The 54,853-nt window shown below is 43.2% G+C and carries 65 protein-coding genes, 1 tRNA gene, 6 pseudogenes and 2 riboswitches (1 of these 74 cut by a window edge); of the genes and pseudogenes, 31 read left to right on the top strand and 41 right to left on the bottom strand.

The window, feature by feature from the left end; genetic code table 11:
• Positions 1-866, bottom strand: partial view of a DUF2268 domain-containing protein gene (locus LWH95_RS10675; RefSeq protein WP_232919537.1) — the 5' portion only. The gene continues 34 nt to the left of window position 1, outside the view; only the first 866 of its 900 coding nucleotides appear in the window; its start codon is at positions 864-866; the stop codon falls past the left edge of the window.
• A gap of 127 nt (positions 867-993) precedes the next feature.
• On the opposite strand from LWH95_RS10675, the gene LWH95_RS10670 reads away from it, so the two are divergent.
• Together LWH95_RS10670 and LWH95_RS10665 are read left to right on the top strand one after the other, a co-directional pair.
• Entirely contained in the window at positions 994-1,161 is a 168-nt protein-coding gene (locus LWH95_RS10670) for a YjfB family protein (protein ID WP_003239190.1), read from the top strand.
• A 128-nt stretch (positions 1,162-1,289) separates the two neighbouring features.
• Positions 1,290-1,763: a YjfA family protein gene (locus LWH95_RS10665; protein WP_232919536.1), complete on the top strand. Its 474-nt coding sequence runs from the start codon at positions 1,290-1,292 to the stop codon at positions 1,761-1,763.
• Positions 1,764-1,812: 49 nt separating this feature from the next.
• Here the strand turns inward: LWH95_RS10665 and pdaC are convergent, their stop codons facing one another.
• Positions 1,813-3,213 carry a peptidoglycan-N-acetylmuramic acid deacetylase PdaC gene (pdaC, locus tag LWH95_RS10660; RefSeq protein WP_232919535.1) on the bottom strand — a complete coding sequence of 467 codons (1,401 nt, stop codon included), beginning with the start codon at positions 3,211-3,213 and terminating at the stop codon, positions 1,813-1,815.
• A gap of 254 nt (positions 3,214-3,467) precedes the next feature.
• On the opposite strand from pdaC, the gene cotT reads away from it, so the two are divergent.
• Entirely contained in the window at positions 3,468-3,704 is a 237-nt protein-coding gene (cotT, locus tag LWH95_RS10655) for a spore coat protein CotT (protein ID WP_019258099.1), read from the top strand.
• Positions 3,705-3,826: 122 nt separating this feature from the next.
• Positions 3,827-4,816, top strand: coding sequence for a heme o synthase (cyoE, locus tag LWH95_RS10650; protein WP_232919652.1), 990 nt, complete (start codon positions 3,827-3,829; stop codon positions 4,814-4,816).
• An 18-nt stretch (positions 4,817-4,834) separates the two neighbouring features.
• Here the strand turns inward: cyoE and LWH95_RS10645 are convergent, their stop codons facing one another.
• Positions 4,835-5,245 (bottom strand): hypothetical protein, encoded by a 411-nt coding sequence (locus LWH95_RS10645; RefSeq protein ID WP_232919534.1) that lies wholly within the window; start codon positions 5,243-5,245, stop codon positions 4,835-4,837.
• Between the two features lie 137 nt (positions 5,246-5,382).
• Here LWH95_RS10645 and LWH95_RS10640 point away from each other — a divergent pair, with 137 nt between their 5' ends.
• Together LWH95_RS10640 and LWH95_RS10635 are read left to right on the top strand one after the other, a co-directional pair.
• Positions 5,383-5,712, top strand: a complete 330-nt coding sequence (locus LWH95_RS10640; protein WP_148983240.1) for a YjdJ family protein — start codon at positions 5,383-5,385, stop codon at positions 5,710-5,712.
• Positions 5,713-6,018: 306 nt separating this feature from the next.
• Positions 6,019-6,213 carry a DUF4177 domain-containing protein gene (locus tag LWH95_RS10635; RefSeq protein WP_003239199.1) on the top strand — a complete coding sequence of 65 codons (195 nt, stop codon included), beginning with the start codon at positions 6,019-6,021 and terminating at the stop codon, positions 6,211-6,213.
• Between the two features lie 30 nt (positions 6,214-6,243).
• Here the strand turns inward: LWH95_RS10635 and ybaK are convergent, their stop codons facing one another.
• On the bottom strand, positions 6,244-6,726 hold the full coding sequence (gene ybaK / locus LWH95_RS10630; RefSeq protein WP_019258097.1) for a Cys-tRNA(Pro) deacylase: 483 nt from the start codon (positions 6,724-6,726) through the stop codon (positions 6,244-6,246).
• Positions 6,727-6,996: 270 nt separating this feature from the next.
• Between ybaK and LWH95_RS10625 the strand changes: the two genes are divergently transcribed.
• Both LWH95_RS10625 and LWH95_RS10620 read left to right on the top strand, forming a co-directional pair.
• Positions 6,997-7,392: a hypothetical protein gene (locus tag LWH95_RS10625; RefSeq protein WP_060398406.1), complete on the top strand. Its 396-nt coding sequence runs from the start codon at positions 6,997-6,999 to the stop codon at positions 7,390-7,392.
• Positions 7,393-7,686: 294 nt separating this feature from the next.
• Positions 7,687-8,193: a GNAT family N-acetyltransferase gene (locus tag LWH95_RS10620; RefSeq protein ID WP_148983241.1), complete on the top strand. Its 507-nt coding sequence runs from the start codon at positions 7,687-7,689 to the stop codon at positions 8,191-8,193.
• A 66-nt stretch (positions 8,194-8,259) separates the two neighbouring features.
• Here the strand turns inward: LWH95_RS10620 and LWH95_RS10615 are convergent, their stop codons facing one another.
• Positions 8,260-8,544, bottom strand: a complete 285-nt coding sequence (locus LWH95_RS10615) for a hypothetical protein (RefSeq protein WP_032732176.1) — start codon at positions 8,542-8,544, stop codon at positions 8,260-8,262.
• Positions 8,545-8,721: 177 nt separating this feature from the next.
• Here LWH95_RS10615 and LWH95_RS10610 point away from each other — a divergent pair, with 177 nt between their 5' ends.
• Positions 8,722-8,940, top strand: a complete 219-nt coding sequence (locus LWH95_RS10610; RefSeq protein ID WP_232919533.1) for a hypothetical protein — start codon at positions 8,722-8,724, stop codon at positions 8,938-8,940.
• 218 nt (positions 8,941-9,158) lie between these two features.
• On the opposite strand, the gene manA is transcribed toward LWH95_RS10610, so the two are convergent.
• The 5 genes and pseudogenes from manA to LWH95_RS10585 form a co-directional block, all read right to left on the bottom strand.
• Positions 9,159-10,106, bottom strand: coding sequence for a mannose-6-phosphate isomerase, class I (manA, locus tag LWH95_RS10605; protein WP_232919530.1), 948 nt, complete (start codon positions 10,104-10,106; stop codon positions 9,159-9,161).
• A gap of 15 nt (positions 10,107-10,121) precedes the next feature.
• Positions 10,122-12,062: a PTS fructose transporter subunit IIABC gene (locus LWH95_RS10600; protein ID WP_232919529.1), complete on the bottom strand. Its 1,941-nt coding sequence runs from the start codon at positions 12,060-12,062 to the stop codon at positions 10,122-10,124.
• A gap of 150 nt (positions 12,063-12,212) precedes the next feature.
• A complete protein-coding gene (locus tag LWH95_RS10595; RefSeq protein ID WP_232919527.1) occupies positions 12,213-14,165 on the bottom strand; it encodes a BglG family transcription antiterminator in 1,953 nt (650 codons plus the stop codon).
• A 295-nt stretch (positions 14,166-14,460) separates the two neighbouring features.
• Positions 14,461-14,782: pseudogene (locus LWH95_RS10590) on the bottom strand (hypothetical protein).
• A gap of 190 nt (positions 14,783-14,972) precedes the next feature.
• Positions 14,973-15,292: pseudogene (locus LWH95_RS10585) on the bottom strand (putative quinol monooxygenase).
• Positions 15,293-15,429: 137 nt separating this feature from the next.
• Here LWH95_RS10585 and LWH95_RS10580 point away from each other — a divergent pair.
• Positions 15,430-15,772 (top strand): annotated as a pseudogene (locus tag LWH95_RS10580) (tRNA-Val4).
• 37 nt (positions 15,773-15,809) lie between these two features.
• Here LWH95_RS10580 and LWH95_RS10575 read toward each other — a convergent pair.
• Positions 15,810-16,055: pseudogene (locus LWH95_RS10575) on the bottom strand (peptidoglycan-binding domain-containing protein); the annotation flags it as partial.
• Between the two features lie 345 nt (positions 16,056-16,400).
• On the bottom strand, positions 16,401-16,577 hold the full coding sequence (locus LWH95_RS10570) for a hypothetical protein (RefSeq protein ID WP_166638375.1): 177 nt from the start codon (positions 16,575-16,577) through the stop codon (positions 16,401-16,403).
• 110 nt (positions 16,578-16,687) lie between these two features.
• Here LWH95_RS10570 and LWH95_RS10565 point away from each other — a divergent pair, with 110 nt between their 5' ends.
• Both LWH95_RS10565 and LWH95_RS10560 read left to right on the top strand, forming a co-directional pair.
• On the top strand, positions 16,688-17,038 hold the full coding sequence (locus tag LWH95_RS10565) for an Ig-like domain-containing protein (protein ID WP_019258086.1): 351 nt from the start codon (positions 16,688-16,690) through the stop codon (positions 17,036-17,038).
• A gap of 271 nt (positions 17,039-17,309) precedes the next feature.
• Positions 17,310-17,585, top strand: coding sequence for a hypothetical protein (locus LWH95_RS10560; RefSeq protein ID WP_232919524.1), 276 nt, complete (start codon positions 17,310-17,312; stop codon positions 17,583-17,585).
• A gap of 49 nt (positions 17,586-17,634) precedes the next feature.
• Here the strand turns inward: LWH95_RS10560 and LWH95_RS10555 are convergent.
• A pseudogene (locus LWH95_RS10555) lies at positions 17,635-17,889 on the bottom strand (hypothetical protein).
• Positions 17,890-18,202: 313 nt separating this feature from the next.
• Positions 18,203-18,409, bottom strand: coding sequence for an XtrA/YqaO family protein (locus tag LWH95_RS10550; RefSeq protein WP_232919522.1), 207 nt, complete (start codon positions 18,407-18,409; stop codon positions 18,203-18,205).
• A 90-nt stretch (positions 18,410-18,499) separates the two neighbouring features.
• Here LWH95_RS10550 and LWH95_RS21715 point away from each other — a divergent pair.
• Positions 18,500-19,238, top strand: a pseudogene (locus LWH95_RS21715) (site-specific integrase); the annotation flags it as partial.
• Positions 19,239-19,368: 130 nt separating this feature from the next.
• On the opposite strand, the gene LWH95_RS10535 reads toward LWH95_RS21715, so the two are convergent.
• Positions 19,369-19,441 (bottom strand) — tRNA-Val (locus LWH95_RS10535).
• Between the two features lie 172 nt (positions 19,442-19,613).
• On the opposite strand from LWH95_RS10535, the gene LWH95_RS10530 reads away from it, so the two are divergent.
• Both LWH95_RS10530 and LWH95_RS10525 read left to right on the top strand, forming a co-directional pair.
• Positions 19,614-20,804, top strand: coding sequence for a DUF819 family protein (locus LWH95_RS10530; RefSeq protein WP_232919519.1), 1,191 nt, complete (start codon positions 19,614-19,616; stop codon positions 20,802-20,804).
• A 69-nt stretch (positions 20,805-20,873) separates the two neighbouring features.
• Complete coding sequence (locus LWH95_RS10525; protein ID WP_232919517.1) at positions 20,874-21,416, top strand: GNAT family N-acetyltransferase; 543 nt, start codon at positions 20,874-20,876, stop codon at positions 21,414-21,416.
• 32 nt (positions 21,417-21,448) lie between these two features.
• Here the strand turns inward: LWH95_RS10525 and metC are convergent, their stop codons facing one another.
• A complete protein-coding gene (metC, locus tag LWH95_RS10520; protein WP_232919516.1) occupies positions 21,449-22,621 on the bottom strand; it encodes a cystathionine beta-lyase in 1,173 nt (390 codons plus the stop codon).
• Positions 22,614-23,735: a cystathionine gamma-synthase/O-acetylhomoserine thiolyase gene (gene metI, locus LWH95_RS10515; RefSeq protein WP_232919651.1), complete on the bottom strand. Its 1,122-nt coding sequence runs from the start codon at positions 23,733-23,735 to the stop codon at positions 22,614-22,616. Before metI ends, metC begins: the two co-directional genes overlap by 8 nt.
• A gap of 68 nt (positions 23,736-23,803) precedes the next feature.
• Positions 23,804-23,924, bottom strand: a riboswitch (SAM riboswitch).
• A 167-nt stretch (positions 23,925-24,091) separates the two neighbouring features.
• Between metI and LWH95_RS10510 the strand changes: the two genes are divergently transcribed.
• From LWH95_RS10510 to LWH95_RS10500, 3 genes are read left to right on the top strand one after another with little or no spacing between them, the layout of a single operon-like run.
• Positions 24,092-24,814, top strand: a complete 723-nt coding sequence (locus LWH95_RS10510) for an esterase family protein (protein ID WP_003239224.1) — start codon at positions 24,092-24,094, stop codon at positions 24,812-24,814.
• Positions 24,815-24,850: 36 nt separating this feature from the next.
• Positions 24,851-25,366 carry a YjcG family protein gene (locus tag LWH95_RS10505; protein ID WP_003239227.1) on the top strand — a complete coding sequence of 172 codons (516 nt, stop codon included), beginning with the start codon at positions 24,851-24,853 and terminating at the stop codon, positions 25,364-25,366.
• 5 nt (positions 25,367-25,371) lie between these two features.
• The gene (locus LWH95_RS10500; protein WP_232919515.1) at positions 25,372-25,794 is read left to right on the top strand and encodes a GNAT family N-acetyltransferase; all 423 of its coding nucleotides are present in this window, start codon (positions 25,372-25,374) and stop codon (positions 25,792-25,794) included.
• A 73-nt stretch (positions 25,795-25,867) separates the two neighbouring features.
• Here LWH95_RS10500 and LWH95_RS10495 read toward each other — a convergent pair whose 3' ends face one another.
• Complete coding sequence (locus LWH95_RS10495) at positions 25,868-26,122, bottom strand: hypothetical protein (protein ID WP_100275155.1); 255 nt, start codon at positions 26,120-26,122, stop codon at positions 25,868-25,870.
• A gap of 118 nt (positions 26,123-26,240) precedes the next feature.
• Between LWH95_RS10495 and LWH95_RS10490 the strand changes: the two genes are divergently transcribed.
• Positions 26,241-28,517 (top strand): ATP-dependent helicase, encoded by a 2,277-nt coding sequence (locus LWH95_RS10490; protein ID WP_232919514.1) that lies wholly within the window; start codon positions 26,241-26,243, stop codon positions 28,515-28,517.
• A 78-nt stretch (positions 28,518-28,595) separates the two neighbouring features.
• On the opposite strand, the gene spoVIF is transcribed toward LWH95_RS10490, so the two are convergent.
• The 4 genes from spoVIF to yjcA form a co-directional block, all read right to left on the bottom strand.
• Positions 28,596-28,850: a sporulation-specific transcription regulator SopVIF gene (gene spoVIF / locus LWH95_RS10485; protein WP_003239233.1), complete on the bottom strand. Its 255-nt coding sequence runs from the start codon at positions 28,848-28,850 to the stop codon at positions 28,596-28,598.
• Positions 28,851-28,982: 132 nt separating this feature from the next.
• Complete coding sequence (yjcZ, locus tag LWH95_RS10480) at positions 28,983-29,138, bottom strand: sporulation protein YjcZ (protein ID WP_003239234.1); 156 nt, start codon at positions 29,136-29,138, stop codon at positions 28,983-28,985.
• A gap of 81 nt (positions 29,139-29,219) precedes the next feature.
• A complete protein-coding gene (locus tag LWH95_RS10475) occupies positions 29,220-29,426 on the bottom strand; it encodes a hypothetical protein (RefSeq protein ID WP_232919512.1) in 207 nt (68 codons plus the stop codon).
• Between the two features lie 283 nt (positions 29,427-29,709).
• Positions 29,710-30,066, bottom strand: a complete 357-nt coding sequence (gene yjcA / locus LWH95_RS10470; RefSeq protein ID WP_003239239.1) for a sporulation protein YjcA — start codon at positions 30,064-30,066, stop codon at positions 29,710-29,712.
• A gap of 159 nt (positions 30,067-30,225) precedes the next feature.
• Between yjcA and cotV the strand changes: the two genes are divergently transcribed.
• The 5 genes from cotV (at position 30,226) to cotZ (ending at position 32,802) form a co-directional block, all read left to right on the top strand.
• Positions 30,226-30,612 carry a spore coat protein CotV gene (cotV, locus tag LWH95_RS10465; RefSeq protein WP_133487893.1) on the top strand — a complete coding sequence of 129 codons (387 nt, stop codon included), beginning with the start codon at positions 30,226-30,228 and terminating at the stop codon, positions 30,610-30,612.
• Between the two features lie 40 nt (positions 30,613-30,652).
• On the top strand, positions 30,653-30,979 hold the full coding sequence (locus LWH95_RS10460; protein ID WP_133487895.1) for a spore coat protein: 327 nt from the start codon (positions 30,653-30,655) through the stop codon (positions 30,977-30,979).
• An 88-nt stretch (positions 30,980-31,067) separates the two neighbouring features.
• Positions 31,068-31,586, top strand: a complete 519-nt coding sequence (cotX, locus tag LWH95_RS10455; protein WP_232919511.1) for a spore coat protein CotX — start codon at positions 31,068-31,070, stop codon at positions 31,584-31,586.
• Between the two features lie 150 nt (positions 31,587-31,736).
• Positions 31,737-32,225 carry a spore coat protein CotY gene (gene cotY, locus LWH95_RS10450; RefSeq protein ID WP_003239243.1) on the top strand — a complete coding sequence of 163 codons (489 nt, stop codon included), beginning with the start codon at positions 31,737-31,739 and terminating at the stop codon, positions 32,223-32,225.
• Positions 32,226-32,352: 127 nt separating this feature from the next.
• Positions 32,353-32,802, top strand: coding sequence for a spore coat protein CotZ (cotZ, locus tag LWH95_RS10445; protein ID WP_003239244.1), 450 nt, complete (start codon positions 32,353-32,355; stop codon positions 32,800-32,802).
• 91 nt (positions 32,803-32,893) lie between these two features.
• On the opposite strand, the gene cotO is transcribed toward cotZ, so the two are convergent.
• From cotO to LWH95_RS10395, 10 genes are all read right to left on the bottom strand, one after another.
• Complete coding sequence (gene cotO, locus LWH95_RS10440) at positions 32,894-33,577, bottom strand: spore coat protein CotO (RefSeq protein WP_232919507.1); 684 nt, start codon at positions 33,575-33,577, stop codon at positions 32,894-32,896.
• Positions 33,578-33,678: 101 nt separating this feature from the next.
• Positions 33,679-34,455, bottom strand: coding sequence for an enoyl-ACP reductase FabI (fabI, locus tag LWH95_RS10435; RefSeq protein ID WP_133487901.1), 777 nt, complete (start codon positions 34,453-34,455; stop codon positions 33,679-33,681).
• A gap of 135 nt (positions 34,456-34,590) precedes the next feature.
• Entirely contained in the window at positions 34,591-35,406 is an 816-nt protein-coding gene (thiD, locus tag LWH95_RS10430) for a bifunctional hydroxymethylpyrimidine kinase/phosphomethylpyrimidine kinase (protein ID WP_232919506.1), read from the bottom strand.
• 18 nt (positions 35,407-35,424) lie between these two features.
• Positions 35,425-36,435, bottom strand: coding sequence for a thiazole biosynthesis adenylyltransferase ThiF (gene thiF / locus LWH95_RS10425; protein WP_232919502.1), 1,011 nt, complete (start codon positions 36,433-36,435; stop codon positions 35,425-35,427).
• Entirely contained in the window at positions 36,432-37,202 is a 771-nt protein-coding gene (thiG, locus tag LWH95_RS10420) for a thiazole synthase (RefSeq protein WP_232919495.1), read from the bottom strand. Before thiG ends, thiF begins: the two co-directional genes overlap by 4 nt.
• Positions 37,199-37,399, bottom strand: coding sequence for a sulfur carrier protein ThiS (thiS, locus tag LWH95_RS10415; protein ID WP_072182824.1), 201 nt, complete (start codon positions 37,397-37,399; stop codon positions 37,199-37,201). Before thiS ends, thiG begins: the two co-directional genes overlap by 4 nt.
• Complete coding sequence (thiO, locus tag LWH95_RS10410) at positions 37,399-38,508, bottom strand: glycine oxidase ThiO (protein WP_232919492.1); 1,110 nt, start codon at positions 38,506-38,508, stop codon at positions 37,399-37,401. Before thiO ends, thiS begins: the two co-directional genes overlap by 1 nt.
• Positions 38,492-39,109 carry a thiazole tautomerase TenI gene (gene tenI / locus LWH95_RS10405; protein WP_232919490.1) on the bottom strand — a complete coding sequence of 206 codons (618 nt, stop codon included), beginning with the start codon at positions 39,107-39,109 and terminating at the stop codon, positions 38,492-38,494. Before tenI ends, thiO begins: the two co-directional genes overlap by 17 nt.
• Positions 39,087-39,794 (bottom strand): thiaminase II, encoded by a 708-nt coding sequence (tenA, locus tag LWH95_RS10400; RefSeq protein WP_003239257.1) that lies wholly within the window; start codon positions 39,792-39,794, stop codon positions 39,087-39,089. Before tenA ends, tenI begins: the two co-directional genes overlap by 23 nt.
• Before the next feature lie 81 nt (positions 39,795-39,875).
• Positions 39,876-39,984: riboswitch (TPP riboswitch) on the bottom strand.
• A gap of 61 nt (positions 39,985-40,045) precedes the next feature.
• A complete protein-coding gene (locus LWH95_RS10395) occupies positions 40,046-41,890 on the bottom strand; it encodes a monovalent cation:proton antiporter family protein (RefSeq protein ID WP_003239258.1) in 1,845 nt (614 codons plus the stop codon).
• Positions 41,891-42,121: 231 nt separating this feature from the next.
• On the opposite strand from LWH95_RS10395, the gene prpE reads away from it, so the two are divergent.
• Positions 42,122-42,856: a bis(5'-nucleosyl)-tetraphosphatase PrpE gene (prpE, locus tag LWH95_RS10390; protein WP_232919489.1), complete on the top strand. Its 735-nt coding sequence runs from the start codon at positions 42,122-42,124 to the stop codon at positions 42,854-42,856.
• A 237-nt stretch (positions 42,857-43,093) separates the two neighbouring features.
• On the opposite strand, the gene LWH95_RS10385 is transcribed toward prpE, so the two are convergent.
• From LWH95_RS10385 to LWH95_RS10370, 4 genes are read right to left on the bottom strand one after another with little or no spacing between them, the layout of a single operon-like run.
• Positions 43,094-43,981 carry an RluA family pseudouridine synthase gene (locus LWH95_RS10385; RefSeq protein ID WP_232919487.1) on the bottom strand — a complete coding sequence of 296 codons (888 nt, stop codon included), beginning with the start codon at positions 43,979-43,981 and terminating at the stop codon, positions 43,094-43,096.
• Positions 43,982-43,995: 14 nt separating this feature from the next.
• On the bottom strand, positions 43,996-44,796 hold the full coding sequence (locus LWH95_RS10380) for an NAD kinase (protein WP_003224622.1): 801 nt from the start codon (positions 44,794-44,796) through the stop codon (positions 43,996-43,998).
• An 18-nt stretch (positions 44,797-44,814) separates the two neighbouring features.
• Positions 44,815-45,450 carry a GTP diphosphokinase gene (yjbM, locus tag LWH95_RS10375; protein ID WP_019258066.1) on the bottom strand — a complete coding sequence of 212 codons (636 nt, stop codon included), beginning with the start codon at positions 45,448-45,450 and terminating at the stop codon, positions 44,815-44,817.
• Positions 45,451-45,478: 28 nt separating this feature from the next.
• Complete coding sequence (locus tag LWH95_RS10370) at positions 45,479-45,847, bottom strand: hypothetical protein (RefSeq protein ID WP_003239263.1); 369 nt, start codon at positions 45,845-45,847, stop codon at positions 45,479-45,481.
• Positions 45,848-45,970: 123 nt separating this feature from the next.
• On the opposite strand from LWH95_RS10370, the gene LWH95_RS10365 reads away from it, so the two are divergent.
• The 5 genes from LWH95_RS10365 to LWH95_RS10345 all read left to right on the top strand — a co-directional run bounded on the left by LWH95_RS10365 (position 45,971) and on the right by LWH95_RS10345 (position 49,325).
• On the top strand, positions 45,971-46,543 hold the full coding sequence (locus LWH95_RS10365; RefSeq protein ID WP_019258064.1) for a CYTH domain-containing protein: 573 nt from the start codon (positions 45,971-45,973) through the stop codon (positions 46,541-46,543).
• 14 nt (positions 46,544-46,557) lie between these two features.
• Positions 46,558-47,295, top strand: coding sequence for a lytic transglycosylase domain-containing protein (locus LWH95_RS10360; RefSeq protein WP_332880189.1), 738 nt, complete (start codon positions 46,558-46,560; stop codon positions 47,293-47,295).
• Between the two features lie 254 nt (positions 47,296-47,549).
• Entirely contained in the window at positions 47,550-47,948 is a 399-nt protein-coding gene (locus tag LWH95_RS10355) for a globin domain-containing protein (RefSeq protein ID WP_003239269.1), read from the top strand.
• Entirely contained in the window at positions 47,945-48,844 is a 900-nt protein-coding gene (gene spxH / locus LWH95_RS10350) for a protease adaptor protein SpxH (protein WP_060398380.1), read from the top strand. The genes LWH95_RS10355 and spxH overlap by 4 nt, the downstream gene beginning before the upstream one ends.
• A gap of 313 nt (positions 48,845-49,157) precedes the next feature.
• Positions 49,158-49,325: a hypothetical protein gene (locus LWH95_RS10345; protein ID WP_032732134.1), complete on the top strand. Its 168-nt coding sequence runs from the start codon at positions 49,158-49,160 to the stop codon at positions 49,323-49,325.
• Positions 49,326-49,363: 38 nt separating this feature from the next.
• Here LWH95_RS10345 and pepF read toward each other — a convergent pair whose 3' ends face one another.
• The 4 genes from pepF to LWH95_RS10325 form a co-directional block, all read right to left on the bottom strand.
• Positions 49,364-51,193, bottom strand: coding sequence for an oligoendopeptidase F (pepF, locus tag LWH95_RS10340; RefSeq protein WP_232919649.1), 1,830 nt, complete (start codon positions 51,191-51,193; stop codon positions 49,364-49,366).
• A 229-nt stretch (positions 51,194-51,422) separates the two neighbouring features.
• Positions 51,423-52,544, bottom strand: a complete 1,122-nt coding sequence (locus LWH95_RS10335; protein WP_232919648.1) for a competence protein CoiA family protein — start codon at positions 52,542-52,544, stop codon at positions 51,423-51,425.
• 190 nt (positions 52,545-52,734) lie between these two features.
• Positions 52,735-53,391 carry an adaptor protein MecA gene (gene mecA, locus LWH95_RS10330; protein ID WP_003239278.1) on the bottom strand — a complete coding sequence of 219 codons (657 nt, stop codon included), beginning with the start codon at positions 53,389-53,391 and terminating at the stop codon, positions 52,735-52,737.
• Positions 53,358-53,483, bottom strand: coding sequence for a hypothetical protein (locus tag LWH95_RS10325; RefSeq protein ID WP_119913679.1), 126 nt, complete (start codon positions 53,481-53,483; stop codon positions 53,358-53,360). The genes mecA and LWH95_RS10325 overlap by 34 nt, the downstream gene beginning before the upstream one ends.
• Before the next feature lie 184 nt (positions 53,484-53,667).
• Between LWH95_RS10325 and LWH95_RS10320 the strand changes: the two genes are divergently transcribed.
• Positions 53,668-54,324, top strand: coding sequence for a TerC family protein (locus LWH95_RS10320; protein WP_148983265.1), 657 nt, complete (start codon positions 53,668-53,670; stop codon positions 54,322-54,324).
• Between the two features lie 42 nt (positions 54,325-54,366).
• On the opposite strand, the gene spx is transcribed toward LWH95_RS10320, so the two are convergent.
• On the bottom strand, positions 54,367-54,762 hold the full coding sequence (gene spx, locus LWH95_RS10315) for a transcriptional regulator Spx (protein WP_003239281.1): 396 nt from the start codon (positions 54,760-54,762) through the stop codon (positions 54,367-54,369).
• Positions 54,763-54,853 lie beyond the last annotated feature (91 nt).

Here is a 54,853-nt window from a genome sequence, read left to right as displayed (position 1 = left end):
ATCTCCGCATCCAGGAGTGTGGCCTCGTTTATCGTGACTTGCTGTTGATCCATAAATGACTGAACGGCATGATAGCCAACAGCATAACCCGCAAAAGCCGATAAACCAGCAGGCTCAAAGCCCTGCTCTTTAGCAATTGGATCACCAAACATATAACGGCTGACTTCCGAAAAACCTTTCACATCCAGCACCTCATTGATCACTTCAATGGAATACTGCAAATCTTCTTGATCAAAACGTGTTACCCAAGGACCCAATTGCTCCACGCCAAACAGCTCTCTGGCAAATGACTCAGCCAATCCTTCAATCACGAGATAATCCCCGACACTCACAGAGCCGTGATGAAAATCAACATACGAAAACCGCAAATTATGATGAAACTCATGAGCAATGATAGAGGGGAGCCTCGGCAGGTTATAATTGTTCGGATCAATCCATACATGAATAAAGCCAGGTATCCCGCCAAACCCGCAGTAGCCTTTTTGCAGCTGAAGCTTATTGGGATCAGCGATATAAAGGCCGAATTTGATCTCGCCGGCATTCACCCGCAGCTGCTTGCGCTCAGCAAAACGGATACATTGCCGAAGCGCAGTTTCAGCTGTCTCTGCAGCATGTGATTCTTTCAGTATTTGCAGTGCTTTCTGCCCGATTTCAGCATCACGGATATCCAAATAACCAAGCATTTTCACAGCCATCATTACATCATAGCCGTTTGGCTCCTTTGCTTTCAGCGGAACTTGGATGGCGCCCCACATCTTTTCAAACGGCCTCATCATCGTATACCGAAATTCATCCTCTCTTTTCTGTTCATCCATTAAAAACAGCTTTTCGTATTGCTCAATGGTCTTTTCCATTACAAGATTCATCCTGATTCCCTCCTTGTCCAAAAACATACGATATGCCGCAGCGTAAGGGTCAACAGCGAAAATTAAGCCATTTTTCACTGTAAAATGATACAAAGCCGCCGATAGGTAAGGCATAGGAGGTGGAACGATGGATATTCCTGCTTTATCAGTTGCGATGCATCAAGCATCCCTTGCCCAAAATGTTGATGTCGCTTTAACGAAAAAAGTGATGGACACCGCCAAGCAAAATGCCGATCAAACCTTAAAGATGATTCAGCATCCGACGCTCGGACAAACCATTGATGTAAAAGCTTAATATCTCACCAAAGGCGGCCAAGAACTCCATCCTCCAGGCCGCCTTTATTGTTCACAAAAAAGCATGCATGTTTTGATTGTTCCTCCGTATGATTTATTGTTTGCCATATTAAGGAGGTAATAAAGAACATGAAAAGACTGTTTACGAAAGCTTCATTGGTGTTATTCGCAGTAGTATTTGTTTTTGCCTTCAAAGGAGCACCCGCCAATGCAGAAACCCATGCCTACGATGGAAAAAGCCCTTATTACAATGATTGTGCGTCCAGCGGCTCCACAAAAAAATCCTCAAATTTAGTGAATGCCAGCAATCAAGTCATCGGGGTGGTCGAGCTCAAATTCAGCAGTACATGTAAAACGGCTTGGGCAAAAATCACGATGAATAACACATTGACGACAGGCTTTGAAGCAAACGCGGAGATTACCCGAAACACGGACGGAAAGAGATATAACTGTGATTCTGCAGGCGGAAACGGAAAAGCTGTAGCCGGCCAAAAATCTTGTTATACACCGATGGTATATGATTTAGACCCAAGAACTTCTTACGCTTTCGGCAAGTATTCAGGACCGAACCTGAATGTTTGGGCCACCACAGGATCTTATTAAAAAGAAAAAAGGCTGCCAAACGGGCAATATCCGCGGCAGCCTTTTCGTATTAATTCGCTTCTCTTTGTTTTTTAACCTCTTCAAGCTGAGAGGCCGTCACCAATTGATAGCCTTGATCGGTGAGCTTTTTGATAATTTCATCAGCCGCATCAGCAGAGGTGCGGTAGATGTCGTGAATCAAGATGGTTCTTCCATCTCCCGCCTGACTCATGACACGGTCAACGATTGTTTTTTTGTTACGGTCTTTCCAATCTTCCGGATCAACATCCCATAACGCGACATCCATTTTCAATTGACTCCGCAGTTCATCATTAATGCCGCCGTATGGAGGTCTTACAAGCGTCGGGCGGTATCCGCTTATTTTTTCAATGATATTTTGCGTGTCATTGATCTGCTTTAACGCTTCTTTCACTGAAAGCCTTGTGAGAAGCGGATGGCTCCATGAATGGTTCCCCACCTCATTTCCTTCTTTCAGCATTCTTTTAAGTGTTTCCGGATAATATTGCACCCTGCTCCCCAGAACAAAAAACGTGGCATGTCCCTTATATTTCTTCAAGGAGTCCAAAATCTGATTTGTTGTCGCAGGATTCGGGCCGTCATCGAAAGTAAGCGCAATGACTTTTTGATTTGGATCAATTGTTTCCTCTTTGGGCAATGAAATCACTTCATGCTTCGGCTTCTGTTCTTTGATTTTATTTTTGTTTTTTGCTTTATCCATATATTGTTCTTTCAAGCTGTCTTTCAAAAGGCTTTTTTTAATGGCAATCGATTGCTCTCCAAGATAGCCTGCTGCGACCTGATATGTATCAAAATAAAATTCGATATAATCTTCCTTGATGGCAAAGCGGCTGAAATTTTCTTTTTTCGGTGCCGTTCCTTCTCTTAACAGCGCATCGTCGGCAGCAATGTCCTTATCTTTTTTCAGCTCATGATAAGCGATTAACGAAAGCTTATGTAAATAGTCAGCGTCCTCCTTGAATATATCATCAATCGAAAGAAAAGCTTGCTTACTAAAATCATAGTTAAACGTTTTTTTCACGGTTTGCCCGTGTGCACCGCCGATATATTTATATTCATTAAATACAATCGCTACTGTCTGCTTGGCATAATGGACAATTTTATAATCAACATTTAATTCGTTGCGTTTTTTCGTATGCTCCTGATCGACGCCTTTTGTTTCCTTCTGAAATTGGCGAACCTCTTTCTCTGCGAAACTCTTTAATACCCCATCTATTTTTTTATTTTTGAAAACAGGATAGTTGACCGCGTAATTGAAAGTTTTCCCGTCATTCACAAGCGTTGCGATTTCCACATTCCCATACTGAGAATCAGTTTTTACTTTATTCATAACCGTTTCTTTTTGTAATGAATTATGGAAAAAGCCGATAAGGCCCGCCACACATACAACTGCAATTAATACATGAAACCACTTGATTCTTTTTGCCAACAACCCAATTCCTTCTTTCGTAACCGTTTCGATTTATCTTGCATCAATGTTAGAATCGTATCTTTTTAGAAATATTTCTGTAACATTAAAGTAACATTTATTTTATATTTGTAATACTATGAGATTTAAAAGTTCTTGTCAATCCTTTTTAAGGGATTTCATCATAAAAAAATAAACGATTTCACAAATGTACATACACCCAACTAAAACATCTAGAATATGGTAAACAGAATAAAAAAGTTAGGGAGGTTTTCCTCTTGGATTATCCTTTGAATGAACAGTCGTTTGAACAAATTACACCTTATGATGAAAGACAGCCTTATTATTATCCGCGCCCGAGACCGCCATTTTATCCGCCTTATTATTATCCAAGACCGTTTTATCCGTTCTACCCGTTTTATCCGCGTCCGCCTTACTACTACCCGCGCCCGCGTCCACCTTACTACCCTTGGTACGGCGGCGGATATGGCGGAGGATACGGCGGAGGATACTAGGCTTTGTTTACCGAAATGGGGGCAGTCCAGCTCCCCATTTTTTTGTTTTAAAAATGACAATATCATGACAAATATAGGAAATAATTGTGATTTCACAGCCCTCTTGTTACGATAACAAAAGCATGCAGTTTTGGGGGAGGCGTCTATTTTTGGAGAATACAAGAGATTCTGCAGCTATATCTGAAACGACATACATAAAACCTTCTAACCGGGTAACAGCTTACGATTTTATCAAACTTGCAAAACCCGGCATTATCATATCAAACTCGATAGCTGCCTTCGGCGGATTTTGGATTGCGTTTGCCAGCGCAGACAAACCATTAACAGGAATGGCTTTTTTGATGACAATGGTGACAGCAATGTTTGGAACCGCGTTTGTTATGGCTTCCGGGACTGTCTATAACAATTATTTTGACCGCCATATGGACGCAAAAATGGCGCGCACCCGCAGCAGGGCCTCAGTCACAGGGAAAATGCCGCCAGCCATGATCTTAACGTATGGCTCCGTATTAGGAATCACCGGTCTTGTGATGCTGTATTCCCTCAATCCATTAACTGCCCTTCTCGGACTGGCCGCCTTTATCTTTTATGCGATCATCTATACGGTATGGGTGAAACGAACCTCTGTGTGGAGTACATTTGTCGGGAGCTTTCCGGGAGCTGCGCCGCCATTGATGGGGTATTGTGCCGTAACCGGAGACATCAGTATGACGGCAGTGCTATTGTACGCGATTATGTTTCTGTGGCAGCCCCCGCATTTTTGGGCGATTGGGATAAGACGGAAAGAGGAATATCGGGCAGCGGGCGTTCCGCTCTTGCCTGTTGTAAAAGGAAATCATGTAACGAAAGTAAAAATGATTCAATATATTGCAGTCCTAGTGCCAGTGACGCTGTTATTTCCTTTTACTCTCGCCGCTGGTCATATCAGTCCATTTTATTTCTTAGCTGCCTTGGTTCTCGGAGGCATATGGATCAAAAAAAGCATCCAAGGATTCAAAACGGATGATGACGTGAAGTGGGCAAAGGATATGTTTGTCTACTCGCTCATTTATTTTTGCTTGCTGTTTTTAATCATGATGATTGATTCATTTGTGATGTTTTTGATCAGATAATGTAAAAAGAGCCACACATTAATGTGACTCTTTTTTGTTTGGAAAAACAGCATCTAATAGAAATGTCAGGATTAAAAACACAGCCGTGCAAATCAAAAATCGTACGATTTCAGTCAAAATCCAGCTATGAGCAATACTCATATCATCGGTTTCCTGAAGGGTTGCACATATTGAGAAAATAGTGAGTATGTATTTTAGGGTTTCTTTGTTCATGAATATCATCGCTTTCTTGGAATGATTACTTAAAGGCAAAATAAATAATGAGATAAAGCCCAGCCGGATATTAAACATGTCCGCATCTTTGCATGTTTTGATTGAAAGAAAAGAAAGTACGTCCCCCAGCTTACTACCGGGTGTTCGCCAAAGTACAAAAGTAAAATGGCAAATAGTAGTTCTCCACTCTATAAACTCGAACTCTTTTTCCATCATCAGGTATTATAAGCCAAAAACAAACAAAAAAATAGACTTTCGCTTTTATCAAGAAAGAGAAATTGTCCAAATACCCTATATTATGGTAATATATTATTTAGTTTTTTCCATGTTCATAGATTTGGAGGTCTACAACATTGAAAGGGATGCTTTTAGTTGTACAGCTTGGATTATCTTTCATGGTTTTTCTGTTTTTAACCGCTGTCAATTGGTATCAAGGAAGCGAGCTTGTTTCAGATCGATTTGATTGGAACTATACCGCTACATTTTCAAAACTCCTAAATGGAATTGATACCATCACCAGCCCCAAGCAAATTTCGCAACTCGATTTTTTTATCTACTCTGCTAAACATTATCCAGTTATGAGTGCGTTAATGATCTTCTCATTTTTATATGTTTTGGCCGCGCTTTTTTTACTCATATATTCAGTCAAATTCAATAAGCAAGATATTCACCTGGATTGCTGACCCGAATCTTCTTATAAACAAGTGCCATTTTAAATCACCTTGATTAATTACTCATAGTAAATCATTAGTTCTTTTTTAGACGTGTTCCTGAAGTTCAATGGATACGCACAGGCAATTATTCAAGCGCCAGATGGAAACGTATTTGTTGTTGTATGAAAATAAACAAAGTATTACGGAATCTTTTTCTCAGAAATAAAAAAAGCCTCTCCCTTTAAGAAAGGCATTTTTTATTACGGTTCAATTTTTACCAGTTTTTTGTAACTTCCTTCTTATTCTTACGTATACCTTAAGAGGAGGTATCAAACGATGAAAGAATATGAATTCGTAAGAGTAGAACTGAGCACTATGAGAAGAAGGCCTAAAGAAGACTACCAGCAAATCATCCATGACTATGCGAAAAGTGGCTGGACATTCGTTCAGATTTTCGCTCCTAGTATCGATGGGTATGGAGCAGCTGCTTATTTTGAAATCATATTTGAAAGAGATGCGGAAAAAGCTTAGTCTAGGTGTCTAAGCTTTTTTATTTACTATCTATACAATTTCTGCAAATGTTGCATCGCATGCTTTGGCTAAATCTTGTGGCGCTACCTTTAGCTGCATACCGATTTTCCCTGCACTGACAATGATAAAATCAAGTGTTTCAGCTGCTGCATCAATATAGGTCGGGAACAATTTTTTCATGCCGATTGGTGAGCAGCCGCCACGAAGATAGCCAGTTACCCCTAATAGTTCCTTCATTGCAATCATTTCTATTTTCTTTTCACCTACTACTTTTGCTGCCTTTTTTACATCTAATTCCTCTGCAACGGGTACAACAAACACGTAATAATGATTTGTTCCTGCTGTTGCCACCAATGTCTTATATACATACTGCAAAGGGTAACCAATTTTTTCCGAAACAGAGATGCCATCTAGCGGCTGGCCTCCTTCTGTTTTGTAGCCTAATAACTCATAGGAGATGTTCTGCTGTTCTATCAAACGAACCGCATTTGTTTTTGTCATTTTTTTCGCCATCCTTTTCCCCCACGATCGAATGTATGTATGTATGTCTTCTTAATTGCAGTTAATAAGTAAATTCTATCATCAGAGTCAGCCATATTCTACTGACCTGCATTGTCAAAACACCGCCTCCGCAGCAAATAAAAACGTGCAAAAAAAGACATTAAGCCAATTAAAGGATCTCACTCCTTAAGTTCCATTCTTAGTCAACTTGAAACAAAACAGGAATTAACAACATACACCCACATACAATTTGTATGAATGTAAAACTAAGGAGTGGTTGCTTTGTATCATTACTTTTATGGTCCTGCGTTAATCCCTTACTTTACACATACTCCTAACACTCAAAGAAATCCAGACTTTTCAGAAAGACAGCGAAGAAGAGAAATCACATTGAATATTGATGGCTTTATTCCGCCATCTTCCTCTGAGGATCTCGGAGACGGCTTTTATTCTTACGCATGGACTGGCCAACAGGTAATAGATCCCGGTGAATACCTTGTTTGTTATCTTGAAGGAAGGGATATAAAAGTGGTGAATGGCGGGTTTGCTCCACGCGATTATGCTCCATTGTATGCAATAGCAAGCTATCCGAGGAGAAGAAACCAATGGGTCATTACGCTTCATAATCCTGTTCAAACCCAAAGAGCCATATCGCTTTATCTGATTGCAAAAAGGTAACACAAAATGTTTCAGCAGAAACAGAAAAACGGGTAGGAACGCTTTATTACCAAGCGTTTTCCTACCCGTTTTGGATCTATGATACCGGGCGGTCTCTATACTGTCAAGGCAGTGATTATCTTCTAATACGAGAGGACATTGGTCCCCAAATGGCATTATCTCACTTTGTCTACGGTTCATTTCAAATACACCACATGCTCTTCACCATTCTCTGGTCCCCAAGAATTTTTATTCCCGATCAAAATTGCTATATGTTATCATTATTACCAGTAAAAAGAAAAGAGGATTAGACATATGGTTCTTCTTGAAACGAATCGGTTACGATTAAAAACGATTGATATCCCCCTTCTTGACGCAGCATCTAAACGAGATCATCAGGCCATTAAGGACCTTGGTTATGAAACAAATGGTGAATGGCCAAATTCTGATTTTTTTGAAGCCATCCCTTATTTCCGTGAGAAATTAGTTGAAAACAATGGAACAAAAGGATTTGATTCATGGATTATTTTAAAGAAGGACAATAATGAAATTGTTGGAGGAACCGGATTTTTAGGTGACCCGGATTCGAATGGTATGGTCGAAATCGGTTTTGCAACAAATAAAAGCCATCGCCGCAAAGGGTATTGTGTTGAAGCTGCCCAAAAAATCATAAACTGGGCATTAAGCCAAGATACGGTGAACCATATCACAGCAAGATGTGAACATAACAATTTTGGTTCACAACGTATTTTAGAGAAGTTAAGGTTTAAATTGGAGCATAAATCAGAAGACTTTATGCATTGGAGATACGTTACAATGTAAAAAAGATAAAACCCTCCCTCTAAACTGAGAGCGGGTTTTTCTTCAAACAATATTTGTGCAGTTTCCTTACTCGTCTTTTCTATCTTTATCGGTATCTTCAGGATCCTCAACTGGATCTTCAGGGTCAGGATCATTATCTTTTTCATCATCTTTATTGATGGTATCATCCTCATCGACACCTGGAACGTTGTTATCGTTAGTATCTTGGTTGTTGCCGTTATTATCTTGATTGTTCTCCTCAACATCTGGAGCATTGTTATCATTATCATTATTATCTTGACCAGTATTACAGCCCATTAATACAAAACTGGATAGGAACAACGCACTTATGATTTGCAGCCATTTTTTCATTTCCATCCTCCTTTCTTCTTTTTTAATCCCTATAAGTTTGTCCAGCATGTGTAGTTTAATTCGTTGCATTCTTATATATTCTTTTTTGACTTCCATCATTATAATTCCAGCATATCAATTCCTCTTTTGCGAAAACTAAGTATCGAAACAAAAATTTTGATGGGAAGTGGCTCTAAGATGAATAATGTCCGGTGGATAACCGCCCTTTTAAACGCAAGAAAACAACCCCTTTTATCTGGTAAAAGAAACAGAGGGATGATGTGGATGTCTCTCTTAGGTTTAGGAGCTAGTATAGCTGCAATTGTTATAAGAAAAAATAACAGCAAAAATGTGTTACAGCCTATTCAAGGTTTAGTTAGTAATGTTAAACAAAATAATGTAAAACCCCGCATTTAAAGAACGTCAGGCTTTGAATCGTGAATGCGGGTAAGGGACCAAAAGTTCCTTCCACAGCATGCGTATAGTCTTCTTTTTATCAAAGGGACTAAACTCCTTTTTCAATCAAAAAAACCCTCCAATCTGAGAAGGGTTTTTCCATATTCAGCAACACTTTAGTCCGCTACATGAAACAGTCTGGCCCAGCATGAATTGGCGTACTTGCTCCCTTTATCGTTTCATAGATGAGAGACGATACACTCTGCCTGCCCCTCCAGTTTAAATTGTCCAAAACCGAAAGGCAGCAACATATGATCTCCTTTTTGAAAGGTATTAACATTATCACCGGAGATCATCCGGCCTTCCCCTTCAATAACACTGACAAGAAGGAAAGGTTTTTGCTGCTTTAATCTTGCTGATCCTGACAAACTCCACTTTTCCACAGAAAAGTAAGCGCATTCAATCAATGTGGCTATATGCAAATCATCTGTTTGATCATATTGAACAGTTTGACGAACTGGAATGGATGGAACCGCTATGACTTCTATGCTCTTTTCCAGGTGAAGCTCGCGCATATTGCCTTCTGCATCTTTTCGCTCATAATCATATAATCTATAGGTTGTATCTGAATTCTGCTGCGTCTCTAAAACGAGAATGCCTTTTCCAATTGCATGAACCGTACCGCTCGGCACATAGAAAAAATCCCCTGGCTTTACCTTCACGCGGCGCAAGAGCTCATCCCATTCTCCAAGCTCTATCATCGAGATCAGTTCTTCCTTTGTTTTTGCATTGTGGCCGTAAATGATCTCTGCATCTTTTTCGCAATCAATGATGTACCAGCATTCGGTTTTCCCGAGCTCCCCGTTTTCACGGGTTTTGGCAAAATCATCATTCGGATGCACCTGAACGGATAAGTCTTGGTCTGCATCTAAAATTTTTGTCAGAAGAGGGAACCGGTCCCCTTCAAGATATCCGAATAAATGTCTGTGCTGTTCCCATAATTCGCTGAGCGTTAACCCTTTATACATTCCGTTTTGAACAACGCTTTGTCCATTTTTATGTGCGGCAAAAGCCCAGCACTCCCCTGTTCGTTCTGACGGAATGTTATAGCCGAAAGCAGCTAAAGCGGTGCCGCCCCAAATCCTCTCTTTGAAAACAGGCTTGAAAAATAACGGTTCAGTCGTCATGAAAATCCCCCCGCATTATACGATTTCATCCAGCAGCTTGTATGCTTCTTCTGTTGTTTGTACGGAGAGCAGTTGCTTTCTATAGCTGTCATCCATTAGTTTTCGAGATAACATCTGCAATATTTTCAGATGCTGGTTCCCTCCGCTCTCTTTCGGTACAGCAATCATAAAGATTAATTTTGCATCTGATCCATCCAGGCTGTTCCAGTCAACACCTGATCGTTTGATCCCAAAGGCAACACTCGGCTTCCTGACGGCCTCAGACTTCCCGTGCGGAATCGCGATATTCATGCCAATCGCCGTTGTTCCCTTTTGTTCACGATTCAAAATGGCTTGTTTAAACCCGCTCTCTGAATGCAGCACACCTCTGTCGGACAATGTTTGAATCATTTCATCAATAATGTCATCCCTGGTTTCCCCGGATAAATGTGGTTCAATCAGCTCTGGGCTGATAATGTCTGTCAGTTTTTTGATTTCCATCATTTCGGCTTCTTGAGTTGGCTGCGGTATTTCTTTTGCTGCAGCAGCTTCACTTGGCGGTGCAGTTTCACTGAGCACAGGGGACGCCTCCGTTATATCCTTTTTTAGTAGATTGACGAACAGAGCAGTGACAAGAGATCCCGCCAATACAGCAATAAAAAAGATAAATACATGATCAACTGCACCAAGCACTGCAACGATAGGTCCGCCGTGCGCCACTCTGTCTCCCACATTGCCAATCATCGCTATCACAGAACCCGTCATAGAACCTGCCATAATACTGGGAATGACTCGAAGAGGATCCTGCGCCGCGAATGGAATAGCTCCTTCAGTGATGCCGAAGAGTCCCATAGTAAATGCCGCTTTCCCCATTTCTCTTTGCGACGCCTCAAATTTTCTTTTTCCAAAAAACGTTGCAATTCCGAGGCCAATCGGCGGTATACAAATGGAAACGGCAATTGGCCCCATAATTTCATAATTTCCTTCTCCAATCATTGCCGATCCAAACAGAAATGCCACCTTGTTTACGGGACCGCCCATATCAAATGAGATCATCGCGCCTAAAATCAATGCCAGAAGGATCGAGCTCGACCCTTTCATCCCCGCCAGCCAAACCGTTAAAGATGTGAAAATTTGAGCTACAGGTGCGCCGATCAAAAACACAAACGCTAAACCTACAATCAGTGATGCAAACACCGGAATAATAATAATCGGCATAATCGGCTGGATTGCTTTTGGAACTGTTAATTTTTTGATCCCAAGTGCCGCGTATCCAGCCAAAAATCCGGCAATGATTCCGCCGAGGAAACCGGCGCCGCTTGCGCTGTCATAAAAACTTCCAGTCGCTGCAATGAATCCGCCGATCATCCCTGGCACAAGCCCCGGCTTATCAGCGATGCTATATGCGATATATCCGGCTAATATCGGGATCATGAATGAAAATGAAGCACTGCCGATCTGTTCAATCGTTTTCCAAAAAGAATCATCCGGAATGACTAAGCCTTTAGGTGTTTTCTCGCCCCCAAGCGTTAATGCAATCGCTATCAGTAATCCGCCGACGACAATGAAAGGAACCATAAACGAAACGCCGTTCATTAAATGACGGTAAATCGGATTTTGTTTCTTCTCCTGTTGATTGCTTGATTCCGATTTAGAAGCGGAATGATAGACCGATATGTCCCCGCTAAGTGCTTTTTGAATCAATTCTTCCGGTTTGCGGATGCCGTCCTGAACCCCGACAGACAGCAATTTTTTGCCTATAAACCGGTCTTTGTTTACCGAGCGGTCTGCCGCAATAATGATCGCATCCGCTTCCCGAATCTCCTCTTTAGTCAGCTCATTTTCTACCCCGATTCCGCCCTGGGTCTCAACCTTGATGCTAACGCCTAATCTGTCAGCAGCTTTTTGCAGATTTTCTGCTGCCATATACGTATGGGCAATTCCGTTCGGACAAGATGTAATCGCTAACAGTTTCATACGAAACCTCCTTTAAAGTGTGAATAACAAGATCTTCTCTCAACTGTATACCGAAATCATGCCGTTAAAATCGCTTTTTTTTACCATAAGTTCCGGAAATAACGGCATTTTTCCCTATAAACAAAAAAAGCAAGGAATGAATCCCTGCTTTTAATAATCCAAATAAGATAAAAATGTCATGACGTTTGTTTCTTTCGTCAGCTTCTGCACGAAGGCCGGCTGCTCACTCAGGTATGAAAGCTCACGAAACAGCTGCTTTGTCATATTTTGATCCTCGTGTTTAACAGCCAGCATAAAAACAAGCGATACTTTCTCATTTCCCCAATCAAGCGGCTCTTTTAATGTGGCAAATGCAATTGCTGATTGTTTAATATATTTAGCGTTTGCATGAGGAATGGCTATGCCTGCCCCAATGTTTGTCGCCGCCATTTTTTCCCGCATAACCGCATGAACCGCATATTCCTTTTCAACATAGCCTTTTTCATACAAAGCTGTCGCCAGCTGTTCAATTAACTTGTAGCGGTGCTCTGCCTCTTGCTGTAAAAAAACCAAAAAAGGAGTTGTATTGTTCAGCATCTGAAAAGTTTTTTGTTTTTGGCGGTGCGATTCGTCAAGCTGACGTATAAATGCACTCAATTTCTTCTCATCACCAGGCTCCAAAAGCGGTGATACAACAATATGGGGAATCGTTACATGTTCCAGCGCAATGGTGGAAATGACAAGATCTACATCCTCATGCTTTTTTGTATAGTCCGCCAAATCAGCTTTAGCGATACAGGCCATTACAGCGATTTGATGACATTTCCGTTCAATTTTTGTTCGCAGCAATTGTGACATTCCGATGCCCATGTGGCAGACGATGATCGCCTTTTTATGTGTCTCGCTGCTGCGACGCAGCCGTTCAATCGCTGCCTGAAAATGCAGAGTCAAATATGCTGCCTCTTCCTCAGGGATATAAAGATCGAACGTTTGATTGATGTCTTCCAGAACGTCAATGACAAGATGAAACAAATAAGGATACATCTTTTTAATGTCATTAAGCATAGGGTTTGATACAGAAAGATCATAGCTCAGCCGCTGTAACACTGTATTGAGATGAATGTTCAATCCGTTGATCAAATCCTGATCGTTATGAAAATCCAGCATTTTCAGCTCTGAAACACGATTGATTAAGTGCCTTACAACCTTGGAAAGTACAGCATGTTCAAGGTCATTTGTCAGTTCTTTCTGTAATGGATAACGAACTTTCCCGCCTAATATATGTAATGTTAAATACACAGCTTCTTCTTCAGGAAAGCGGATTGCAAAAACCGGCTCAAGCCGTTGTAAGCAAGCAAATGTCCATTGATATTCTTTCTTCTTTTTTACTGCCGCCAATTCTCTTGGAGAAATCGGGATTGGCTGCTTCATTTTGATTCGGCGGATCATTAACAACGTATGCAGCAGCAAATTCTCAAACGTTTCATCTGTGAAATAGATAGAATGCTTTTTTTGTAATGATTTGATTTCTTTCGTCACAAAATCTACTTCATGACTTAAGAACTTACTTTTAATAAATTGGCTAGTAAACTCCGTGTTATCTATCAAATCAGATAGTCTTGCCAATGCTTTTCTTTTACTTTTTTCGTTCCCTTCAACCTTTAAACCAAGCCGCTGCTTCGAAACCAGCGTGAGGTCATGCCGCTTCAGCCACTCCTCTACCGCACACAAATCCTTTTTAATGGCGGATCGATTCACAAAATGCTGAGCAGCTATTTCTTTTGCGGAAACAGGCTTTACATTCATTAATAAGTCATAAGCAATTTGCAGCATTCTTTCTTCATCGATCCGCTGCCTAGAATGAAAATGTTCAGTATATAATTGTTGGCTTAACCAGGTCCTTTCCTGTTCTTCTATACTTAGATAGACACCTAACCCTGGTTTCCGAATAAGCTGAGCATGAGAATGTTCATTAAGATAATCCTCGATCGCTTTCAAATCATTCCTGATCGTTTTTTCAGAACACTGTACCCGGTCTGCGAAATCTTGCACAACTAAATAGTCATCAGGTTCAGATAACAACAGATACAAAATCTCTTTTTGTCTTGTATTTATGTATTCCATCTGTTTTTCTATCCTTCCTGTCAGTATCCATTTGAGCAAACTGATAGTATAAGTATACTACGGGTGTAACCGTTTACACTATAACGTAAAATTATAGAGTCAAAAGTTTCGTTTTTTACCGAAGGTTCCGGAAAAAAGGGATTTTTATGTTTTTGAGTTAACGGTCTTAGTAATCGTGAGAGACATCGAGTTAGTTGCGAAATAAAAAACGGACACTGAACAAACAGCGCTAATGCTGTAAGTTCAGTGTCCACAGGCTTTCCGTCTTGGACTTATTTGATTTTAAAATTTATTTTTACGGCCCAGTTCCACAGCTAACTTTGTATTCACCATCTGATGCTTTTTTCGAATAACATAAGTGAGGAGTTTGTCCCGTTTCATCTTTCCAATCCATCCAATTTACATAATAAAGATGCCCAGATTCATTGTCACCTTCTCTTTTTTTGGAGAACTGCAAAGTAGCTTTGGTAGGGATATCCTCTTTTATACATTTCGTGTCTGATTGCTCCTTTTTCAGAAGCAGCTGTAAAGACAACAGGAGATAAAACGGGTAGTGCTATCAAAATAACTAGAAGTGCCGCTAAAAGAGAAAGTATAATTTTAGTTTTCTTTTTCATTTTTTTCTACACTGCCTTTTAACATCTATTACATGTATTTTATTCTCCAACAAAGTTTATTATATTCTCATATAGCTTACATTAGTATTTTTACCAGTTGGCAGAGTTGGACAACAATCCGCCAACATTTTTCCACTGAATTACAGTGGTTGATTCTTAGTCTTTGAATGCCTCTTTTGAAGATGTCTTTTTACTCATTCACATTGCTTTTCATTAGCCATTCTACTTCCGTTAATTCTTGTTTTTGAACGTCTTTTGTGTGTTTTTTCGTGAAATGGTCTTTAACAGCTTCTTCGTTTTCCCAAATCTCCCAAAGCATTATTTTGCGTTCCGATGGTTCAAGCGGATAAGCATGGAATGTAATACACCCTTCTTCTTTATTCGTTTCTTCCTCAAGTTTTTTGAATTCCTTCATTATTTCCTTAAGATCTTTATCGCTGATAATTTTTAAGCATGCGGTTATGTAATGCATCAAAATTCCCCCTCTTCACAACATTTATGACTTTTCATTATAACATTTTTCTAAAAATAAAAACGCAAATCCCCGAATTACGCCAGTTCAAATTATATTAAAAGTAATTTATTAAATATGGCTCAATAGCAACTGCATATCCTTTATATAAAAAACCAAAGGAATGATATTTATCATGGAATATTCATTTAAATTTAAAAGAGACCCTTTAGGGTACTTAAGAGTAGTTCTTCCTACAGAACTAGAATACTTTTCTGATTTCATTGAAGACATTGTTTGGTGGATGAAGCTGATGAATACTTAAAAATTATTCAAGAAGTATTGGATGGCTCTTCTTCTGAAGAATATGAGATTCAATTAAACACCACCATTGCATATATAAAAAAAGATCTAACAGTCGTAGAACACCTTTATACAGAAAGTGAAAACGACAAAAGTTCCATGGAAACAGAAAAATTTAAAACCTTATGCTTGTTTGGAGAGACAAGATCCCAGAAAGGTATAAGAGCGTTGATTGAGACTTTTAGGTCCCTTGAAATTCAAGGGACCTTTTTATTACTTCAATAGTGCTTCAAGTTTTGCTTTTGTAGCTGGTCCGTAAATGCCGTCAGCTTTTAATCCATTCATCAGCTGGAATCGTCTGACCGCATCCGCCGTTTTTGGTCCATAATAACTATCGATCCCGAAATTCTTGGCTTTCTTATCCGGATAGAAATGCAATACGGCCAGCGCTGTTTGAATCTGCTCAACAGCAGCACTGTGCATCATTGGACTTTTCACTTTGAAGATGCCGGAAGGCAGATCGCCCATTTTTGCACGTTTAATGAAATTGTAAAAGAAAGAAAAACGCACATCCAAAGTATTGTTTGCCAAAAATGTTGCCAACTCATTAATAAAAATAACTTTTCTTTAGAAAAAAGCTTTTTTTCAAATGCATTAGCCGATAAAAGAGTGATTGGTCTAAAAGTTATTACAAATAGATAAATCAACACTCCTACTGCAGCTAAGGACCCAGGTATCCCTATACTCTTAAGCAAACTAAATACGTCCATAATTCTCCACCTTTTTTCGTGATAGTCTCTTTTTGGAATCGACAAATTATGGATTTTCTTTAGTTTTTTAAGGAAATCACTATTTAAATCGGGTTCATTTGTCTTCCCTCTTCTCTATATACTTATCAATATCTTTAAAGTAAGCCGCAGCCGTGAATGAAATGATTGCCCCGATCAAAGCAAGGTTCGCTTTCATATCCGGCCTGTAATCGTGTTGGAAATATATCCAGAATCCGCATCCCATCAGGAGAAACAAAACTCTTAACGCCATCTAATCCCCCTATTGTTCACAAATAATTAACATTTATTTACAAGGAAAATAATTACTTTTTGTCGTATCTATTATGTGCAACACAAAAAACTTTAAAGGAGTGTTTCAAAATGAATTTCAAAAAAACGTTGGTTTCTGCTTTATCAGTATCAGCATTAGCTTTGGCGGTTAGTGGTGTAGCCTCAGCAAAAGAAGTACAGCTTTCTCCAAGTAATACAGTGAAAAATGTTACGACTGTTTCCGGTCCTATAAAAGTACAAGACTATTCAATTGATTTGGCAGTAGGCAAAACTAAAAGTGTAGCTAATCCAGTAGCTGAAACTTACTCTTCTGATGCTAGTGGAATAGCCAAAGTAGATAAATATGGTGTTGTTACTGGTGTTAGTAAAGGGACTGCCCACATTACTTTATTTAAGTCTGATAGATCAATACTCGGAGTAGTAACTGTAAATGTAAAATAATCTTTTAAATATTTCCAACCATCAAGAAGGGCCAAATATTGGCTCTTCTTTTGGTTAGAATAACCTTTTGCCTCTTCACCTTACTCTCCCATTAACCCACACAAATTTCCTCCTCGGCGCCCATGCTGCAGCCACATTTCGGTCAGCAGGCATCTGGGCGGATTTCTATATTTCAACTAAGTTCACAAAACATTAACAAAAAATCCCTTGGGTATTTTTGTATTCCATGTAATAATACAGTTGTATTAAAAAAACAAAGGGAGTGTTTAAAATGAAATTGAAAAAAGTTTTAACTGGTTCCGCATTGTCCCTAGCTTTACTTGTTTCTGCTGCCCCCGCTTTTGCTGCAAGTCCCAATAGTTCATCAATAACTTCAACACAAACTGAAGTTTCTACACAAGCAATCAAAGATTCTTTTACTCAAGATTTTCTTCACAGATGGGATATCCCAAACACAACCGTTAAGAGCGGTGTTACTTATTACCTTAAATCAGTAGAGATTGTCCAAGGATTTTATCGTGCGACATATGAAGGATGGATTAATTAGATGGAGAGGGATTCCCCTTCTTCTTTATTTTCCAATCAATATGCTGTCATCAGCCTATCCCCGGCAGAACCGCAATTGCAAAGAATAAAATCACCGCAATCCCACCGAGAAGCCAGCCATTTGTCTTATCACGCTTTGCAATGATTGTTTCATCACCGATCATTTTCAGATCGTCTGACTTTGCCACGAGCACCGGTATCTAATTTGGATGCACTTTTAAATATTCCGCAGCCTGCTCAACGGTCATCGCTTCGTCTTTCGTGGCTTTGACTGCCCACTGGAGCTCAACTTGTAAAGGGATCATTTCACATCACCCTCCAATTCGTTTTGGCCAACTGTTATTGCAAAATTCAGATTAGTAATGATCTTCTCTAATGCCTGTTTGTATCGTTTCCTATCCCCGCTTTAATGCTGAATGTTCTTTTGAGCCTGCCGGAATTGATGAAACGTTACTTCCTGCTGGCGTTTGTTTTCCTCGATGATTTCTCGTTGCTTAACAGCCAGTTCAGCTTGCTCGATAAGCCAAGCAATTTCCTTCTGAGGAATGTATGTCAGTTTTTTTAGACGTTCAATTCTCTCTTACATGTCCGTTCCTCCCCCGCAGGGGAAAGCCCCTGCTATTTGAATTTGTGGCCGAACTTATAATCTAAACGAGCCAGACCGCCCTTAATTGTTTGAATGATTGTTTCTCCGTGTTCTGGGGCTTCAAGGACATGTGCAGTGCCCTCGTTCCCATCTAAAATAAGAATTTGTATTTTGCCCGGCTCGATTGCCTGCTGGATTATTGTATCTTTGCTTAAATTAATTTTTCTTGGGTTGTACATTCTTAGCGCCCCCCCTGTGCTATGATAGAAGTACCAGTTCATATCAAAACGCCGGGCTCTGCTTCGGTGTTTTTTGTGTGTTTAAGGGTCCTTAAAACTGCAACAGAGGAATGGAAATTGATAAAAGATGATCCTATGGAGGGATTGAGTTCACCTGAAACTGAGAATAAGGAAATGAACTTTCTTGAATCGGAAGAAGCAGCTGAATGTATTAAAGTGTTGTATGAAATAGATATTAAATGGCGCTTATATTATCTTGCAGCTCTGATCGGGGGGCATCGTAGAGGAGAAGCTCTTGCTTGTGAATGGCGCTTGGATGTAGATTGGGCCAAAGGTGGAATATACGTAAATAGATCAATTTCTAAAACAATTAACGGAGAACCTCACGTCAAAAGTCCAAAGTCAAAAAGTTCTCAACGATTCGTTAAAATGCCTGATTTTTATATGGATGAGTTGGCTAAATATTATCGCATACGGAAAAAAGAAAAATTGTTGCTTGGCGATGCCTGGGAAGGCGGAGAACATCAATATGTATTTCACAAGTGGTAAAGGAAAACCTTACTACTATACAACCCCTACCGCAAAATGGGCTAAAATAAAAAAGAAGTACGGGCTAAAAGATGTTCGTCTTCATGACTTGCGGCATACTATGGTGGCTCTCCTTATAGAAGCTGGAGAAAGTCTCAGTGATATTCAAAGAAGAGCTGGACACGCCAGCGCTCGAACAACTAGTGATATTTATGGTCATGTTACCGAGAAACTCGAAAATAGCACAGTAAAACACTTTAACCAGTTCGATCCTAGAAACCTAGCACAAAAACAGAGTTGATTTTGAATTCCCCTTCAAAATCAGCTCAAAAAAATAATTTCGTCCCCAATTCGTCCCCAACTCGATGAATGATGACAAAAACAATAAATAAGCAAAGTAAAAAACCCTTGCTACGCAAGGGTTTAAGCTATGATTCCGACTGGGCTCGAACCAGCGACCTCTACCCTGTCAAGGTAGCGCTCTCCCAGCTGAGCTACGGAATCATGATATGTATGTGTTGCTGGGTATGTTGTTGTCTTTCTGACAAGTTCTATTATATAACCTGCTCCTCTATTCGTCAACTGCTTTTTCAGAAAAACTTTTTTCGGACTTGCTGTTCTGTTCCTCGCCTATTATAATATGTCTTAATTTTCTTACAATAGGGGTGATGGGGTTTTGCATTCTTTGATTTCTTCTGATGATGTTTGGGTATTATGGGGGTTTATTGCGGTGTGGGCGGCAGTGAGCATCGGGCTGGAGCAGCGCTTTAAGTGGGCGTCCGCTGTGTCTGGCGCTATTATCGCGCTGGCAGGCGCAATGGTGTTTACAAATATAGGGGTGCTTCCTGTTGAATCGCCTGTATACGATACCGTATGGTCTTATGTGGTGCCGCTGGCGATACCCCTTTTGCTGTTTCAGATCAATGTGCGGCAGATTTTTAAGGAAAGCAGGCGTTTGCTGTTTATTTTTCTGATTAGCTCCGCTGGAACTGTGCTTGGCAGCACCCTTGCTTTTTTTCTTCTCAAACAGCATATTCCTTATTTAGATAAAATCGGCGGGATGATCAGCGCCTCTTATATCGGCGGCGGGATCAATTTTGCGGCGATGGCGGCAAAATTTGAGACACCGGGGGAATATGTGTCGGCTACCGTTGTGGCTGATAATTTTATGATGACGCTTTTGTTTTTTATATTAATCAGCATTCCTGCACTTAAATGGTTTCAGCGGCACTATGCCATGCCGTTTGAAGAGAAAGTGAAAGCCGATGGAAACAGCAGAAACAGTGCAGAAAGCTATTGGAAACGGAAGGACATTTCCTTAAAGGATATCGCTTTTAATGCTGGCGCTGCTTTTGCGCTTGTTGCGGTTAGTGTGAAGATTTCCGGCTATTTTAAAAACATTTTTTCTCATCCTCTTTTGACCGGAACGCTTGGCGATCAATACCTGATGCTTACGTCTTTAACGGTTCTTATCATTTTTCTTTTCCCGCGTTTTTTTGAAAGGCTCAATGGATCTCAGGAGCTTGGAACCTTTTTGATTTATTTATTTTTTGTGGTGATCGGCATTCCTGCAGATCTGCGCTTAATCGTCACCAATGCGCCTCTTATTCTCTTATTTGTCTTTATCATTGCGATCAGCAATTTAGCGGTTTCCTTAGCCGTCGGAAAATTGTTCCGCGTGCGGCTTGAAGAAATTCTGCTCGCCGTCAACGCTACTGTCGGAGGGCCCACGACCGCGGCTGCGATGGCAATTGCCAAGGGATGGCGGGAGCTTGTCGCCCCGATCATGCTTGTCGGTACGCTTGGCTACTTAATTGGTAACTATGTCGGCACCTTTATGGGAAATTGGTTTTCTTCCTTTTTATAAAAAGGATATTTGCAGTTTCCTGAGAATAATGTAAGAGGAATGCCGACATGAGAACGGAGAGATCAATGTATGTTAAAAGGAAATACCATTTATGTAAGACCTTTAGAAGTAAAGGATGCGGAAGAAAATCTGCGGCTGCAAAGCGAAAACCAAGATTTTTTCGAACAGTTTTCCATGATTCGCGCAGACGATTATTATACGATTGAGGGGCAAAGAAAACGAATAACCGAGTACCAGCAAAGACTGGAGAAAGATGAAGAATATTTTTTTGGCATTTTTACAGTCTCGGACGATACATTAATCGGGACGGTTTCGCTCTTTCAAATCATCCGCGGGGCGCTGCAAACTGCGTTCATCGGGTATTTTTTAGACAAATCCCATAATGGAAAGGGACTCATGACAGAGGCGGTCAGATTGATTGTTGATTATGCGTTCCACGAATTGAAACTGCATCGCATTGAAGCCGGTGTGATGCCCCGCAACCTCGGGTCCATGCGCGTATTGGAAAAAGCCGGATTTCATAAAGAGGGCATTGCCCGAAAAAATGTAAAAATCAATGGCGTTTGGGAGGATCATCAAGTTCTCGCGATTCTGAATCCTGATGATGAATAACAAAAGAAGCCGGGCTATCGCCGGCTTCTTTTTTAACGGATCGCCACTGGCGCAATTTTTTTCAGCGCTTGTTTGAAATCACGTTCTAAATCATCTGCATGTTCGACACCCACACTAAGACGGAGAAGGCCGTCTGTGATGCCTCGTTTTTCACGTTCTTCCTTAGGCATTGCCGCGTGAGACATCGTAGCCGGATAGGACAAAATCGATTCCACTGCACCAAGGCTGACAGCGAAGACCGGAAGTGATACATTCTCTACTAATTTCTTAACGGCCTCTTTGCTTTCAAGCTCAAAAGATAGCACGGCGCCCGCTCCCGTTGACTGGCTCTTATGGGTTTCAGCACCCGGATGATCAGACAGTCCCGGATAATACACGCGTTTCACCGCCGGATGCTCCTGGAAAAATTCTGCAAGCCGCTGCGCTGTTTGGCTCGCTTTTTCTAAACGGACCTGCAATGTTTTTAATCCGCGCAGCACGAGCCAGCAATCTTGCACGCCAAGGACGGCGCCGAACGAGTTTTGCAGCTTATACAGCTGCTTCCCAAGCTCTTCATCCTTGACAGCAGCCAGGCCTGACAGCACATCGCTGTGTCCGCTCAGAAATTTTGTTGCACTGTGAAGCACAATATCCACGCCGAGATCGAGCGGACGCTGCAGTGCCGGTGTCATGAATGTATTGTCCAGAAAGGTCAGACAGCCGTTTTCTTTGGCAAGCTGAACTACCGCTTTAATATCAGTGATCCCAAGTGTCGGATTTGACGGTGTCTCCATATAAATAACTTTTGTGTTCGGCTTAATATTCCGCGCTACTTCGTTTGTATCCGTCATGTCGACAAATGTATGCTCAATGCCAAACCGAGTCAGCACCTCTGTCACCATGCGGAAGGTTCCGCCGTATACATCTTCTGTCACAAGAACGTGATCGCCCTGTGACAGAAGTAAAAATGCTGTTGAAATCGCAGCCATGCCTGAACTGAAAGCAAATCCTCTCGTTCCGCCTTCCAGTGCGGCAATTGTTTCTTCAAGAGCCGTTCTGGTCGGCGTGCCTGAGCGGCTGTAATCATATGCGCCAAACTCTTCAAATGAAGATTGGTGAAAGGTCGATGCGTGCTGAATCGGTACACTGACCGCCCCTGTTGCGCCGTCTGTTTTAAATGGATTGTGCACGAGCTGGGTTTCCAGCGTCCAATTGTGATTACTCAAATGAAACAGCTCCCTCTTTGACCTGACATAACGCCTGTTTTAGGTCCTCTTTTAAATCTTCCGCATGTTCAATTCCGACCGAAAAACGCAGCAAACGATTGCAGACCCCGTTTGCGATGCGGATCTCTTCAGGAATATCCATGTGCGTCTGTGTGGCAGGGTATGTAATAAAGCTCTCCACCCCGCCGAGGCTTTCTGCAAAACAAATGGTCTTCAGCGCTTTTAAAAATGGGTTGACCCACTCTTCTTTTTGAAGACGGAAGGACAGCATGCCACCTTTTCCGGGATACAGTACATCGGCAATTTCATCCTGCTCTTCTAAAAACGCCGCAAGCTCCTGCGCGTTTGCCTGATGCTGGCGCATTCTGAGGCTCAGCGTCTTCATTCCTCTCATCAGAAGCCACGAATCGAACGGAGGCAAGACGGCGCCGATCGCATTTTGGTGTTGAAACATCTCCTCACCAAGCTGCTCATCCTTTACAACGACAAGTCCCGCAAGCAAGTCGTTATGCCCGCCTAAATACTTGGTTGCGCTGTGAATCACAATGTCAGCTCCCAGCTCAAGCGGACGCTGCAAGACCGGTGTGTAAAATGTATTATCAACGATCAGCAGAAGACCGTGCTCTTTTGTAATTCGGGCGACCCTTTCAATGTCCGCCTCCTGCATGAGCGGATTTGTCGGTGTTTCCACAAACACTGCTTTTGTATTTGGCGTAATCTTAGAGCGTAAACAGTCCTCATCGATGAAATCATCATAATGAAAGATCAATCCGTATTTTTTCCATTCATTTTCAAACAGACGGTACGTGCCGCCATATAGGTCCGATGAAACGATCAGTTCATCTCCGCTTTTAAACAGCGCCATAATCGTTTGGATGGCTGCCATTCCCGAACTGAAGGCAAGCCCTCTCGCTCCGTTTTCTAAGCTGGCGATCGCGTCCTCAACAAGCTGGCGTGTCGGATTTTTCGTGCGGACATAATCAAATCCGGTTGATTCTCCGATCCCTCTGTGGCGGTATGCTGTTGATAAATAAATAGGAGGACTCACTGTTCCCGTTACTTCGTCGCTTCGGTTACCGATTTGAGCTAATTTCGTTTCAACGTGCTGTGACATATAGCTGACACCTTCCCTTTTCATAATAAAAAACCCCTTCTTCATAAGAAGAAGGGGTTTAACGCTTCTTCTTATCTTCCAAGCATAAAAAACGCTTGCTGGATTTAGCACCTTGGCGTTTTGCGTATGCAAAACAAGCCGGTTGCTGAGGTTTCTAAGGGCCAGTCCCTCCACCTCTCACGATAAGAAATATCGATTTCAATTTTCTGATTGTTTTATATTAGCGCAATTTGCAGTTTATTTCAACATTTTTTTCTTCGAGTTCCGAACTGTTTAAAGAGAGAAATTTCTAATAATTCATGGTACAATAATGGAAAACAGCAAGAAAGTCTAGTGATGTCCTGGAGGAATGTATTATGGCACCGAAAAACGGCACAGTGCAAGAAAAGAAATTCTTTTCAAAAGAGCTTAACGAAGAAATGACATTGCTCGTTTATCTGCCGTCCAACTACTCCCCTCTTTATAAATACCATGTCATTATCGCGCAGGACGGCCACGATTATTTCAGGCTGGGGAGAATCGGCAGACAGGTCGAGGAATTGCTGTCCAAACGGGAAATAGACCGGAGCATTATTATCGGTGTTCCTTATAAGGATGTAAAAGAGCGCAGAAAAACCTATCATCCGGAAGGTTCCAAATTTTCGGGGTATAAACGGTTTATCGCCCATGAGCTCGTTCCGTTTGCGGATGACGAGTATCCAACCTATCAGGTCGGCTACGGACGCACGCTGATAGGCGATTCGCTCGGGGCTACCATATCTCTTATGACAGCGCTTGATTATCCGAATATGTTCGGAAACATCATCATGCAGTCTCCTTATGTTGACAAACATGTATTGGAAGCTGTGAAACAGTCAGACGATATCAAACACCTTTCTATTTATCATCAAATCGGCACAAAAGAAACTGACGTCCACACAACAGACGGAAACATTCTGGACTTTACAGAACCGAATCAGGAGCTGAAACAGCTGCTGGAGAAGAAGCTTTCCGATTATTATTTTGAGCCATTTGACGGAGATCACAAATGGACATACTGGCAGCCGCTCATCACGCCGGCGCTAAAAAAAATGCTTTGATACTCCATCATACTTTATTTCCAGGAGGGACATAATATGAAATACGGAATCGTTTTATTTCCATCAAAAAAACTCCAAGACCTTGCGAACTCTTACAGAAAGCGCTATGACCCGAGCTATTCCCTGATCCCACCCCATTTGACATTGAGAGCATCGTTTGAATGTGCGGAGGAGAAAGCGGATCAGCTTGTATCACATCTGAGAAACATCGCGAAGGAGTCCCATCCGGTCGTTCTCAAAATGACAAAATACAGCTCATTTGCGCCTGTTAATAATGTCATTTACATCAAAGCAGAGCCGACGGAAGAATTAAAAACACTCAATGAAAAGTTATACACCGGTGTGTTGGCTGGTGAACAGGAATACAATTTCGTTCCGCATGTGACAGTCGGGCAAAATCTTTCCGACGACGAGCATTCGGATGTGCTGGGACAATTAAAAATGCAGGAAGTGTCACATGAAGAAATCGTTGACCGCTTCCACTTGCTTTATCAGCTGGAAAACGGATCATGGACAGTGTATGAAACCTTCTTGCTAGGCGGAGGAGAATAATCGACTTGGAAGCAGTTATTGCAAAAAATGAAGAACAAATGAAAGATGCATTTTATGTAAGAGAAGAAGTCTTTGTCAAAGAACAAAACGTGCCTGCTGAAGAAGAAATTGACGAACTAGAAAATGAGTCGGAGCATATCGTCGTGTATGACGGTAAAAAGCCTGTCGGCGCCGGAAGATGGCGTATGAAGGACGGCTACGGCAAGTTAGAGCGGATTTGTGTATTAAAAAGCCACCGTTCAGCCGGTGTCGGCGGCATCATTATGAAAGCGCTCGAAAAAGCGGCCGCAGACGGCGGCGCTTCCGGTTTCATTTTAAACGCACAAACACAGGCTGTGCCGTTTTACAAGAAACATGGGTATCGTGTGCTTTCTGAAAAAGAATTCCTCGATGCCGGCATTCCCCACTTGCAAATGATTAAGGACTAAACAGCATCCGGGTCTATTGAGATCCGGATTTTTTCCACATATAAAAAACCGTTCTCTGGATGTGAACGGTTTTTTATACATATCGGTTAATGTACGTGCCCATTCCTTTTTCTCGAAATCTCTTATAAAGAGAGCGCTTACGTTTTGTCTCGTTTACCTTTCTTTCAGCAGCCGTTTGATTCTCCTGCTGCTTTTCCAGTTCTTTGTATACCCGCTGAAACGGGACATAGCTGATTTTTTCGGTTCCGGCATAATCCTGCTTATGTCCAATCGTTCTATTTGCATATTGAGCGTATTGCTGGTTCTGAATTTGACCTGCATATATCATGCGATATCCACCCTTCTGCTGTCTTTTTTCCCTTAAACTTACTTTTTGAAACACGTTTCTTTTGATATGATATTCTTTGTCTGTAATGAACACCTTTTTTGATTGGGAGGACCCCTTTTTGAAATGCGCCCGACTGAATGATCGAACCATACATTTACATACATATTCTAGAGAACATTATCAATTCCTTTTTGAAGAAGGAATAAAAGGACATTTATTTTGTTCTTATTGCGGAAAGCCCGTTTTGTTAAGGCTTAACATCACCGATCCGCCGGAGTTTATTCACCGCCAGCCAGGCCATTTTCCGGCATGTGAGGAGGCATGCGAAACGAAACCCGCTAAAGAGGAGAAAAAGGAAGACTATCAGGAATCCGGTGTCTTTCGTTTGCCCAAGGGAAAAGCGATCGTTGCTGACTCGTCTCCGGCTGTCACGGAATGGCAGCGGCCGAGAAGCATTAAACCCGGAACACCATTTATACAAAAAACAATAGAACCTGATACAAGCCTTTTTCCGTCTGTCGGCTTGAACACAGATCAGCTGAAAGCTGTCACGGAAACCGAAGGCCCGCTGCTTGTGCTTGCAGGTGCGGGAAGCGGAAAAACACGCGTGCTGACAGCGCGCGCCGCCCACATGATCGAACACTTAGGCATACCGCCGGAACACATGCTGCTTGTCACCTTCACGACAAAAGCTGTCGCCGAAATGAAAGATCGTATGGCGAAGCAGTACGGATTACAGCCTGCAAAAGTCAGAAGACTTGTCACCGGAACATTCCACAGCTTGTTTTATAAGATTTTGTATCACTATGATTCTGCTAAATGGAACGGCGACCATCTGCTGAAAATGGAGTGGCAGCGGGAACAATATGTCAAAAAAGCACTCTATGAAGAAGGTATAGATGAGAAAGAGTTCCCCGTTGATCAGGCCCTGCAGCAGATCGGTTTCTGGAAAAACACTTATGTGCCGAATGAACGCATTCCTTTACAGGATGAGTGGGAAAAACAAGTCTACCGATTATATGAACATTATGAGCGCCAGAAAAAAGAACACAATCAATTTGATTTTGATGATATGGCTTCCGCCTGCTATGAATTGTTTATCGATCGGCCGGACCTTCTGGAACAATATCAATCTCGGTTTACGTATATCTTAATTGACGAGTTTCAGGACATTAACCCGGTTCAATATAAAATCATGCAAATGCTGGCCAGCCCGGAGCAAAACCTGTGCTGTGTCGGGGACGATGACCAGTCCATCTACGCGTTTCGCGGAAGCAATCCGTCTTTTATTCTTGATTTTCAAAAGGATTATCCCGGAGCGAAGACGATCTATTTAACCGCGAACTACAGATCCACGCACCCGATCGTCTCAAGTGCTGATATCGTCGTGAAAAAGAACAAAAACAGGTATGCCAAAACGCTTGAAGCGGCCCGTGATGACATCCAGGCTCCTGTGCTGTTTTATCCTTATGACGAAGAGGAAGAAGCCACAATGGTCGTTTCCGATATCAAAGAAAAAATTCAAAACGGGGCAAACCCTGAAGACTTTGCAGTTCTCTACCGCACAAACAGCGGAGGCCGCGCCATTTACGAAAGGCTTCATCATTCGTCAATTCCTTATACAGCTGACCGCGGCGTCCAATCGTTTTACAGCAGACGGATTGTCCGCCAGATTCTCGCTTACTTGTACGCCAGCCAAAACGAGGATGATACTGAGGCGATTAAGCACTTGCTGCCCGCCTTGTTCTTAAAACAGTCCGCATTGAACACGCTGAAGGCACTCTCGATTACCGAGGACTGCTCCATGATTAAAGCGCTGGCTAAACTTCCTGATCTGAAGCCTTTCCAGCTGAATAAAATCAAGAAGATCGTGCCGTTTTTCGCAAGCCTCCGCACGATGAAGCCGGTGGAAGCGATCACCTTTGCAGAAGGAAAAATGGGCTTCTCCGAGTATTTAAAAAAACGGGGCAATGAGGGCAACAAGCTGGAAAAAGGCTCCGATGACCTGCGCGACATCAAGGTCGTCGCCAAGAAGTTCAAAACGATACCTGACTTTCTCGCCCACGTGGACCATATGAGGGCCGCTGAGAAAAACAAAATGGATGAAAATGGCGTTCAGCTGATGACCATTCACCGGTCAAAAGGCCTTGAGTTCAAAACCGTCTACGTCTTAGGCACGGTAGACGGCTCGATTCCGCACGATTTCTCATTAGAAACAGCGAGAAAAGGAGATGAAGCTCCTTTGGAGGAAGAAAGACGCCTGTTATATGTAGCGATGACACGTGCCAAACAGCATTTATATTTGTCTTGTCCCGCAAACAGGCGCGGCAAAACGGCCCACCGTTCAAGATTTTTGTATCCTCTCTTACAGCAAAGACAGCCCTTGCATAACTAACAGCCCGGCAGTGTTCTGCCGGGTCTTTTCTATAAAGTAAAAAAAGGCCCGCTGCATTGAGTCAGCCAGGCCCTCTGCTTATTTATTGTCCATCATTTTCGAAATCGTACCAAAATCAAGCTTTTCTTTTCCGCTTGTAATGGAATGAACAATCTTATCTTCTAATTCTTTCGGCACGCGTCTGTTTGCCAGCTGCGCTACGCGCTTAATGACGCTGCGCACTGTGTTTTCGTCTTTAAAATTGGCGTTTTGAAGGGAGCCGGCAAGATTCATGACATCCTGCATATTGACACCTGTTTTCTTTTCGACGTTCTTAAAAAATTGATTATCCATAATACGCCTCCTTTTGGCGGAGTGATACGGTATTGTATGAACACCCATTGTTCAATGTGCTTTTTCCAAAAATAAAAAATGAACACAAGGCAAGGAAGTACGGGACATCACCCGTACTTCCCTCAATAAACCTTAGAAGTTATAAAAAGATGCACCCACGATGATTAGGAGAATGAACAATACGACTAAAAGAACAAATGTTGAACCATAGCCGCCGCCGTAACCGCCAGCATAACCGCCATAACAGCCGCCGCCGTAGCCTCCTCCGAATCCGTATCCAAAGCCCATAGATAAGCACCTCCTTTACTCTCTATACACTATGTGAGCCGTTTTATTCGGCTTGGATAAACGCATAGGGCGATTGCGGATTTATGATTGTTCGTACTGAGCCTGGCGCTTTTTGAGTAAGGCTTCGGTTTTTTCAGCCAGCTCTTCAATCTCCTCTTCAAACGCCCTACCGGATTCATCAAATGCATCCAAGTCTTTTCTGATACTGCTCAAGATGTCTTCATGCTCTTTTTGCTTTTGTTCGTGAGGTTCATATCTTCCTTCTATCCATTTTTCAAACTCATTCACTGGTATCCATCCCCCCACTCATAATATATGCTGAGCAAGGCGCTCCGTTAAAAAAACAAAAAACCGGAGGTCTCCGGTTTCTTTGCCAGGCTATTGAGGCTTTTTCTTTTTATTTCCGCACCCGCAGCCTTTCTTTTTGATCTTTTTAGTTTGATATGATGAATCTGTATATGGAGTTTTTTGGGAAGGTTTATTGAATTGATTCACTTTGATCCCTTCCTTTCCTTATGTCATATATGCTACTTTATGCTGATGCTAGTGAAAAGTTGCTGGTGGGAATGACTCATTCTTGCAGCCATTTTGATACGAGCGTTTCTATAATGCCGGCAAGACCGGCGATCGCCAGCAGTAAAATCAGCCACTGTGCTGCCTCTGGAATGAAAGCCTGACACAATATCAAAAAGCCGGCGCACCACACACCTGTGCACCAGTAGCAGCTCAGCAATTCACCAATAAACGCCCTGACACCTGTTCCCTTAATGACGATATACGTTTCAATGTTCCCGTCTGCATCCTTTTCCTCCTTCTCTTCATGAAACAGGCTGCGAAGCGGTGCCATAATCGTGTCAAACACCAGCAGGCGGGCGAGCCGAAAGACCGCAAGCGAAAGAAGAGCAATTGTCATTCCATTAATAACCACTTGTTCACTCCTTTGCCAATCATGATCCCTTCACATATATGCCAAAACCCTATTCTTGATGAATTGTATCTTGTCCGGCGGAAAATTGGTTATTTTTATTATTCCGCTCTGCACCCCATTTGCATTATATAGAGTATGGATAAGAAAGGAGTGAAGGTTATGTCATTTGAAGAAAAAGTTGAATCCCTGCATCCTGATATATTTGAGCAATTATCAAGCGAATTCGAGCAGCAGATCGAAGTGATTGATTGCGAAAATATCACAATAGATACATCACATATAACATCTGCCCTTTCTATACAAGCCTTGGTCACAACATTGATTATCCTGGTGACACAGCTCGTCATCGCCGACGAGGACTTGGCTGACACAGTAGCAAGCGAAATACTCATTCTCGATAACTCCCAAATCAAAAAAAGAACAATCATTAAAATTATCAACAGCCGAAATATCAAGATCACTTTGTCTGCCGACGAAATAATAACCTTTGTACAAATTTTGCTTCAGGTGCTAAACAGCATTCTCCTTGAACTTGACGTCCTTTAACCCTTTCTTTTCACAAACTTAAAAGCCGAGGTGAAAACAAATGTCAGATAACGATAAAATCAAAGAAGAGCTTGCAAAGCTTCCGGAAGTTGATCCGATGACGAAAATGCTGGTTCAAAATATATTTCTTAAACACGGCGTCACCAAAGACAAAATGAAAAAACTATCAGATGAAGAAAAGGAAATGCTCTTGAATATGGTTAAAGACTTGCAGGCTAAATCAGCGGAAATAGTTGAAAAACAAAAGAAGAACAAAGAAGAATCGGGGCAAGAGCAAAAGAACGCAAAACCGCTAAGCCGCAGAGAGCAATTAATTGAACAGCTCAGACAAAGACGGCAAAACAATAACAATTCAAGCCAATCATAAAAAATAGGGTTCTTCATCAGGATATATGCCTCAGTCAAAGTAAGAGGCTCGCTCATTTAATAACAGTAAAAGAAAAGGAGGAATAGATATGGAAAGCAGACCATATTCTTGGGTTGCACTTGATCCTGACTGTGACCATCCGTTAGATGACAAAGAGAAAGATAAAGAAAAACACGAAAGAAAATGTCATTGCGATGTTTGCTGTAATGGCAATGGGTTTTTTGGCAACGACAACGCCTTCATCGACCAAGATCTAGCTCAAGCAAATCTCAACAAGCAAGTCTCCGATGAGACAATTATTATCAGAGATTCTTGTGACATTAACGTTACATCTACTGACGTTCAAGCCGTAACATCAGTTGTAACAGCACTTAATGCTGCTGTAGTTACAGCTACTCTCACATCCATTGCAGACGGAGTAATTGCCGAATTAGTCGCACAAGATTTATTGCAGCTTACAGCCAACAAGCAAGTAAACCGCCAAAAACTTCTCATCGAATGCTCCCGCGGCGTAAACGTCTCAACAGTAGATGCCGATATCGCAACACTTGTCTCTACAGCAACAAACACTCTTGTAGCCCTACTAGTTATCACTCTCATCCTCTAGAACCTTAAAGCAGAGCTAAAACGCTCTGCTTTTTCTTATTTTCCAAGCATATGATGAATATATAGACGTTCACCCACACCAAGTGGGGCACGGGTACATATGTTGTTAAGGACTAAAGTCAAATACCCTATAAAGAAGGAGCTGAAATCAATGAGCTGCGGAAAAACCCATGGCCGGCATGAGAACTGTGTATGCGATGCAGTGGAAAAGATTTTAGCAGAGCAGGAGGCAGTTGAAGAACAGTGTCCGACTGGCTGCTATACCAACCTTTTAAACCCTACGATTGCTGGAAAAGACACAATTCCGTTTCTCGTTTTTGATAAAAAAGGCGGATTGTTCTCCACATTCGGAAACGTGGGGGGATTTGTGGATGATATGCAATGCTTTGAATCCATTTTCTTCCGCGTCGAAAAATTATGCGATTGCTGTGCAACACTTTCTATTTTACGCCCGGTCGATGTCAAAGGCGATACCTTAAGTGTTTGCCACCCTTGCGACCCGGATTTCTTCGGGCTAGAAAAAACAGATTTCTGCATTGAAGTAGATCTCGGATGCTTCTGCGCGATTCAATGCCTGTCACCAGAGTTAGTTGACAGAACATCGCCTCATAAAGATAAAAAGCATCATCACAATGGATAAACACTTGTAAAGAGGAATCCCCTTCCAAACTCTATTACAGGTGCAAATCATTCAGCTGCTTCCAGCGTGAGGCAGCTGACTCTCCATCATTTCGCCAGTCTCAAATTTATAAGGCAGGAGGGATAATATGAGCCAGAAAACATCAAGCTGCGTGCGTGAAGCTGTAGAAAATATTGAAGAACTGCAAAACGCTGTTGAAGAGGACTGCCCGACCGGCTGCCACTCTAAGCTTTTATCTGTAAGCCATTCGTTAGGCGACACAGTGCCTTTTGCAATATTTACATCAAAATCAACGCCATTAGTCGCCTTCGGAAATGTCGGCGAACTCGATAACGGCCCTTGCTTTAATACTGTATTTTTCAGGGTCGAAAGAGTGCATGGAAGCTGCGCAACACTGTCATTATTAATCGCATTTGACGAACACAAACACATTTTGGACTTCACCGATAAAGATACGGTGTGTGAAGTCTTCCGACTTGAAAAAACGAACTACTGTATTGAAGTGGACTTAGACTGCTTCTGCGCAATCAACTGCTTAAATCCTCGATTAATCAATCGCACGCACCATCATCATTAATGATAATGCTGAAAAGCTTGCAGGCCTGCAGGCTTTTCTCTATGTAAAAAAGCTGTCCGGGAACATCTGCCGGGCAGCTTTTTTCATTTCATTAAAAACCAAGCGGGTGCAGAGAGGTAATATCATCGATTGCCAGCTCCGTCGGGGCTCCGTTGCCAGTTGTTCGAAGCAGAACGGAATCATTTCTTCTTCCGACAATCACACCCCTGTACGTTCTTCCATTGGCTTCAATTAAACAAAGCGCTCTCGGCATGTTATGCGGCAGCTTTGTTAAAAAATCAATTTTTTCATGAATAGACATCTTGCTCATCGGTTTTTTCACTTTTCTTGCCGGCGGTGCTTTTTCCTCCGCTTTAGCCGCACTATGGACAGCTTCCGGTTCTTTTTCAGGCTTCCGAGCCTCAAGTGCAGGCTCTTCCTTTTTTTCTGCTTTCGGGGGCTCTTGTTCAACGGTTTCTTCAACGGCCTGCGGCTCTGCTTTTTGTTCCTGCTGATTCTTTATGTGCTCTGGCTCTCTTACCTCTTGTGTTTGCTGACTCACTGGTTCAGCTGCAGGCTTTTGTTCTGCTTGCTGGACATCCTTTGCCACAGCTTCCTCCTGCTGTTTCTCATCGTAAACCGGCTTTTCCTCTGCTTTTGGCGGAGCGGGTTTGTTGGCCTTTTTTTTGATGACAATCTCCTGCATGGATGACCTTGTTGTTTCTGCATAATCCGGCTGAACAATATACATGAGCGGTTTTTTATCCGCGTTTCTTTTCTTATTAGACATCTTCATCCCTCCGATTGTGTCATATTCTATCTATATGACAGAAAGCTGAAAATCAGAAGAAATAAAAAAGCAATCCCTGTTCCGGGATTGCTTGGCATAGATCCTGCTTAGCGGGCAGTGATATGGAAACCTGAATCAACGTGAAGATTTTCACCTGTAATGCCTCGGGACATATCGCTGAATAAGAACGCAGCTGTATCGCCCACTTCTTCAGGTGTTGTCGTGCGGCGAAGCGGCGCACGCTCTTCAATGTCTTTTAAGATGGAGTTGAAATCGCTGATGCCTTTAGCAGATAACGTTCTGATCGGGCCGGCAGAAATGCTGTTGACGCGGATATTTTCTTTTCCTAAGTCAGCAGCTAAGTATTTCACACTTGCATCAAGAGAAGCTTTCGCTACACCCATGACGTTGTAGTTCGGCATAACAAGCTCTCCGCCAAGGTAAGTCAAAGTGACAATGCTTCCGCCTTCAGTCATCATCGGACGGGCAGCTTTCACAACAGCTGTCAGAGAGTATGAGCTGATGTTATGAGCCAAAAGGAAGCCTTCACGATTTGTGTTTAAGTATTCGCCGACAAGCTCTTCTTTATTGGCAAACGCGATACAATGCGCGATACCGTGGATCACACCGACCTGCTCCTTAATGCTTGCGAAGCAAGTTTCGATTTCCGCGTCGTTTGTTACGTCGCAAGGAAGGATGATGGAATCGTTGCGTTCTAACGTTCCGGCAAGCTCGTGAACAGATTTCTCCAGGCGTTCTCCTGCGTATGTAAAAATCAAACGTGCTCCCGCTTCATGTAAAGAGCGCGCAATTCCCCATGCGATACTGCGTTTGTTGGCTACCCCCATCACAACAATGTTGCGGCCTTCAAGTGAAAAATTCATATGTATAAAGCCTCCTATATTTAATAAAGACATAGTATTAGTACCTGATCTTAATTCCTATCATATCATAACCTTGTCCAGATGAAAAGCGCATACCGTAGCAAACGCAAAAGAGATCACCATCAGCTGGTGATCTCATCGGCTTGTATTTAAGCTGTTTTGTTTAAAGGCGAAATGGTTTGTCGGCCCGTGGCCTGATCCGATCCCAAGCGTATTTTCCACCGCATCGCGGACAAAGTTGGCCGCTACCTCGAATGCCTGATGGATGCTGTCTCCTTTAGCGGTTTGGGCTGTTAAAGCCGCAGCAAAGGTGCATCCTGTGCCATGCGTATGCTTCGTATCAATATAGGGATGGCTGATTTGCATAAACATGTTCCCATCAAAAAGTAGATCAGTAATGTTATTGTCCTTAGGCTGGTGCCCGCCTTTGATAATCACATTCTGTGCACCCATCTTTACGAGCTGCTCCGCTGCTTTTTTTCGGTCATCCAGCGAGCGGATAGTCATTCCTGTCAGCGTTTCTGCTTCCGGAACATTCGGCGTAATCGCGTAGCTTCTTGGAATGAGCAGCTCCTTTAAGGTTGCAACTGATTCATCGCGCAGCAGGGATGCGCCGCCCTTTGCGATCATAACTGGATCAACAATCACACGGTTAAACTCATACTCGTCAATTTTTCTTGCCACTTCTTCAATCATTTCGGCATTCCAGAGCATTCCCGTTTTTACGGCGTCAGGTCTCAAATCCTCGGCAACAGCATCAATTTGCTGTCTCAGCGCCTCTACAGTCAGCGGATACACCCCATGCACACCAAGCGTATTTTGAGCGGTTACCGCCGTAATCGCAGACATACCGAAAACATCAAGCTCCTGAAAGGTTTTAATATCTGCCTGTATCCCTGCGCCGCCGCCTGAATCAGAGCCGGCGATTGTCAATGCTTTATATATACTCATTACACTACACTCCTTTTATTACCCGATCCATTTATGATAAATGGATTTTGCCCGGGCAATATCATTCGTTCCATGGATCAACGCTCTGCCGTCCTGGAACAGCACCATTTTCATATCATCCGAGCGGCAGGAAATTAAATACGGATTCGCGGCTACTTCAAGCCCGGCCTGTCTCAGCTGACCGGCAAGCACTTCAAGATCAGCTTCTTTTGTAAAGGATGATCTGATTTGCACCGTGTTCCTGCCGCACAATACAGCCGCTTTTGTTTGGTTTTCATATGACAAAAACGGAAAATCCTTTGCGCCGCAGCTTGGGCATGTGTCATGTTTGAGACCCGCTGCTCTCACCTCTGACCGCTCATTTTTCCACAAGTCAAAAGAGCGCAGCACCGGCTCGCATTCTTCTCCCGTCAGCAGCTTCAGCGCGTCTGTCACCTGAAAGACTGCTACCTGCAAAACAGCCGGACTGATGATGCCGGCTGTGTCACATGTCGCGCCGCCAATCGGAAGTGTATCGAGCAAGCAATGAAGGCAGGGGGTCGATCCCGGCACTACGGTAAAGGTCAGGCCGTAGCTTCCTACACAGGCACCGTAAAGAAAAGGAATCCCTTCTTTTACCGCAGCATCATTTACGATCAGGCGGGTTTCAAAATTATCGGCCGCATCCACAATGATCGAAGCGCCCTTAATCAGGTCGAAGATATTTTCCGCTGTCACATCCATGACAAGGCCCGTCACATCAACATCGCTGTTAGTCGAACGGAGACGCTGCTCAGCAGCGGCCGCTTTCGGCATTTCTTTTTTGACATCATCTTCTGTATACAGCTGCTGGCGCTGCAGGTTGCTCCATTCAACGTAATCTCTGTCGGCAATCTTCACAGAACCGACTCCCGCTCTGACCAGCATTTCTGCACTGGCTGTTCCAAGCGCGCCAGCGCCGATAATTACGGCGCGCGCTTCTTTCAATTTCTTCTGGCCGGCTGGGCCGATCGGAGCAAACAGCTCCTGCCTGGAGTACCTGTCCGTCATACAGGAAGACCTTCTCCCGGACTGCTTGCCGTTCCGTATTGCTTTAACGGAATGCGGCCCGCCTCATAAGACAGGCGTCCTGCTTCCACCGCGAGCTTCATGGCACGAGCCATTTTCACAGGATTATTCGCGCCTGATACAGCCGTATTGAGGAGTACGCCGTCCGCACCAAGTTCCATTGCGTATGCCGCATCTTTCGGCGATCCGATTCCGGCATCCACGATGACCGGCACTTTTGCCTGTTCAATAATAAATGACAGATTCAAAGGATTTAAGATTCCTTGGCCCGATCCGATCGGAGATGCACCCGGCATGATAGCATGAACACCAAGCTCTTCTAGTTTTCTTGCCAGCACAACATCATCTGACGTGTACGGGAGCACAATAAAGCCTTCTTCTAGAAGCTGTTCAGACGCTTTTAATGTCTCAACAGGATCAGGCAGCAAGGAACGGCTGCATCCGATGACTTCGACTTTAATCATGTCACAAAGACCTGACGCTTTTGCCAGCCTTGCAATCCGGACCGCTTCTTCAGCGGTACTGGCGCCTGCTGTATTCGGCAGAAGCGTATATTTGGATAAATCAAGCTGTTCCAGAAAATTAGGCTGAGACGCTTCAAAGATGTTCATTCTCCGCACAGCAAATGTTAAAATATCAGACTCGGAAACAGCCACCGCTTCCTTTTGGATTTCAAACGATGGGTATTTCCCCGTGCCCAGCAGCAACCTTGATTGAAATGATTTCCCGCCAATTGTTAACATGCTCATCCGCCTCCTACAAAATGGACAATTTCGATGACATCGCGATCACAAAGCTCTACCTCGTGATAATGTTCTTTGCCGATAATTTCTTTATTTCTTTCAACGATAACGATTTTATTTTCAAGCTGATAAGACGCCAGCAGGTCTTGAATTGTACCTGTGTCTTTTTCCCACTTCACGTCTTTACCGTTCAGCTGTAGCATCATATCTGAACCGCCTCCTTGCGATCAATTCGGAATGCGTGCAGCCAGTCTTGATTGACCTCTTTATTCATGATGAGATCACCAATCAAAGCGCCCGTTGCTGGAGCAAGCAGAATCCCATTTCTGAAATGGCCCGCCGCAAATAAAATACGGCTGTCCTCAGGGTGTCTGCCGATGTACGGTTTCCCATCCTTTGTTCCCGGCCGCAGTCCCGCCCAAAAACGATCCACCTTCATATTCTGAATAGCCGGCATCATCGTTTTTGCTTTTTTCATAACAGATTCCAGGCCGCCAAGATCCGGTGTTTCACTCCAGTCACCCGGCTTCATCGTCGCGCCGACAACCAGTCTGCCGCTTTTTCTCGGTACGATATAGCAATGGTCATGGTAAAGTGTTTTTGTCAGCGGTATATCATCATTCCAAACAGACAGGCATTCCCCTTTTACAGGAAAAAATGCATGATTCAGCCCGAGCTGTTTAAAAAACATTCCGCTCCACACCCCGCTGGCAACCGCGACATGATCCGCCCATACGTTACCACCCGGCGTCTCGATGGACAGAGCTTCACCATCACGTTCAACATGCAGAACAGGAGTATGTTCAAAAATCTCTGCACCAAGCGCTTTCGCTGCTTTCGCATATGCCTTGCAAACAAAATAAGGCTCAACATGCACATCATCCTGAATCAAGGATGCCCCGAAAATGTCACCAGACGTATACGGCTCTTTTTCTAACACCTCTTCTTTTGTATGCCAGCTGACTGAATCCAAGTCATCCATCTTCCTCAGCCGCAGCACGTCTTCTTCAGAAAACGCAAGCTTAAACATACCACCGTTATGCTGCCTGATATCAATACCGGATAATGTATAAAGCTCCTCACCAAGGCCTTTATACAGACGCTGGCTGTGCATGGCGAAGTCAAAAAACGCATCACGTTCCTCGCACTCAGCATGGGCGCCCAGCATCCCGGCAGCGGCACTTGTTGTTCTGCTGCCCATTGTTCCGCTTTCAAACAATGCGGTGCTTTTGTTTTCCTTTGCCAAATGATAAGCAATCGCGGAACCGATAATTCCGCCTCCAATGACAACTGCATCATAATGCCTTTTCATAGCGCATCTCCTTTAGCTTGCGGGAATATCGTCTGGCAGCTTCCAAAGGGTTAGCATCAGAAAAAATTCCCGACATGACAGCGATGCCGTCTGCTCCTGCTAGTTTTACGTCTCTTAATCTGTCTGGCGTCATACCGCCGATGGCAATAACCGGGATGGAAATCCGCTGTTTAATATCTGACAGCAAAGACACACCTCTGCCTTCAAGACCCTTTTTGCAATCTGTTTCAAACACATGGCCGAACAACACGTAGTCTGCGTCTTCCTTTTCTGCTTGAACCGCTTCCTCCAGTGAATGCACGGACCGTCCGATATGAAGGTGAGGAAATCTGGCTCTGACCTGCTTTGGTGAAAAGCTGCTGCTTGGCAGCTGCACGCGATGAATCGTAGAAAAAAGCGCAATATCCACCCGCCCGTTCATGACCAGTTTTCTCTTATCAACACCGCCTTCGGACATAAGCCCGAGCAGTTTCAAAATGTCGGCGGCCGATTTTGACCGTTCCCGAATGTGAATATAATCAACTTCATTCTGAATAGCTATAATTGCTCTTGCTAACTCTTCAACCGGCTTGCAGTCATCAGTTATGGCGTGAAGCTCCAAATTCCTCCACCTCTTTTATGCCGCGGTCGGACCAGCCTTCTTTTCGGTAGGCCATTCCCCAAAATTGATATTCATAGAAGCTGGAAATAACAAAATTCTCTTTCATTTTGGCACGCACTTCCTCCGTGCTGTTTTCCGCCAGCTCATCAAAGCGATTGATTTGCTCTTCAACCTGCTGTTTGAACCAGTCACCGCCGTATGTGCTGATCCACTTCTGATAAATCGGATGCCCCGGATCACATGTCAGCAATTTCTCGCCAACCTCGTAATACAGCCAGTAGCATGGCAGCAGGGCCGCTAATATCTCAGCAAAATTCCCGCTCAAAACCGAACGGTACATATGGGATGTATAAGAGTACGCCGTAGGGGACGGCTTAAACGCCTTACGCTCTTCTTCACTGATTTCTAACAGCTCCGCAAATTCGCGATGAAGCGCCATTTCCGCCTCATATGTACCTTGGGCGTGGCTTGCCATCCGTCCCGTTGTATAAAGGTCCTTCGCATAAGCGGCGCCGAACGATTGCACCTTCGCAAAATGCGTTAAATAATATGAATCCTGAAGCACGTAGTATTTAAAACGATCAATAGGAAGCGTTCCGTCACCGATTCCCTGAACGAACGGATGGACAAAGCTCCCCTCCCACCATTCTGCGGCTGCACTGCGGCATTCTTCTGAAAACTTCACACGTCATTCCCCCTGTCTGAAAAATAAAAAAACCACTTTCCCGCAAGGAAAAGTGGTTTGGAATTGGCATAGTAAAATAACACAAATACCGCTCCACTTCCCTACGCAGGTCTGAACCTGTTCAAGTTATGAGGGTCTAAAAGTCACACTTTTATCTCAGCCCTTATGAAGGACACCCCTAGTGGTTATACGAATACATATTGAATTGTTCTGCACCTCTATATTAACACGAATCCCTATTTGGTCAAGGTTTAACCTTCCAATGTTTTCTTAAGATCCGTTACGTACGCCCGAGATCCGGTGACAATTAAGCGGTCTCCCAGTTTCAGCCTTGTATCCCCATGAGGAACGATGCTGTCCACACCTCTGAAAATCCTGACAAAGATGACGTCGCCTGTTAAAGGGAATTCCCGCAAAATGACACCGTCGTATTTGCTGTTTTCCATATTAATTTGATACAGCGAAGACTCCTGGTTCGTGAGCAGCTTCATGACGCCAGGCGCTTCTATCAGCGCGCGAAGCAGCGTTTTTGTCGACAACAGAATAGAAAAGATGCTGATCCCCTGCTCCTTCAAAGCTGCTTCATTCTCGGGTGATCCGACGCTGGCAATGACTCTTTCTGTGCCTTTTTCTTTTGCAAGTAATGCAATGTCGGCATTCATGTCTTCATTCCCTGTCGCGACAACAAGAATATCCGCATCAAAAATACCGAGTGAGTCTAGGGTTTCAGGCTCATAATCAGAAATCGTTTCAACTGTAAACACTGATTCTGACAGCTTTTCCTCTGCATTCTCTTGGTAGACGTGCACAACACGCACGTCATACTCGTTCTCCGGCAATTCAAGTGTAACAGGCAGAGTCATTTGGTTGGCGCCGATAAACGCAATCGTCTTTTTCTCCTCCGGCTGCTCCTCCCGTTTGTACAATTTTTTAAAACAGATCGGCGTAAAAATACTGGCAATAACTGCTACTAAAATCAGCGCTCCTGACATATTTGCGCTGATCACGTGAAGCTGCTGGCCGATTGTCGCAGCGGCAATCACGAGCGAAAGGGTTGATGTCAGCAGGAAACCAGAAGCCAAAACTGTTCGATTATCATACCACTTCTTCAAGTACATGACAGGAATGATTTTGCTTATTAACAGCGCCAACAGCAGGAGCGGAATCATGATTAAAATGGTTCGATCTTGGAAAAGAGTCCAAATATCCAGCTTCACGCCGACCATCACAAAGAAAATCGGTATTAAGAACCCGTAACCGAATGAATCCAGTTGCTGAACAAGTTCTTTGTTTGGTGAAAGAAGGGAAACAAGAACCCCCGCTAAGAAAGCGCCGAGAATATTTTCTGCCCCAAGTGATTCAGACAGGGCAACGAGTACGATAATTAACGTAAAAATGGCACGCGTTCCGATCTGAATCGTCCCTTTTGACATGGTCTGAACAAAAGAGCGATGTTTAAAGACCCGGCCGAAAAAGTAAAGCACCACTCCGGCTGCGAACAGGATCATCAGGAGCCACATGTTTCCGCTGTCCTCTCCGTATAAAGAAGAAAAAACAGCAAGAAGAATCATCGTGGCCAAATCAGCAATAACAGCAACGAGCAAAATAATCTGTCCGATATTTGAATTCATGATCCGTTCTTCTTTCAACGTTGGAACGACAACGCCCAAAGAAATCGTTGAAATAATAAGCGTCATTAAAAAAGCATTTTGGATAAATCCTGCCAAGACGAACCCATAGGACAGCAGCAATGATAAAATAAAAATACCGGCAAAAATTATAGATGCCGCAGCAAACGTATTAGGCGCTTCCTTTCCGTTCGGCAGGAGCTGCTTTTTCTTTCCTTTCTCAAACGATGAAAAATCAATTTCAAGCCCGCTTAAAAACATTAAAAAGATAAATCCGAGCATAGAGAGCGTTTGGAGCCATGTATCACCCTCCACAACTAAATTAAGACCGCTTTTTCCAATAATCAGCCCCATAATGATTTCAGCAACAACAACCGGGATGCTGAGTTTAAATCGATGCAAAAGGATGGGTGTCAAAAATGCAACGATAAGTACAACAACTAAAGATGCGACAGATGTATGCGCCATAATCAGAACCTCCTTTTTAGATCAGGGTTATGCCAGTTCTCATTCAAAGAACAGAACCTCATTTTTAAAAAACATAACGCGATTTTAACAAGGGTCAAGACAAAAAATAAAGTAATAAGGTCTTAATCCTGTTTAGAAAATGATTCTTCTATAATTTGCACATAAAAGCTTGTGATGACTCACAGCACTTTGCTTCATAATAAATAAAACAATCGGCAAGGAGGATACCGCATGGCTTACGATATAATCAGCGATATTCATGGCTGCTATGACGAAATGACTGCATTAATCCAAAAGCTTGGCTATACAATTAAAAATGGAGTACCTGTCCACGAGGAAGGCAGGGTGCTTGTTTTTGCCGGAGATTTGACTGACAGAGGGCCCAAATCGATAGAGGTGATCCGCTTTGTAGCCGGCGCTTACGAAAAAGGCGCTGTGCGTTATGTCCCGGGAAATCATTGCAATAAGCTGTACCGCTACTTAAAAGGAAATCCGGTGAAAGTAATGCATGGTCTCGAAACAACAGCGGCGGAGCTTGAAGAACTTTCTAAAGAAGAAAGAAAAGCAGTCAGCGAACAGTTTATGAAGCTGTACGAAAAAGCGCCGCTTTACGACATCTTACATAACGGAGAATTAGTTGTCGCCCATGCTGGAATAAAGGCTGACGATATCGGCAAAAATACCCGCAGAGTGAAAGACTTTGTGCTTTACGGCGATGTGACGGGTGAAACGTATCCAGACGGCAGACCCGTCAGACGTGATTGGGCGGCATCCTATAACGGAAAGGCTTGGGTGGTTTACGGCCATACTCCTGTGAAGGAGCCTCGGAAAATCAATCGCACCATCAACATCGATACAGGCTGCGTGTTCGGAAATAAACTGACAGGCTTTCGCTTTCCAGAAATAGAGACCGTCTCTGTTCCAAGCTCCCTGCCTTATGACGAATCAAGATTTCGCATTATATAAAAGGAGAGAATCATTGATCCTCTCCTTTTAGCGTGTCGACAAACCCTCGCATCCGTTGTCAGTCCTGCGCGTTGGCGCTCAATACGGAGTGGAACGGCGGCTAAATTCTCAGGCGTCCTGCCTAAACTCCGCCGTCATCACATCCTGTGAAAGTCTGCTCCAATGCTCGTCCTTCCTAGACTTCAAGGGTTTTCAATCATGCTGATAAGATGACAAAATCCTAAAACGTAAACCGTTTTAGGATTTTGTCAGTTCTTTCATATCTTGAGGCAGTGCAGCATGGAACGTCATGTTCTCCTGCGTCAGCGGATGGATAAACGAAAGATGCTCGCTGTGCAGGGCCTGCCGGCCAATTTTCTGTCTCGTTCCGCCATACAGTGTATCGCCGCACAGCGGGTGTCCGATGTAGCTCATATGAACACGAATTTGGTGGGTCCGTCCAGTCTCAAGCTGCAATGTCACCGAGGTGATATCGTCAGTTGCGCGTGTGACATAAAAATGAGTAACAGCCTTCTGGCCGTCCGGTGTGACCCTCCGTTCAATAATACTGTCAGGATGTCTGCCAATCGGGGCATCGACTGTTCCCTCCCCTGTCATCCGCCCGTGGACCACTGCCGCATACCGGCGTTTCACAAGTCCGTTTTTTTGCGCTGACGATAAAATGGAGTGGGCAAAGCGATGCTTAGCAACAAGCATCACACCTGATGTATCCCGGTCCAGCCGGGTGACAAGATGAACTGTCGCCCGCACTCCGTTTTTTTGATAATGATGGATAATTCCATTGGCAATGCTGCCGGATGGGTGCTCTCTCGAAGGAATTGATGACACATGCGGCTGCTTGTTTATCACAAGCACATGTTCATCCTCATACAGGATATCGAGCGGAACAGGCTCTGCCAATAACGTCTCGCTCACCTGTTCCTCAGGAAACTTCACGACAAGAAGGTCCCCTTCTCTCAAAACGTATTTGACCGTCACATGCTCACCGTTGATAAGCAGGTCTCCCCCGCCAAACTTGATATCAGTCAGCAGCCGTTTCGAAATTCCCAGTACTCCGGCATATTCTTTTACAGTCATCCCGTCTTCAGCGGAAGTGATGTTCTTTCTGATAAAAAAATGCTCCACGATACGTCCTCTTTCTATTCACCTTTCCCGATAAACGAATCCTGGACTCTTTTCCAAAATGGAAACGGACGGAATCTCGCAAACCTCACATTTTCGGATGCAACCTGGCAGCGGATCGACTTTACATCCTTATGAAGAAGGGTTAAATGGTCAATCGTCACTTGAAAGTCAACTTCGTTTCTCGGTTTAATCATGCAATCATGATGGGAAGGGAGAAGCAGCGGCGATCCGACCGTCCGGAATACGCGGTTATTAATAGAAGCCATTTCCGCAAGCTGGATCGCTCTGATAGATGGATGAATAATCGCTCCGCCCAGCGCCTTATTGTAGGCTGTGCTGCCGGATGGCGTTGACAGGCAGAGGCCGTCGCCTCGGAAGGTTTCAAAGAGCTGTCCCTTGATTTCCACATCAGCCACAAGACTTCCTTCTATGCTTTTAATCGTACATTCATTCAAGGCTAAATATCTTTCTTCCCGCTCGTTTTCGTGATAAGTCACAATCACTTCGAGAAGCGGATATTCGACTGTATGGTACGGCGTTTTCGCAATCGCGAGAACAAGTTTTTCAATTTCATGAGGAACCCAGTCGGCATAAAACCCCAGATGACCCGTATGAACGCCGACAAATGCTGTTTTGTCCAAGCGGTCGCTGTATCTGTGAAAAGCATACAAAAGCGTTCCGTCGCCTCCGACTGAAATGACGATTTCCGGTTCATTTTCATCCAGTTCCATATCAAAATCCAATAAATACGCCTGTATTTTGCTTTTCAGCGTATCAGAAACTTGATCTCCTTTTGATGATACGGCAAATTTCATGCTTTTCTTCCCCTTTACCTATTGTTGCTCGCTTCCTTTTTTCTTTCTTGAAAAGGCAGCTTGAGCCTCCTGTATTTCACCCCTGATCTCCGACATCTCTTCATCAAGCCGGGAAGCCGCTTCAGAAGCACGCTGAAGCCTTAGTTTTACTTTTTCAGGAATGTTTCCGCTGTATTTATAATTTAATGAATGCTCAATGGTCGCCCAAAAATTCATCGCCAGCGTACGGATCTGTATTTCTACGAGAACATGCTTTTCTCCGGACACCGTCTGCAAAGGATACAGCACGACAAGATGATATGATCGGTATCCGCTCTCTTTATGTTCCGCAATATAATCCCTCTGATCCACAACGGTGAAATCTTTTCTGGCAAACAGCATCTCTTTTACGATTTGGATGTCATCGACAAATTGGCACATGATTCTAAGGCCTGCGATATCCTGCATGGTTTCAATTTCATGCATCGGTATGCCTTTCCGCCTGGCTTTTTCGAGTATGCTCGCCACAGGCTTGACGCGTCCTGTCACAAACTCAACCGGTGAATGGTCATCCTCGTATTCATAAAGCGTGCGGACTCCCTTGAGCTTCACTTTCAATTCTTCGACAGCCTGGCGGTACGGCACTAAAAAACGCTCCCATTGTTTGTCATCCATCATACATCCCCCAATTCCGAACCAGTTTCTATAAAAACACGCGTTTCACTTTTTCTTCCATTTCTTCTCCGTAGTTCGCATTATCTTTAATATTTTCTAAGAGATACTCCAGCTCCTCATGCAGGCCTGCCAGTTCAATGGTTTCGTCGCCTGCCTCTAAAACGACCGGAATTCTTTGTGCATGGGCCTGCTTCAGTTCCGGCCATACATGTTCCTTTATAATGACATATTCAAAAGAATCAGCTAATTCAAGTATGTATACAAAAGCAAAGTGGTCAGAATCAACAAGCATTTGACCTGACGGCTTGCGTTCCGCTTCGTTTCCTTCTGTCTCACAGGCAAGACGAAGCTGATCATCCGATAATGTTGCGTTCAAAATTTCGATTCTGTTTTGCATAATGCTCTCCTTTTTAAACAAAGTACAGATTCATTTTACCATATCAAGCTCGATATTGATAAACCTAACATCTCAAGAGATAATAGTAAAAATAAGATTTTCAGGGCGGAAAGGAAGAGCAACATGAGCCAAGAAATTGAAATAGAATTTAAAAACATGCTGACCAAACATGAATTTGAAAAATTAACAATGGCACTTCAGCTGACAGAAAAAGATTTTACAGATCAAAAGAATCACTACTTTGACACAGACAGCTTTGCGCTGAAACAAAAACACGCTGCGCTTCGAATTCGAAGAAAGAACGGTGAGTATATCCTGACGTTAAAAGAACCGGCAGAAGTGGGGCTGCTGGAAACGCACCAGCGGCTTTCAGAGGTATCAGATCTTGCCGGCTTTACAGTTCCCGAAGGCCCTGTGAAGGACCAGCTGCACAAGCTTCAGATCGATTCAGACGCTATTCAATATTTTGGTTCTTTAGCTACAAACCGCGCTGAAAAAGAAACAGAAAAAGGCTTAATAGTTTTAGACCACAGCCGATATTTAAATAAAGAGGACTATGAAATCGAATTTGAAGCGGCAGACTGGCATGAGGGCCAACAAGCCTTTGAGAAGCTGCTTCAGAAATTCAGCATTCCTCAGCGCGAAACCAAAAATAAAATTCTGCGTTTTTATGAAGAAAAACGAAAGTCTATATAAGGTGGAATGACATCGTGAATGTAACGAATTGGGCAGCTTTACTTCAGCTTCAGGCTTTACAGTCCATATCGAATGCAAGCAGCACGGGCACTCAGAATGCGGAAAGCCCGCTCTCAAGCTTCAGCTCTTTGCTCAGCCAATATACAAACGGCCTGACATCTCAGCAGCAACCAACAGCATCTGCTGCATCGTCAAGCCCGCTCAGCCTGCTGAACAGCGCTTATTCTACAGCGCCGTCACTGCTTTCAGCTTATGGGCTTAACTCATATACAAACAGCAATTCAGGTTATATCACAAAAGCGGCAGACAGCACCGAAACAGCTGCTATAGATTCAGCTTCTAACAAACAAGAAGCAAAACAGATCAGTTCAGGAGACTTCTCCATTGACAACGCGATAAAAAAAGCCGCTGATAAATATGGCGTCGATGAAAAACTAATCCGTGCCGTCATCAAGGAGGAATCAGGCTTTAATGCAAAAGCCGTTAGCGGAGCAGGTGCGATGGGCTTAATGCAGCTGATGCCGTCAACGGCAAGCTCACTTGGCGTTTCTAATCCGCTGGATCCGCAGCAAAATGTGGAGGGCGGAACGAAATATTTAAAACAAATGCTGGATAAATACGACGGCAATGTGTCTATGGCATTAGCGGCTTACAACGCCGGACCGGGAAATGTTGACCGATATGGAGGCATTCCTCCTTTCCAAGAAACGCAAAACTATGTAAAAAAAATAACCTCAGCATATTACGCGTAACCAGAGCGGCTCTTGCCCTCTGGTTTTTTGCGAAGTGAAATCTTACGCATTCCTGATTTTTATGTGATATGATATGAAATACAAACCCCGGCTGTCAGCCGAAACTTGTGATCAAACGCATAAAAGGCAGTTTGTTTGTAGAAATGATGCCTTGTTGCTAAAATAAATCATAGATGAAATGATGAAATACAGAAAATTACTTTTTGCAATAGGATTTATGATTCCTATTAGCCATATTTAAAGGAGTAGTCAACATGGGACAATCGTTTAACGCACCTTATGAAGCGATTGGAGAGGAACTTCTATCGCAACTTGTTGATACTTTTTATGAGCGTGTCGCGTCTCATCCTTTGCTGAAGCCGATTTTTCCGAGCGATTTAACAGAAACCGCCAGGAAACAGAAGCAATTTCTGACTCAGTATTTAGGCGGTCCTCCGCTTTATACGGAGGAACACGGCCACCCCATGCTCAGAGCAAGGCATCTTCCCTTTCCAATTACAAACGAGAGAGCTGATGCGTGGCTCAGCTGTATGAACGACGCAATGGACCATGTAGGGCTGGAGGGCGATATTCGTGAGTTTTTGTTTGGCCGGCTGGAATTGACAGCAAGGCATATGGTGAATCAAACGGAAGCGGAGGATCGATCATCTTGACAAACTATCAGCATGAGCAATACTTCGCCCATTGCCACGGTCATCCAAAAAAACCGCTTGAAATTTACATGTTTGTAGACCCTTTATGCCCTGAATGCTGGTCCTTAGAGCCCGTCATCAAAAAGCTGAAAATCAGATACGGACGCTTTTTCACCTTGCGCCTCATAGCTTCCGCAAGCCTTACCGCGTTAAATAAGAAACGGAAAAAGCATCTTCTTGCAGAGGCATGGGAAAAGATCGCGAGCCGCTCCGGCATGTCGTGTGACGGGAATGTCTGGCTCGAGCAAGATCAGCCGCTTTCATCGCCTTATATGGCTGCTCTCGCTTTTAAAGCAGCCGAACTGCAAGGAAGAAAAGCAGGCATGCAATTTCTCAGGAATATGCAGGAGAGCCTGTTTGTTTCAAAGAAAAATATTACGGATGAAAACGTGCTTTTGGAAATTGCGGAAAAAACGAGTCTTGATCTCGAAGAATTCAAAAAAGATCTGCATTCTCAAAGCGCGGTCAAGGCGCTTCAATGCGACATGAAAATTGCCGCTGAAATGGATGTTTCCGTCAATCCGACGCTGACGTTTTTCAATACACAGCATGAGGACGAAGGACTTAAAGTACCCGGCAGCTATTCATATGATGTATATGAAGAAATCTTATTTGAGATGCTGGGCGACGAGCCGAAGCCGTCGGAAACACCGCCTCTGGAATGTTTTATTGAATATTTCCGCTTCGTTGCCTCGAAGGAAATTGCTCTTGTATACGACCTGAGCCTAGAAGAGGTAGAAAAAGAAATGAAAAAATTGGCGTTTGCTAAAAAGGTTGCCAAAGTGGAAGCCAAACACGGAATGTTTTGGAAGTCTCTCAGCACTTATTCTGATGAATATCAATCATGTGAAAAATAGCCGCAGGCGTGTATATGCTTGAGGCTGTTTTTTTGCGCCGATATCGAACATACGTTCTGTTTGTAACACTAAAGAAACCGCGCCGGGATAAGCGCGGTTTCATATGTCTTAACGACAACAAAGGGGATGGGAGAAATTTTTCACGGTCAAACAAAGGGGTAATGTTTGTTTGTGATCAATTTCACATCCTTATGATAACAAAAGGTGTCGACTTTTGACAACCTATATGCTTAATGTTCATATTTTTGTCACAAAACATAACGAAGTACATTCATTCATATCCTAATAAGGAAAAAGGACGAGGGGGACCGCCATGATGTATACTGTGATTTCAATTGTGTGCATTGCCGTTTTTTTCTTTTTGAATGTATTAGGCATGATGCATATGCTGCCGCTTTATATTACCTCTCCTCTGCTGTTTCTGTCTATTTTGTTTACCCTCTACCGCCTGAACCACCGGAAAACCTTTAAAGGGTTTTAAAAAAGCCTGTGCATCATTTCTGCACAGGCTTTCTTTTTTTAAGACTGCTTGACTTTTATCAGCAGCTCTTCCATTTCATCCAGTTTTTCTTCAAACATTTTGCACGCAGCTTCGATCGGCTCTGGAGACGTCATATCAACGCCCGCTTTTTTCAGGACATCAATCGGGTATTGTGAGCTTCCCGCTTTCAGGAAGTCAATATAACGGTCAACCGCCGGCTTTCCTTCTTTCAAAATCTGGCTGCTTAACGCTTGGGCAGCGCTGTACCCTGTCGCATACTGATATACATAGTAATTGTAATAGAAGTGCGGAATCCGCGACCATTCAAGGCCGATTTCCTTATCAATCACCATGCCGTCTCCGAAATACTTTTTATTCAGATCGTAATAGACATTTGTCAGAAGCTCAGGTGTAAGCGGCTCCCCTTCTTGCGCCTTTGTATGGATCAGATGTTCAAATTCAGCAAACATCGTTTGTCTGAAAACTGTTCCTCTGAAGCCTTCAAGCATATGGTTGAGAATATATAAACGCTGTTTTTCATCCTCTAAATTGTTCAGCAGGTATTCGCCAAGGAGCGCTTCGTTAGTCGTTGACGCAACTTCCGCGACAAAGATGCTGTAATTTCCGTATGGATATGGCTGGTGCTTTCTCGTATAGTAGCTGTGTACGGAATGTCCAAACTCATGCACGAGCGTAAAGAGATTATTGACGTTATCATGCCAGTTCATCAAAATATACGGATTCGTGCCGTAAGCTCCTGATGAATAAGCGCCATTGCGTTTGCCTTTATTTTCGTAAACGTCGACCCATCGGTTTTCCAGCCCTTCTTTTAAGATGGAGGCGTACTCTTCCCCTAAAGGTGCAAGACCTTTCAGCATGTAATCTTTGGCTTCCTCGTACGTGACCTTCATCCCCGCATCCTTTACAAGCGGTGTATACAGATCATAGATATGCACTTCATCAAGTTCAAGCACTTTCTTTCTCAGCGCGATGTAGCGGTGCAGGAGCGGCAAATGCTTATTAATCGTTTTGACGAGGTTGTCGTATACTTCCTCAGGAATACTGTTGTTAGAAAGCGCAGCTTCACGCGCTGACTTGTATTTTTTCACTCTCGCATAGAAGTTGTCCTTTTTCACTGTGCCGCTTAGAGTAGTGGCCATTGTGTTTTTATATTGACCGTATGTTTTATATACTGCATCAAAGGCATTTTTGCGGACTTCACGGTTTTCACTTTCTAAGAAATTAATAAAGTTCCCGTGAGTGATCTGTTTTTCATTTCCCTCTTCATCTTTTATGGAAGGGAATGTAATTTCGGCATTATTTAACACGCTGAACGTATTGGAAGATGAACCCAGCACTTCAGAAGCTTCAGCAAGCAGTGCCTCTTCCTTCTCACTCAGCACGTGCGGGCGTTCTTTTGTAATCTCCTCAATCGCATGGGAGTACAGTTTCAGTTCTTCTTTTTCAAGAATAAACTGCTGCAGTTTGTCTTCTTCTATGGATAAAATTTCAGGAACCAAATAAGCTGTCGCGCTTGCGGCCTGTGTATACAGGTTTCCCGCCTTGTCATTCAGCCCCTGATAAAAAGAGTTCCCGGTATCTTGGTCAGAGCGCATATGCGCATATGTGTAAAGCCTGCCCAGCCGCTCCATCACTTTATCTTGATACGTAAGAGCCTCGTACAAATAATCGGCTGAATCTGCCAGCTTTCCTTTATACTTAGATAAATTAGGAATTAATTCTTTTACAGCTTGAAATTCTTTATTCCAGGCCTCATCATTAGGAAAAATATCCTCAAGTCTCCATGTGTCTTCTGCCTTTACCTCACTTCTGTCAGGCAGTTGATTTGCTTTTTTTTCCTCAGCCATGGTGATCCCCCTCGTTTTCTTTGATTCAAGCCAATTGAAAAAACCGCTGTTTCTCAATAAACTTGTGTTGTGAATATCTTCCGGTTTTTCACTGCCTTTTGTCAAATCATATGCAGTAATGAAGAGAACGAATGCCAAAAAGGCAGTAAAAACACGAAAAACCTTTCCTTTTGTGCCTCTCACAGCCAGCCCACCACCTTTGTCTTAGGGTGAGCCAAATGAGACAAACTCATTCTATAAAACAGCTGCGGTCTCTTTCCATGAGATCCTGTATTGAGCGTATACCCTCTTTAGGCTGATTCAGCACATATATTTCTTTCTGAGTCTCCCTTAAAAATCCCTTCTTGCACAAAAAATCAATGTACTGTTTCACCGCTTCTGAAAGACAATCTTCGCTGCATTCGTATCTGAGCGAAATGTTCTTTTTATAAATGTGCAGTTTGCACTGCTGTAAAACGGCGGAAAAGCGAATTGGCGCGCCTTTATATCCAAGATCCGTAATAAACAGATATAGAAACCCCTGCCACACAAAAACCGGACTATGAAAAACAGCCCCTTTTATAACAGGAACAAACACTTCAGTCGGAAGAAAAGAAAGGGGCGTCTGCCGCTTTTCATAAAACAGCAGCCTGAGGCGATTTGTTTCCTTGGAGATGAACCGGTGGGGTTTATGGCGAAAACGATGAATCGCTTTTGTCCAGCCGGAGTATTGAAATGAGGGCATCGGTTCAGTGAAAAAAAGATCTTTTACACCTGCCCGATGGATAGGGATCGTTTGAACGGAGGAATAAGAATGGTTTGTGTAAAACGGGATGATATGGCTGAGCCGGCGGAAAGAACGCGTTTCCGGGCAATAACAGATCAGTTCCCTGTATGGGCTCGCATTGATAAACTGCCAATGGAAAGCAGAAAGCTGATAAAAGGATGGAGCAGTTCGTTTTAAGCGGCTGTTTCCCACAATCCACTGCGGGATGATTCCTTCTTGTTTGAAGCCCTCTGTCCGCTTTTGAAAGACATCGGGAGCAAGATTGGCACATTGATACTCAACAGCAAGCGTGTGTCTCTTGATCTTTGCCATGATGTCGGGTCTTTGATTGATTTTCTTGATATACGGTTCTAATAGTGGAGAAGCCTGTTGCGTTTTCAGCCATACATACAGCTGTCTTTTTCCTTCTAAGTGATAGGCGCTTTCCGGTTCTATGTCTATCGAGCAGGACTTGTTCTGTTTATGGGCGAAATGCGGCGCTTTTTGAAGTCCGAGCTTCACATCAAGCTCTCCCCCGCACGCCGGACAGAAGAATCGTCTCTGCTTAAATTTCTGGCTTCGCTGAGCGCCTAGAAGGTGAACCATTTGGCCGTCTTCAGTCACAGCACTAAACACTTGTCATCTCTCCTTTCCAGATGAGGTATACTTTCTGGAAAAGATGATCAACTCCTGTTGGCTGTATTTTTCGCCTGGATGTATGATGTTGATTTCAGTTCTCAAAAATGGCATTTCAGCGCATAAAAAAAAGCCGATTTCCGGAAAGAAATCGGCTTTGCTATGATGCAAAGTGTTTTTTTATCGTTTCTAGAGCATGCTCTGAAATAATCAGCTTGCCGTACTCTTCAAGACGGTGTATGCTGATTGAGGATTCATTTGCGTACTCCAACAGGATGCTTAGCTGATTTTCAACCTCTTCATCAGTCATATTGCAAAAATCTACATATAAATAATATCGGTTCTCAAACGAATATAAAGTCGTTTTGCTTCCGTTAACGTTCAATTTAGATAGAGAAATAACATCCTCAAAATCGCCAAACCGCAAGACAAATTGAAGCTTTTGCTCCTTCTCTTCCTGATTGACGGCTTGCTCTTCTTTCTGGAAATCATCCAGCAAGGCGTCAAGATCCTCAGATGCTGGTTCTTGCTTTTTATCCTCAGGAATCGGCAGTTCGAGCTTTTGTCCGTCTTTGGAAAGCTGGGCTTTTGTGACGATGATTTCTAATCCTTTGTCCAGAGCCTGAACTTGGATCCAAAGAGGGCCTTCCACAGCGAATTCCTCTTCCTCATGAACTTCATCCATGACTTCCCAGAACAGTTCTTCACTGCGCTCACGGTTATACCAAATTTCTTCTCTGTCAAAACCGCGATCTTCAATATCTCCGTAAGACATATAAAATTTTACTGTATGCTCGTTAATTCTTTCAATTTCCATTTGCCAACCTTCCCTTCTATATAAGATGTTGAAGGGACATCTAAGCTCCCGATTAATTGTACTTTACTACACTTTACCCATTCCGTCCACATCTTAACCTTGAAGCAAGGCCAGTGTGAATTCCTTTGTATTTCTATTTTATGATAAAACAGTCACAAAAGAAATAAAAATGCACCTTTGCCTAAAAAACGGCAGATCTGCGGCTGATATCATAAAATACGACCTGTCTCATATAGTAGTAGTACAAGCGATGGAACGAAAGCGAGGTGCCGATTCATGGAGCATGACTATCTGATTTCTCTGCTTGTCATTGTTGGAATCGATCTGATCCTTGGCGGAGATAATGCGGTCGTCATTGCCATGGCCAGCAGAAATTTGCCGGACAAGCAAAGACAGCAAGCCATTATTATCGGAACATTTATTGCCGTTGCCATGAGAATCGGATTAACAAGCGCAGCCGTATATCTTTTGAACATTCCTTTCTTGCAATGCGCCGGCGGAATTTTCCTGCTGTATTTAGGCTATCAGCTGCTGATTGAAAAAAAAGACACGCAGCACATCAAAAGCAGCACCTCCCTGTGGAGAGCGATACGAACGATTGTGCTTGCAGATCTCTTTATGTCGCTGGATAACGTTATAGCGGTAGCGGGAGCGTCACACGGTGAGTTTTCTCTTGTTATCATAGGTTTGTGTGTATCGGTGCCGGTTATTATTTGGGGCAGCAAACTCATCCACATTGCACTTGAGAAAATACCCCTCCTGATTTACGCGGGAAGCGGGCTGCTTGCTTATACCGGCGGAGAAATGATTGTCAGGGACAAAAAGCTGTCTTTTTTTATGGCGCAGCACGGTGCAGTTGAAACGCTCCTCCCCATTTTAACGGTCGCGTTTGTCATCCTTGCGAGTATTTATTATCAGCAGGTTGAAAAATAAAAGAAGGCTGATGACTCAGCCTTCTTTTGATGATACGATCTATTAGTTTGCCAAACGCTGTGCTTCTCTTAATTGGAAAGAGCGGACTTTTCTTGGCAGGAAACGTCTGATTTCGTCTTCGTTGTATCCAACCTGCAAACGTTTTTCGTCGATGATGATCGGACGGCGAAGCAAACCTGGGTGCTCGTTGATCAAGCGGTACAAATCTTGCAGCGGCATAGATTCAACGTTCACATTCAGTTTTTGGAATACTTTTGAACGGGTTGAGATGATTTCATCTGTTCCGTCCTCAGTCATTCGAAGAATTTGTTTTATTTCATCAATAGATAAAGGTTCAGAGAAAATGTTTCTTTCTTCAAATGGAATATCGTGCTCCTCGAGCCACGCTCTCGCTTTTCTGCATGAAGTACAGCTTGGTGATGTGTATAATGTAACCATTCATCTTCACTCCTCTAATTAGTAGGATGAACATCTATTTTATTCTTAAATTGAAATTACTCTAAAAAAGGAATCTTTATAGGTATTATAC

The sequence above is a fragment of the Bacillus sp. G16 genome, from assembly GCF_021282335.1.
Lineage (GTDB): Bacteria > Bacillota > Bacilli > Bacillales > Bacillaceae > Bacillus > Bacillus inaquosorum.
The sequence above is the reverse complement of the archived record's forward strand: the minus strand, read 5'-3'. Positions and strand labels throughout refer to the sequence as shown.

What these genes read in the sequence shown, in the direction of transcription:
- LWH95_RS10670 (WP_003239190.1), top strand. Translation starts at nt 994, where the DNA reads ATGGATATTCCTGCTTTATCAGTTGCGATGCATCAAGCATCCCTTGCC.
- LWH95_RS10665 (WP_232919536.1), top strand. Translation starts at nt 1,290, where the DNA reads ATGAAAAGACTGTTTACGAAAGCTTCATTGGTGTTATTCGCAGTAGTA.
- cyoE (WP_232919652.1), top strand. Translation starts at nt 3,827, where the DNA reads ATGCAGTTTTGGGGGAGGCGTCTATTTTTGGAGAATACAAGAGATTCT.
- LWH95_RS10645 (WP_232919534.1), bottom strand. Translation starts at nt 5,245, where the DNA reads ATGATGGAAAAAGAGTTCGAGTTTATAGAGTGGAGAACTACTATTTGC.
- LWH95_RS10635 (WP_003239199.1), top strand. Translation starts at nt 6,019, where the DNA reads ATGAAAGAATATGAATTCGTAAGAGTAGAACTGAGCACTATGAGAAGA.
- ybaK (WP_019258097.1), bottom strand. Translation starts at nt 6,726, where the DNA reads ATGGCGAAAAAAATGACAAAAACAAATGCGGTTCGTTTGATAGAACAG.
- LWH95_RS10620 (WP_148983241.1), top strand. Translation starts at nt 7,687, where the DNA reads ATGGTTCTTCTTGAAACGAATCGGTTACGATTAAAAACGATTGATATC.
- LWH95_RS10615 (WP_032732176.1), bottom strand. Translation starts at nt 8,544, where the DNA reads ATGAAAAAATGGCTGCAAATCATAAGTGCGTTGTTCCTATCCAGTTTT.
- LWH95_RS10610 (WP_232919533.1), top strand. Translation starts at nt 8,722, where the DNA reads ATGAATAATGTCCGGTGGATAACCGCCCTTTTAAACGCAAGAAAACAA.
- manA (WP_232919530.1), bottom strand. Translation starts at nt 10,106, where the DNA reads ATGACGACTGAACCGTTATTTTTCAAGCCTGTTTTCAAAGAGAGGATT.
- LWH95_RS10600 (WP_232919529.1), bottom strand. Translation starts at nt 12,062, where the DNA reads ATGAAACTGTTAGCGATTACATCTTGTCCGAACGGAATTGCCCATACG.
- LWH95_RS10595 (WP_232919527.1), bottom strand. Translation starts at nt 14,165, where the DNA reads ATGGAATACATAAATACAAGACAAAAAGAGATTTTGTATCTGTTGTTA.
- LWH95_RS10570 (WP_166638375.1), bottom strand. Translation starts at nt 16,577, where the DNA reads ATGGCGTTAAGAGTTTTGTTTCTCCTGATGGGATGCGGATTCTGGATA.
- LWH95_RS10565 (WP_019258086.1), top strand. Translation starts at nt 16,688, where the DNA reads ATGAATTTCAAAAAAACGTTGGTTTCTGCTTTATCAGTATCAGCATTA.
- LWH95_RS10560 (WP_232919524.1), top strand. Translation starts at nt 17,310, where the DNA reads ATGAAATTGAAAAAAGTTTTAACTGGTTCCGCATTGTCCCTAGCTTTA.
- LWH95_RS10550 (WP_232919522.1), bottom strand. Translation starts at nt 18,409, where the DNA reads ATGTACAACCCAAGAAAAATTAATTTAAGCAAAGATACAATAATCCAG.
- LWH95_RS10525 (WP_232919517.1), top strand. Translation starts at nt 20,874, where the DNA reads ATGTTAAAAGGAAATACCATTTATGTAAGACCTTTAGAAGTAAAGGAT.
- metI (WP_232919651.1), bottom strand. Translation starts at nt 23,735, where the DNA reads ATGTCACAGCACGTTGAAACGAAATTAGCTCAAATCGGTAACCGAAGC.
- LWH95_RS10510 (WP_003239224.1), top strand. Translation starts at nt 24,092, where the DNA reads ATGGCACCGAAAAACGGCACAGTGCAAGAAAAGAAATTCTTTTCAAAA.
- LWH95_RS10505 (WP_003239227.1), top strand. Translation starts at nt 24,851, where the DNA reads ATGAAATACGGAATCGTTTTATTTCCATCAAAAAAACTCCAAGACCTT.
- LWH95_RS10495 (WP_100275155.1), bottom strand. Translation starts at nt 26,122, where the DNA reads ATGATATATGCAGGTCAAATTCAGAACCAGCAATACGCTCAATATGCA.
- spoVIF (WP_003239233.1), bottom strand. Translation starts at nt 28,850, where the DNA reads ATGGATAATCAATTTTTTAAGAACGTCGAAAAGAAAACAGGTGTCAAT.
- yjcZ (WP_003239234.1), bottom strand. Translation starts at nt 29,138, where the DNA reads ATGGGCTTTGGATACGGATTCGGAGGAGGCTACGGCGGCGGCTGTTAT.
- cotV (WP_133487893.1), top strand. Translation starts at nt 30,226, where the DNA reads ATGTCATTTGAAGAAAAAGTTGAATCCCTGCATCCTGATATATTTGAG.
- LWH95_RS10460 (WP_133487895.1), top strand. Translation starts at nt 30,653, where the DNA reads ATGTCAGATAACGATAAAATCAAAGAAGAGCTTGCAAAGCTTCCGGAA.
- cotX (WP_232919511.1), top strand. Translation starts at nt 31,068, where the DNA reads ATGGAAAGCAGACCATATTCTTGGGTTGCACTTGATCCTGACTGTGAC.
- cotY (WP_003239243.1), top strand. Translation starts at nt 31,737, where the DNA reads ATGAGCTGCGGAAAAACCCATGGCCGGCATGAGAACTGTGTATGCGAT.
- cotZ (WP_003239244.1), top strand. Translation starts at nt 32,353, where the DNA reads ATGAGCCAGAAAACATCAAGCTGCGTGCGTGAAGCTGTAGAAAATATT.
- cotO (WP_232919507.1), bottom strand. Translation starts at nt 33,577, where the DNA reads ATGAAGATGTCTAATAAGAAAAGAAACGCGGATAAAAAACCGCTCATG.
- fabI (WP_133487901.1), bottom strand. Translation starts at nt 34,455, where the DNA reads ATGAATTTTTCACTTGAAGGCCGCAACATTGTTGTGATGGGGGTAGCC.
- thiD (WP_232919506.1), bottom strand. Translation starts at nt 35,406, where the DNA reads ATGAGTATATATAAAGCATTGACAATCGCCGGCTCTGATTCAGGCGGC.
- thiF (WP_232919502.1), bottom strand. Translation starts at nt 36,435, where the DNA reads ATGACGGACAGGTACTCCAGGCAGGAGCTGTTTGCTCCGATCGGCCCA.
- thiG (WP_232919495.1), bottom strand. Translation starts at nt 37,202, where the DNA reads ATGAGCATGTTAACAATTGGCGGGAAATCATTTCAATCAAGGTTGCTG.
- thiS (WP_072182824.1), bottom strand. Translation starts at nt 37,399, where the DNA reads ATGCTACAGCTGAACGGTAAAGACGTGAAGTGGGAAAAAGACACAGGT.
- thiO (WP_232919492.1), bottom strand. Translation starts at nt 38,508, where the DNA reads ATGAAAAGGCATTATGATGCAGTTGTCATTGGAGGCGGAATTATCGGT.
- LWH95_RS10395 (WP_003239258.1), bottom strand. Translation starts at nt 41,890, where the DNA reads ATGGCGCATACATCTGTCGCATCTTTAGTTGTTGTACTTATCGTTGCA.
- prpE (WP_232919489.1), top strand. Translation starts at nt 42,122, where the DNA reads ATGGCTTACGATATAATCAGCGATATTCATGGCTGCTATGACGAAATG.
- LWH95_RS10380 (WP_003224622.1), bottom strand. Translation starts at nt 44,796, where the DNA reads ATGAAATTTGCCGTATCATCAAAAGGAGATCAAGTTTCTGATACGCTG.
- yjbM (WP_019258066.1), bottom strand. Translation starts at nt 45,450, where the DNA reads ATGGATGACAAACAATGGGAGCGTTTTTTAGTGCCGTACCGCCAGGCT.
- LWH95_RS10370 (WP_003239263.1), bottom strand. Translation starts at nt 45,847, where the DNA reads ATGCAAAACAGAATCGAAATTTTGAACGCAACATTATCGGATGATCAG.
- LWH95_RS10365 (WP_019258064.1), top strand. Translation starts at nt 45,971, where the DNA reads ATGAGCCAAGAAATTGAAATAGAATTTAAAAACATGCTGACCAAACAT.
- LWH95_RS10355 (WP_003239269.1), top strand. Translation starts at nt 47,550, where the DNA reads ATGGGACAATCGTTTAACGCACCTTATGAAGCGATTGGAGAGGAACTT.
- LWH95_RS10345 (WP_032732134.1), top strand. Translation starts at nt 49,158, where the DNA reads ATGATGTATACTGTGATTTCAATTGTGTGCATTGCCGTTTTTTTCTTT.
- pepF (WP_232919649.1), bottom strand. Translation starts at nt 51,193, where the DNA reads ATGGCTGAGGAAAAAAAAGCAAATCAACTGCCTGACAGAAGTGAGGTA.
- LWH95_RS10335 (WP_232919648.1), bottom strand. Translation starts at nt 52,544, where the DNA reads ATGGTTCACCTTCTAGGCGCTCAGCGAAGCCAGAAATTTAAGCAGAGA.
- mecA (WP_003239278.1), bottom strand. Translation starts at nt 53,391, where the DNA reads ATGGAAATTGAAAGAATTAACGAGCATACAGTAAAATTTTATATGTCT.
- LWH95_RS10325 (WP_119913679.1), bottom strand. Translation starts at nt 53,483, where the DNA reads ATGTGGACGGAATGGGTAAAGTGTAGTAAAGTACAATTAATCGGGAGC.
- LWH95_RS10320 (WP_148983265.1), top strand. Translation starts at nt 53,668, where the DNA reads ATGGAGCATGACTATCTGATTTCTCTGCTTGTCATTGTTGGAATCGAT.
- spx (WP_003239281.1), bottom strand. Translation starts at nt 54,762, where the DNA reads ATGGTTACATTATACACATCACCAAGCTGTACTTCATGCAGAAAAGCG.